Below are 57,671 nucleotides of genomic sequence, written 5' to 3'. Positions count from 1 at the left end.
TGCCACGTAGACGCCGGCCCCGACCGGAAGGAAATCATGACCCGCGAAACGATGCAGTATTGCCTCGACGCGCTGGCCCAAACCGACATTCCCACGGTGGACCTGACCGGCGGGGCCCCGGAAATGAACCCCGATTTCCGCTGGTTTGTGGAGGAAATCAGCAAGCTAGGCCGCAAGGTGCTCGTGCGCTGCAACCTGACCATCATCGTGGCCAACAAGAAGTACCACGACCTGCCCGAGTTTTTCAAAAAGCACGGCGTGGAAGTAGTCAGCTCCCTGCCCTTTTACAGCGCGGCCAAAACCGACAGTCAGCGCGGCGACGGAGTGTTTGAGGATTCGATTCGGGCCCTGAAAATGCTCAACGCCGTGGGCTACGGGCAGGAAGGCTCGGGTTGGTGCTGAACCTGGTATACAACCCGGCCGGGGCGTTTTTGCCCGGCGGGCAGAAAGGCCTGCAGGACCAGTTCAAGCGGGTGCTTCTCAAGGACCACGGCATTGTCTTCAACGAGCTGTACGCCATTACCAACATCCCCGTGAGCCGCTACCTCGACTACCTGATTGAGTCGGGCAACTACGCGGGCTACATGGAAAAGCTGGTCAATGCCTTCAACCCCGTGGCCGCCGCCGGCGTGATGTGCCGCAACACGATTTCGGTGGGCTGGGACGGCGGCCTCTACGACTGCGACTTCAACCAGATGCTGGACCTGCACGTGGCCAGCACCGTGCAGCATATCCGCGACTTCGACGCCGCCACGCTGGCCCAACGCCCTATCGTGGTCAATCAGCACTGCTACGGCTGCACGGCCGGGGCAGGCTCCAGCTGCGGCGGCACCGTGGCTTAGCTTTCTGTTCCGAACTTTCTTCGCCCCGGCTATATGGCTGACCATCTACTCATTTTTGCCCGACACCCGGCGCTGGGCCTCGTCAAAACCCGCCTGGCGCACACGGTAGGCGAGGAAGAAGCCCTGCGCGTGTACGAAGAACTGCTGCACCACACCCGCACGGCCGCCGACGGTGTGGCCGCTACCAAAACCCTGTGGCTGGCCGGGGAGCCGCCGATGGGCCCAACTTTCTTCGCCGATTGGCGGGGCTACGGGCAGCGGCCTCAACCCACTGGGGAGCTGGGGGAAAGAATGCACCATGCCTTTGAAGCCGCCTTTGCCGAAGGCGCCAGCCGGGTTGTAATCATCGGGACCGACTGCCCCGAGCTGTCCAGTGCTGATTTAGAGCAGGCGTTTGCCCACCTCGCCAGCCACGATGTAGTCGTGGGGCCGGCCCTGGATGGGGGCTATTACCTGCTAGGCATGACCACCTTGGTAGCCGATTTTTTCCGCGGCAAAGCCTGGAGTACCGACTCAGTACTGACTGACACCCTGGCCGACGCCAACCGTTTGGGCCTGCGCCTGGGCCAGCTCCCACCCCTGAGCGACGTTGACACCGCCAGTGACTTGCTGGCCTGGCAAAGCCGCCGCGCATAGTCGTAAGCGGAGTGCATACCTACAAAAAACGCCTGCTATCTGCAGGCGTTTTTTCGTTTAGAGCAAAGCTAATAGCTAGCTACACGGCCTGGGCCTGGAAGCCGGCATCCTCGACCAGCGCAATAACCTGAGCTTCTTCCAGCTCCCCGGTAATCGTTAGAATCTTGTCGGGGTTGGCCGTATCGACTTGCCAGGAGCTAATGGCCTGCTCGCCGTTCAGCGTGGGCGTCACGGCTTTGATGCAGCCGCCGCAGTTGATGTTGGTTTTGAATTGCAGGGTTTTCATGAAAGCAGAGTTGGGTGGCCCGGATTCGGGCGGGTTCGGAATAATAAACAGCCAAAAGTAGGGCCGCGTGCACCGATGCGGGTACAGAATTGCGCCGGCAACTTGCAGGATTTCTCCCGGCTAGCGTAGCCCAGCCGCAGCTAGGCTTTCTTCTCCAGGTCCATGCCGCACTTAGGGCACTTGCCGGGAGCGTTGCTACGGCCCCCGTCGCCCATGGGGCACTCGTAGGTGGCGGCGCTCGGCTTGGTTTGGCCACCGTTTTTGGCCTGCCAGTCTTTGAATTGCTGAATTTCCTTTTCCTGGGCCGCAATCATTTGCTGGGCCATCTGCTTGAGCTTGGCGTCGCGGCCGTGGGCTACTTCGGCCCGGGCCATGTCCACGGCGCTCTGGTGGTGGGGCACCATCAGGTTGGCGTAGTCCTGATCCACGTTGCCGCTGGCCTGGCCCATGTTGGTCATCATACCGTCCATCGAGGTCTTCATCTTGCTCGTGAACGGGTCGGCCGGGTCGGTGGGCTTGTAGTTGGCCGGAACCCCATCGAGGCGGGTGGCAGCGGCATCCAGGTCCAGAATTTCCTGCTGCTGGTCGGCCAGAATTTTCTCGGCCATAGCCCGCAGCGTGGCGTCCTTACCGTCTTTGAGTTCCAGGGCCGACATTTCCACGGCGCCCTTATGGTGGGCCATCATCATCTGGGCAAAGTCGTAGTCGGTGTTGCCGGCGGGCTGGAAGCTGTCCATATTCTTCATCATGCCGTGCATCAGGCCCATCATGTCGGGGGCGGCTGCATGGTTCATCTGCGAGTGGTCCATACCGGCCGCTGAATCAGCGGCAGCCGAAGTGTCCGAGGTAGCCGTTTCGGAGGTTTTGGCGTCGCCGCAGCTGCTGAGCAGGAGCGTGCCAGCAGAAAGCGCGGCCAGGAAGAAAGCGGAGGTTTTCATAGGAATAAGGGAAAGAATGTCGGGAGAGGAAACGCCTTAAGCTACGCCATTGATGATAAAACAGACGGAGTGAACCGGTCCGCAGCGGCTGAACTGTAGAAATACGTGGTAGCGCCTGGGCGCCACGCCAGCCTCGAAATAAACCGTTATCCCTGAAAAGTTCAGCTTACTCCCCCGCCGAGCCTACACGCCGCGCCCAGGCCCGCCCCCCGGACACCGCACCGTAATGCCAGCGTGGGCCTGGGTGCGGCGCAAGAATCAGACCGCCAGGAACTGAATGCAGGTGCGGATACCCGGGATTTTAGGCGGCCATTAGCGCCGGGGCACGAGTGACCTTTATTATCTGGCACTTCTCCTTTGCAGCCCAAATAGCGGCCTGACGGCTGGGTTAGAACCCCAGGATTAGCCACTTTTGCAGCCGCGGCCGGCGGCATATTCGCCTCTGGCTGCGCTGCGTGAAAGAAGTAACCCGCTTTACCCTGCCTCCCCTGCCCGCCGTACTGCTCGCCATTGTGAGCGTACAGGCCGGAGCCGCCATTGCCAAAGGGCTGTTTCCGGTGCTCGGGCCAGCAGCTACGGTTAGCCTGCGTATCGGCTTGTCGGCCCTTGTGCTGCTGGTAGCGGTGCGGCCCCGGCTGGGGCAGCTGCGGGCCGAGCAGTGGCGCGAGGTAATTCCCTACGGCCTGGCCCTGGGCACCATGAACTTTCTGTTTTACGAGGCCCTGGCCCGGATTCCGCTGGGTTTGGGCGTTACGCTGGAGTTTATCGGGCCGCTGGGCCTGGCACTGGCCGGTTCGCGCCGCTGGTTCGACTTCGTGTGGGTGGTGCTGGCTGCGGCGGGCATTGCCCTGATTACGCCCTGGAGCGGGCAGGGCATCGATTTGCTGGGCATGGCCCTGGCCCTGGCCGCCGGCGGGTGCTGGGCCGTGTATATTGTGCTGGGTCGGCGGGCGGCGGGTGCATTGCCGGGTCCGGTGGCCGTGACAGTAGGAATGCTGTTTGCGGCCCTGCCCGTGGTGCCGTTTGGCGTGGGCAGCGGCGGGCTGCTGGCCCTGACGCCCTACTTGCTGCTGCTGGCGGGCTTGCTGGCGCTGTTTTCGAGCGTGCTGCCCTTTTCGCTGGAAATGCAGGCCCTCAAATCTATGCCCACGCGCACATTCAGCATCCTGATGAGTTTGGAGCCGGCCGCCGCGGCTTTGTCGGGTTGGCTGCTGCTGGGTGAGAAACTAACTGTGGCGCAGTGGCTGGCCGTGTTTTTCATCATGGCGGCCAGCGCCGGCGCTACGCTTACGACCAGCAAGCCGCTGCCTGCCGTGGGCGGCGAGTAAACTTGCGTTTCCCCACGTTCCACAGCCTGTTTTCAACTACCGGCGTGCTGACTAAGCCGCTTCGACCGTAGTTGTACCGCAGGCGTCTACCTTTACTACCTACAGCCTGTTTTTCTAGCCTTATCCGAGCCAGATGCTGCTTACCATCACGACTACCCACCAGCCCGCCACCGATTTGGGCTACCTGCTGCACAAGAACCCGGCCCGCCTGCAAACCTTGGAGGTAGCCGGTGGCCAAGTCCATATTTTTTACCCCGAGGCTACGGCCGAGCGTTGCACGGCGGCTGTGCTGCTCGACATTGACCCCGTGGCCCTGGTGCGCAACCACCGCGGACCGGCCGGCGAAGGGTTTGCCCTGGAGCAGTACGTGAATGACCGGCCCTACGTGGCCTCCTCGTTTCTGAGCGCGGCTTTGATTAAGGCCTTCAACACGGCCATGAACGGCACCTGCAAGGACCGGCCCGAGCTACCCGAGGTGCTCCTGCCCCTGGAAGCCACCGTGGCCGTGATGCCCGCGGCCAGCGCCGAGCAATTGGAGCGGCTGTTTGCACCCCTGGGCTACGAAGTCGAAACCGAGGCTCACATCCTGGACCCGACCGTGCCTGACTGGGGCAACAGCCGCTACTTTACCCTGCGCCTGCGCCACCCGGCCCTGCGCCTGCACGACCTGCTCAGCCACCTCTACGTGCTGATTCCGGTGCTCGACAACGACAAGCACTACTGGGTAAACGCCCAGGAAGCCGAGAAGCTGCTGCACCGGGGCGCGGCCTGGCTGCCCCAGCACCCCGACCGGGAGTTTATTACCCGCCGCTACCTGCGCAACCTGGCCGAATACGTGAATCCGACTCTGGAACGCCTGCTCGCCGGCGACGGAGTGGCGACGGACGAGTGGCCGGAAGCCGCCCTACCGCTGGCGCCCGCCGATGCTGCCACCGAAGCTGCTCTGAGCGCTGCCGACCTGGGCGCCTCCGAGCCGGTGGCCGAAAAGCAGAAGCTCCACGACCTGCGCCTGGACCGGGTGGCCGAAGAAATAAGCCGTCTGGGCGCCAAGCGGGTGCTGGATCTGGGCTGCGGTGAAGGCAAGCTGGTGCGCCGCCTGCTCAAGCTGCCGCAGGTGGAGCACATTCTGGCGATGGACGTGTCGATGCGGGAACTGCAGCGGGCCCACGAGCGGCTGCACGTGGCCGAAATGCCCCCGCGGCAGCGCGAGCGGCTCACCCTGGCCCAGGGCTCGGTGCTGTACCACGACCCGCGCCTGGCCAGCTACGACGCGGCCGCCGTGGTGGAAGTCATTGAGCACCTCGACGAAAATCGGCTGGCCGCCTTCGAGCAGGTCGTTTTTGCCCGCGCCCGGCCCGGCTCCGTACTCGTGACCACGCCCAACGCCGACTATAACCAGCGCTACGAGCAGCTCTCGGCCGGCCATTTCCGCCACTCCGACCACCGCTTCGAGTGGAGCCGGGCGCAGTTTGCGGAATGGGCCGCGGGTGTAGCAGAGCGCCACGGCTACCGGGTGCGCATCGAGCCCTTGGGCCCGGAAGCAGCGGAAGTTGGGGCACCCTCGCAGCTGGCGGTATTTGAGCGGTAAGGCCGCTAAATTTCTAATTGCCTTACTCTCTGAACTTGCATTGCTATTTAAGCCCTCCAAACTGCAACAAAGTCTGTAGCTGAAGCTGCAGAGCGACCAGCGCATCGGGCTCTTTCAGGTCGACGACAATTAAGCGGTGAGCTGCTCTGTTGGCCTGCAAAAACGCCTTTTCTGCTTGAAATGGCTGGTCATCGAGCCAATAGAAATTGGACTGCACATCTATTGCCTCGGTCTTCAATGTGTCCCAATCAGTGGGCTTTACCTTGTGTTCGAGCTGTTCCAGGGTTGAGGGTGGCAGAAAGCGCGACAAGTAGCGCAGAGCCGAAGCACTGCTTCCTTTGCAGTGGGTTGTTAGCCAGTAACACTCAAACGACGAGGTAACAAACTCGACAAACTCCTCAACTCCCGACGCCGCCTGCGTATGCTTGGTCGTCAAGAGCACGCCGTCAATATCCAGGTAAAGCTTTATCATCCGACGAAATTACCCGATTCTCAATGCCCTACACTACTCTTAAGCTGCCCGAACTTTCCCTGGTATTGCTCATCGGCACGTCCGGGGCCGGCAAATCCACGTTTGCCCGCCGCCTGTTCCGGGGCTCCGAAATCGTGTCGTCGGACCAGTGCCGCCTGCTCGTGGCCGACGATGAAAACGACCAAGCCGCCACCCCCGACGCCTTTGCCTTGCTGCACTACCTGGTGGGCTTGCGCCTCAAGCGCGGCCTGCTCACGGTAGTGGACGCCACCAACGTGCAGCCCGAAGCCCGCAAAACCCTGGTGCAGCTGGCCCGCGACTACCACGTGCTGCCCACGGCCATCATCCTGGACGTGCCCGACCGGGTGGCCGAGGACCGGAACCGCGCCCGCACTGAGCGGCAGCACCTGGGCCGCCACGTGATACCGCAGCAGCGGCAGCAGCTGCGCCGGAGCCTCAAAACGCTTAAAGCTGAGGGTTTTCGCCACATCTTTCACCTGCGCGGCACTGAGGAAGTGGACGCCGTGCAGACCATCGTGCGCGACCCGCTCTACAGCAACCGCAAGCAGGACACCGGCCCCTTCGACATCATCGGCGACGTGCACGGCTGCTACGACGAGCTCCTGCAACTACTCACTACCTTGGGCTACGCCGTAGAAACCGAACCTATAGAGGACGTGCGCGACCTGGGCGTGCACGTGACGGCTCCGGCCGGCCGCCGGGCCCTGTTTCTGGGTGACTTGGTGGACCGGGGGCCGGCTTCCCCGCAGGTCTTGCGGTTGGTGATGAGCATGGTGCAGGGCGGGCAGGCCCTGTGCGTGCCCGGCAACCACGACATCAAGCTGCTGCGCCACCTCAACGGCAAGCAGGTCAACGACCAGCATGGCTTTGCCGAAACTCTGGCCCAGCTGGCTTTGGAATCCGACACGTTCAAGAATCAGGTGCGGCAGTTTCTGGACAATCTGGTGAGCCATTACGTGCTGGATGGCGGCAAGCTGGTGGTGGCCCATGCTGGCATGCGCGAAGAAATGCAGGGCCGGGGCTCGGGCGCCGTGCGGGCCTTTGCCCTGTTTGGCGAAACCACCGGCGAAATCGACGAGTTTGGTTTGCCGGTGCGCTACAACTGGGCCTCCGAGTACCGCGGCCGGGCCATGGTGGTGTATGGCCACACGCCCGTGCCCGAGGCTGAATGGCTCAATAACACCATCGACATTGACACCGGCTGCGTGTTTGGCGGCCGGCTCACTGCCCTGCGCTACCCCGAGCGGGAGCTGGTAGCCGTACCCGCCGCCCAGGTCTACTGCGAGCCGGTCCGGCCCCTGGACTACCTGCGCCGCCTCAGCGAAGCTACTAACGCGCAAACCTCGCCCAAGAACCTTACCGCCCAGCAGCAGCACGACGATTTGCTCGACATCCAGGACGTACTGGGCAAGCAGATCATCAAAACCCGCCTGCTGCCGTCGGTAACCATTCGGGAGGAAAACGCCACGGCGGCCCTGGAAGTCATGTCGCGCTTTGCCCTGAACCCGAAGTGGCTGCTTTACCTGCCGCCCACTATGAGCCCCTCGGAAACCAGTGCCCTGCCCGATATGCTGGAGCACCCGGCCGAAGCCTTCGACTACTTCCGCCGCCAGGGCCTGAGCCGGGTGGTGTGCGAGGAAAAGCACATGGGCAGCCGCGTGGTAGTGGTATTGGCCAAAGACGAGGATGCCGCCCGGCGCCGCTTCGGCGTGGTGGGCGAAGGTCCCGGCAAGGTGTATACCCGCACCGGCCGCAACTTCTTCAACGACCCGGCCCTGGAAGCTGCTTTCCTCGAAAAGCTGCAAGCGGCCCTGACGGCGGCCGGCTTCTGGGAGCGGTTCCAGACCGACTGGCTGTGCCTCGATGCCGAACTGCTGCCGTGGTCGGCCAAGGCCCAGGAGCTGATCAAGAACCAGTACGCTGCCGTAGCCGCCGCGGCCACCGCCGCCCTGCCCGAAGCTGCCGCCGTACTCACCCAGGCCGCCACCCGTGGCCTCGACGGCGTGGAGGCCCTGCTGGCCCGCACCACGGCCCGGCAAACTGCTGCCCAGCACTACGCCGAGGCCTACCGCCGCTACTGCTGGCCGGTGGAAAGCCTGACGGATTTGCGCTTGGCCCCGTTTCACCTACTGGCCACAGAGGGCAAAACCTACTTCGACAAGGACCACGCCTGGCACATGGAAACCCTGCGCGCCCTCAGCCAGGCCGACGAAAGTCTGCTGCGGGCCACACCCTACCGCGTCGTGCACCTGCAAGACATTGCCGACGTGGAAGCTGCCACCCAGTGGTGGACCGACCTGACGGCGGCCGGCGGCGAAGGCATGGTAGTGAAGCCCTACGACTTCATTCCCGAGGGCAAAACCCTGGTGCAGCCGGCGCTAAAGTGCCGGGGCCGGGAGTACCTGCGCATCATCTACGGCCCGGATTATTTGCTGCCCGGCAACCTGGAGCGCCTGCGCGAGCGGGGAGTGAAAGCCAAGCGCAACCTGGCCTTGCGGGAGTTTACCCTGGGCGTAGAAGGCTTGGAGCGGTTCGTGGCCGGGCAGCCGCTGCGGGCCGTGCACCAGTGCGTGTTCGGGGTGCTGGCCCTGGAAAGTGAGGCCGTCGACCCGCGGCTGTAACCGGCGGGCTTCTACACCTCGTCGCACTCCGACTTCACACTGCTGAACAGCTGCCTGAATTGCTTATGCAACTCGGCGGTCTGCTCTACCCGGTGAATGGATTCGTTGATGCAGTTCCACCAGCCGTAGGTCAGCAAATCGACTTTAGCGAAAAGCAGCCGGTCGGGGCTGGCCTGCTGCTCGGCGTAGCGCTGGGTGTAGTGCTCGGGCCCGCCGCTGAGCTTCTTTTCCCGCCTGATTCGCTCCTGAATAAAGCTGTGCCAGTCGCGCAGCGTCAGGCTGTCGTCGTGAGCGGCCAGGCCCTGCACGTAGCGGGTACAGGAGCTTGGGTAGGCGGTGGTGAGCAGCACGGCCGGGTCGGCGTAGGCCTGAATGCTTAGCTTTTTGGCCTGGTAGTCTTCCTCCATTTCCCGGATGGCCTGGCTTTTCAAGGTGCGCCAAACCGGCTGATTCACCACCTGCATGGCCCGGTAGACCGGCATACGGCGCGTGTATTCCCGGGTCAGCGTGTCCAAACTCAGCCTGCCGATATTGCGGGGATGATGCACTAAGCCGCTGGTTTCCAGGCTGGCGCTGCCATAGAGCAGCAGCCGAACGTTTTCCAGCTGCTCCCGGGTGTACTTCCGAGGGTTGTAGCGCCCAGAGTAGCGGCACACGTCATCTTCCCAAACAAAGGTAGCCAGCGTATCGGCGGGCTGGGGAGCGGCCTTGGAAACGGTTGGTGCGACACTCGGAGCCGGTGGTGTGGTGGCTGCCGTAGCACGCTTAGCCGGCGTATCCGAGGAGCAGGCTCCCAGCCAGGCCAGCAGAAACAGGCCGCAGGCAATTTTGGTCATGAACAACAGAAGATCAATGAATTATATAATACAAAGTTGCGACTGAGAGTAAGCAGTAGCGGCTTTTCCCCGCGGCCGAAGCTGCTCAGGCCGGCTTCCGGGTCGGAAATGTATCAAAAATAACTACGCCGCCGGAAGCCCTATCTTCGTTCGGCCCCACCGTTTGCCACCTCCATGCACTCCCGTATTGCCGCTGCCCTCACTCAGCTCGAAGCCACCCACGACATCCGCATTCTGTACGCCTGCGAGGCGGGCAGCCGGGCCTGGGGCTTTCCCTCCCCCACCTCCGACTACGACGTGCGCTTCATTTACGCCCAGCGCCCGGCCTGGCACCTTACCCTCGACGACAACCCCGACACGCTCAACTTTCCCGTAGAAGACGAGCTGGACCTGGCCGGCTGGGAATTGCGCAAGATGCTGCGGCTTTTGCGCGGCTCCAACGCGGCTTTGTTTGAGTGGCTCCAGTCGCCGACGGTATACTGGGCGGCGCCGGAGTTCCTGCCGGCCCTGCAGCCACTTCTGCCGGCTACCTATAACCTGAGGGCGGGCCTGCACCACTACCTGGGGCTGGTGCGCCGGGGCCTGGAAGCCGACCTGACCGGGGGAGAAGTGCGGCTCAAGCGGCTGTTTTACGCCCTACGCTCGGCCCTGGCCGCCCGCTGGATCCGGACCCGCCACTCGCTGCCGCCCATGGAGTTCAAGCCCTTGTGCGCGGTGCTGCCCGCGGAACTAAGCCAGCAAGTGCAGGAGCTGTTGGCCCGCAAAGCCGAGGCTACCGAGAAAACGACCATTCCCCAGCCGACGGAACTGGTCGAGTTTCTTAGGCACGAATATGCCGCCTGCCAGGCAGTTCGCGACGCGCTGCCTGTACTTACCGGCACCGACCCCACGCCCGAGCTTAACCAGCTGTTTCAGCGGCTGCTGACGTCCTGTTTTCCCGCCTAGCAACCGTTTCTTGCCACTTTCTGCCTTCTTTCAATGACCTCGAGCGAAACCGGCCTGACCATCGACTACCTGCGGCAGCACGGACTTATTATCTTCGAAGCTGTCAGCGGCAGCCGGGCTTACGGCACCGATTTGCCCCACTCCGACACCGATTTGAAGGGCGTGTTTGTGCTGCCCGAAGAGTTGTACTACGGCCTCGACTACGTACCGCAGGTGGCCAATTCAACCAACGACGAGGTGTTTTACGAGCTGCGCCGCTTCGTGGAGTTGCTGCTCAAAAACAACCCTACGGCCCTGGAAATCCTGGGCACGCCCGCCGACTGTATCCGGTTTGAGCACCCGCTGTTCCGGGCGTTTCGGCCCGCGCAGTTCTTGTCCAAGCTCTGCCGCCAAACCTTTGCCGAGTACGCCGTAGCTCAGATTCGCAAAGCTAAGGGGCTCAACAAGAAAATCAACAACCCCGAACCGCCAGCCCGCAAGTCGGTGCTGGACTTCTGCTACGTGACCGTGGGCGCCGGGGCCATGCCGGCCGACAAGTGGCTGGACCGCCAGGACTACGCAGCCGGGCAGTGCGGCCTGGCCAACGTGCCCCACCTGACGGATTTGTACGCCCTGTTCGTGGATACAGCCGAGGTTCCTAGGCTGGGTTACCGGGGCCTGGTCAAGGACGCGGAAACGTCTAACGACGTACTGCTCTCAACTGTGCCCAAGGGCGAGGTGCCGGTGGCGTATCTGTCGTTTAACCGCAACGGCTACTCCACTTACTGCCGGGTGTACAAGGAATACTGGGACTGGGTAAGCCGCCGCAACGTGGAGCGCTACGAAAACACGGTGCAGCACGGCAAAAACTACGACGCCAAAAATATGCTGCACGTGTTCCGGCTGCTGCGCACGGCCCTGGAAATTGCCACCACCGGCCAGCTCCACGTGCGCCGCCCCGACCGGGACTTTCTGCTCCAAATCCGCCGCGGCGAGTTCGAGTACGAAGCCCTGGTAGCCGAAGCCGAAACCCTGGTCCAGCAGGTGGACGCCGCTTTTGCCGAATCAACCTTACCCGACGCGCCCGACAAGCAGCGCGCCGTGGAGCTGCTGATTCAAATGCGCCGACAGTTTTATGCTGCCCGGTAGCGGCGTTTTGGTTGAGGGGTAACATCCTAAAAAAAACAGCCCCGTTCTACAAGAGCGGGGCTGTTTGGCGGGGGTAGAAGTTTAGAGCTAGGCGTTATTTCCAGCCGCCGCCCAGAGCCCGGTACACGTTGACCGTGGCGTTGAGCTGCTGCATCTTGGTTTCCACCAGGTCAAACTTCGATTCCAGGGCGTCGCGCTGGGTGAAGAGCACCTCGGTGTAGTCGGCGCGGGCCGAACGGAACAGGCTGTTGGAAATCGTGCTCGACTCGTCCAGGGCCTGCACTTCCTTGGCCTTTTCGCCGTAGGTTTTCTCCAGGTTGTTGATGTTAGCCAGCTGGTTAGCCACCTCGATGTAGGCGTTGAGCACCGTCCGCTCGTAGTTGTACACGGCCTGGGTCTGGCGGGCGTTGGCACTGTAGTACAAGGCCTTAATGCCGTTCTTGTTGATCAGCGGGGCAGCAATGTCGCCGGCCACCGACAGCAGCACCGACTCGGGCAGCGTAGCCAGCAAGCCGGGCTGGAAGGCCGCCGAGCCCACAGCACCGGTGATGCGCAGCGAGGGGTAGAAATTGGCTCGGGCTACTTGCACGTCCAGCTTGGCGGCCACCAGGTTTTGCTCGGCTTGGCGCACGTCGGGGCGGTTTTGCAGCAGCTGAGCGGGCACTCCGGCCTGAATGGTTTTGGGCACCAGGTCGTTGAATGTGGCGTCGTTGCGCACAATCGGCTGGGGTAGCGGCCGGTCAGGAAGTTGAGGCGGTTTTCCGTTTCCGTGATGCGCTGCTGAATCAGGAACTGCTTGGCCTGGGTGTTGTGCACCTGGGCCTCGAAGCGGCGCACGGCCAGCTCGGTTACCCGGGCCGCGTCCTTTTGCAAACGCACGCCCTTCAGCGCGTTGCCCTGAATCTGCAGGTTCTGCTGAATGATGGCCAGCTGGTTGTCGAGGGCCAGCAACTCGTAGTACGAGGTGGCAATTTCGGCAATCAGGTTGGTCACGGTGAAGTTTTTGCCTTCTACCGAAGCCAGGTAGCGCGAAGCGGCGGCCTTTTTGGCGTTGCGCAGCTTGTGCCAGATATCCACTTCCCAGCTGGCGTAGGCGCCCACCTGGAAGTCGGTCAGCGGGTCGGGGGTGCGGCGCTCGGGCTTGATGTCCACGCTTTCCTCCGTGGCGCCGGGCAGGGTGTAGCGGGCCGCTTTTTCGACGCCGGCCGCTGCGCCCAGACCCACCGTGGGCAGGTACTCGCCCTTGCGGGCCCGGACTTCCTGGCGGGCAATTTCAATTTCCTGGAGCGTGATGTTCAGCTCCTGGTTGCGCTGCAGGGCCGTGTCGATGAGGGCTACCAGATTGGGGTCGGTGAAGAACTCCTGCCAGGGCACCCGGGTCACGTTGGTCGAGTCCGACGAGCTGCCGGTGAAGCTGGCCGGCACGGTGCGATTTTCATTTTTCTGCACCAGGGTCGGCGTTTTGCACGCGCCCATGGCCAGGGCCAGACAGGCCGCGCTCAGGCTTTGATAAATGCGTTTTTTAAGCATGAGACTCAACTTCTTCAACTAAAACGTGGGGCTCGAATTCGGACAAGGGGTGCTCGTTCTCATCCCCGATAAGCTTGCGGCCGGCGGCCAGCGAGCCAAAAATGTAGTACAGGCCCGGCACGATGATGACCCCGAAAATGGTACCGAAGAGCATCCCGCCCAAAGCCGAAGTACCAATGGTCCGGTTGCCGATGGCGCCCGCGCCGTGGGCCAGTACCAGCGGGATCAGGCCGGCAATGAAGGCGAAGGAAGTCATCAGAATCGGGCGGAAGCGGACCTTGGCGCCTTCAATGGCCGCATCACGCACCGTCATGCCCTCCTCGTGCTTCTGCACCGCGAATTCGACGATAAGCACCGCGTTTTTGCCCAGCAGCCCCACCAGCATGACCAAGCCTACCTGGGCGTAGATGTTGTTGGCCAAACCCAGCATCTTGATCAGCAAAAAGGAGCCGAAGATGCCCGCCGGCAGGGAGAAGATAACGGCCAGCGGCAGCAGGAAGCTTTCGTACTGGGCAGCCAGCACCAGATACACGAAACCCAGCACAATGAGGAAGATGTAGATGGCCTCGTTGCCGCGGCTCACCTCGTCTTTCGACAAGCCGCCCCAGTCGATGTCGTAGCCGCGGGGTAGGGTTTTCTTGGCTACTTCCTGCACCGCTTTGATGGCCTCGCCCGAACTGAAGCCCGGGGCCGCGTCGCCGCGGATGGAGGCCGTGGGGTACATGTTGTAGCGGTTGATTTCGTTGGCGCCCTGGCTTTTCACAATTTTCATGAAGGCCGACAGCGGTACCATTTCGCCCTTGTCGTTTTTCACCCACATATCCAGCACGTCCTTGGGCAGGCGGCGGTACTCGGGCGAGGCCTGCACGAACACCTTGAAAAAGCGCTGATACTTGATAAAGCCCAGCTCGTAGGTCGAGCCAATCATGATGCTCAGCGTATTCATGGCGTTGCCGATGCTCACGCCCTTCTGCATGGCCAGCTGGTTGTCAATCTGCAGCTCGTACTGCGGATAGTTGGCCGAGAAGAAGGTAAACAGGCCGGCCAACTCCTTGCGTTTTTTGAGCTCCCGCATAAAGTCCTCGTTCACCTTTTCCAGGGCCTGGTAGTCGCCGGTGGAGGTTTTGTCGAGCAGCTGTAGCTGGAAACCACCCGCCGCGCCATAGCCCGGCACTGCCGGCGGCTCGAAGAACTCAATGGTCGCGCCGGGAATTTCCTTGGCTTTTTCCTCCAGGCTCATCACGATATCGTGGACGGACTGCTTGCGCTCCTCCCAGGGCTTGAGGCTGATCAGCAGGGTACCGGCGTTGGAGCCGCGGCCTTCAGTGAGTACCTCGTAGCCGGCCAACGACGAAACACTTTCGATGCCCGGCACCTTTTCGGCCAGCTTGGAGAGCTGCTGCGACAGGGCATTGGTGCGCTCCAGCGTCGAGCCGGGCGGCGTTTGGATAATGGCGTAGAGCATGCCCTGGTCTTCGGCCGGAATAAAGCCCGAGGGCAGCGTGGACGAGATGCCGAAAATGCCCAGGCCAAAGGCAATCAAAATGGCGAAGGTGAGTATGCGGCGGTCTACTACCTTTTCCAGGAAGTTGGTGTAGCGGCCGGTCAGGCGCTCAAAGCCGCGGTTAAACCAGTCGATGAAGCGGTTGATGGGCGTCTTCTTGCGGGGCTGGCCGTGGGTGTTCTTCAAGATCATGGCGCAGAGCACCGGCGTCAGGGTCAAAGCCACGATGCCGGAAATCACGATGGACGAAGCCATGGTGATGGAGAATTGCCGGTAGAAAATACCCACCGGACCGCTCATGAAGGCCACCGGCACGAATACGGCCGTCATCAGGATGGTAATGGCAATGATGGCCCCACTGATTTCGCCCACCACTTCGCGCACCGCCCCGTAGGGCGAGAGGTGCTTTTCCTCCATCTTGGCGTGCACCGCTTCCACCACCACAATGGCGTCGTCGACCACGATACCGATGGCCAGCACCAGGGCAAACAGGGTAATCATGTTGATGGTCATCCCAAAGGCCTGCATGGCAATGAAGGCGCCGACCAATGACACCGGCACGGCAATAATGGGAATCAGCGTGGAGCGCCAGTCGCCCAGGAAGAGGAACACCACAATGGCCACCAGGATAAAGGCGTCGCGCAGGGTGTGAATTACGTTTTCAGTGGAGGCGTCGAGGAAGCTCGACACGTCATAGCTGATCTTATAATCCATGCCGGGGGGCATGGTTTTCTTCAGCTCTTCCAGCTTAGCCTTTACGCTTTTGATGACGTCAGAGGCGTTGGAGCCGTAGGTTTGCTTCAGCATGATGGCCGCCGAAGGGTAGCCGTCGAGGTTGGAGTAGATGTCATAGAATTCCGAGCCCAGCTCCACGTTGGCCACGTCCTTGAGGCGCAGGGTTTCACCGTTGGAGTTGGCCTTGATAATGACGTTCTTATACTCCTCTACGTCGTTGAAGCGGCCCTTGTAGGTCAGCACGTATTCCAGGGCCGAGGCTTCCTTGCCGTCACTTCGGCCGATCCGGCCCGGGGAGCCAATTACGCTCTGGTCGTTGAGCGCCTCCATCACGTCGTCCACCGACAGATTATAAGCCCGCATCCGGTCGGGCTTGAGCCACACGCGCATGGCGTACTGCCGGGAACCCAGGATGCTGGCCCGGCCGATACCGTCGATACGCTGAATTTCGGGCAGCATGTTCACCCCGGCAAAGTTGAAGAGGTACCGCATGTCGGTATTCTTGTCCTTGCTGTAGAGGTTCACGTACATCAGCATGTTGGGCACCACGCGGTTTACGACCACGCCCTCGCGCTGCACCAGCACCGGCAAGCGGTTCAGGATCTGGGCAATGCGGGTATTGACGTTTACTACCGCCTGCTCGGGGTCGGTGCCCAGGTTGAAGACAATCTGGATGTTGGCTTCCCCGGCCGACACGGCGTCGGAGGTCATGTACTTCATACCCGGCACGCCATTAATGGCCTGCTCTAATGGGATGAGTACCGATTCGGTCAGCACCTTAGCGCTGGCACCGGGGTAGGCCGTGCTTACCATCACCATGGGCGGCGAAATCTCCGGGAACTGGGACGTGGGCAGCGTTTTGATGGCCAGCATGCCCAGGAACATGATTACCACCGATATAACGATGGCAAACACGGGTCGACGAAGGAATCTACTAAACATATAATGGGCTAATAGAGCCAAAGAAGTGCCGGGCCGGGCGCAAAGCCCGGCATGACGTTCGGTTTAGGCAGAGTTGGCTGACTCTACTCGGAGTACACTTTCAGGTGAGCAATGACCGACTTCGGCTCCTGGTATTCGAAGCGGATTTTGTCGCCGTCTTTCACTTTGCGGATGCCTTCGAGCATGATTTTGTCGCCCGCCTTCAGGCCGCTGGTGATGATGTAGAGGTCGGGCATTTCGGCGCCCACGGTTACTTCCCGCTGGTGCACCACGTTCTTGCTGTCGACGACGTACATGAATTTCTTTTCCAGCACCTCGAAAGTGGCTTTCTGGGGCACAATCAGGGCGTTTTTTAGCGGCACCGTCATCAGCACCGAGCCGGTTTCGCCGTTGCGCAGCAGGCCCTTGGGGTTGGGGAAAGTGGCCCGGAAGGCAATGTTGCCGGTTTCGTTGTTGAAGTCAGCCTCGATGGTTTGCACAATGCCGGGATACTCGAACTCCTCGTTGTTGGCCATCTTCAGCTTCACCTGGGGCTTAGCGTCGGCCTGCACGTGGCTTTTATAGGCCAGGTATTCGGCTTCCGGCACGTTGTAGTACACCCACATCTTGCTGTTGTCCGACAGCGTGGTGAGCAGGTCGCCTTCGTCGACGAGGGAGCCTAGTCGGGCCTGGAAGTGGTCCATGATGCCGCTGAACGGGGCCCGGATGGTGGTAAATCCCAGGTGCGTCTGCGCCAGTGACACCTCCGCTTTGGCTTTTTCGAGCTTGGCCTGCGACAGGGCCAACTCGTTGGGCGACACAATGTTGCCATCGGCCAGCTTCTTAGTGTTCTGGTACTCGATGTTTACAAACTTGGCCTCGGCCTCGGCTTTTTTCAGCTCGGCCTGGTAGAGCAACGGCATGATCTGAAACATCAGTTGCCCCTTCTCAATCTGCTGGCCTTCATCCACGAAAATCTTCTGCAGATAGCCTTTTTCCAGGGCCCGCACCTCGATGTGCTGGATGGAGTGAATCTGCGAGACGTACTCCTTGGTGATGGTCGTATCCTTTTGCAGCGGACTGGTGACCAGGAACTTGACCGATTCTTCTTTTTCTTCTTCGTGTTTTGAGCAGCTTGTAGAAAGACACAAGACACTCCAGCTCATCAGCATGAGCATGTACATTCGTTTCATCAGTACCGGAACAGACGGTTGGTAATCCTGGAATATGGTAGTAGGCAGGGGTTGCTGGGCAGGACCAGCCGGGGCGGAGCGTGGGACTGAGCCAAGCCACTGGTTAGCGTAGTTTTAGCTCGCCCAAACCAACGGCGGCCGGGCCGATGGACCCAGGCTGGGCAAAGAAAATCGAGAAGAGAAGCCAAGGCTGCAGAGCGGGTGTCGGGTATTGAATGACACAAAGCACTTGCATCGACATGAAGTCGATATGAAGTAAATCTTCATGAAGATTACTCCACGGCTAGCAAGCAATTTATTAACCCAGCCCGCCGCCAATTTGCCCCGTCTCGGATGGTCTTGGCCAAACCCATTTTGGTACATTCCACCGGCCTGCGCTAAATGCCCGTTTCCAAGCGGAACAGACTGCACCACCTAGCCAATCAGATACTTGTTGTTGACTAACAATTATTTACATATAAACTCAACCCTTCTAACTCAAACAGCAGGCAATAATCTTTATCGAATAATGATGCACTAATAGAAGAGCCGAAACTACTGGCGGCCCTTGCAAGCAGCCAGCCGGTTTCTGCCGCCGGGGCTGATAAATAAACTTTCGTTAACCTCTAATCGGTACCAAGTGCACCCAAAGCAGCGGCCTTACTTACGCTCCGGGAAGTTCTCGGAGCGTAAGTAAGGCCGTGTTATTCCCTGCGGAGCAAGGTCCTTGAGTTGTACTACCTGGTAGCAAGCTTGTCCTTCTCCCCTTTTGAAGCACTGCAAGACATGCGGGGCAACTGCTGTTTAAGCCGACAAAAAGCTGGTAAGCTCCCCAGAATACGTCAGCGTGAGCTGGTGCATAGCCCGGGTGCAGGCCACGTACAACATGCTCTTGTCGACTTCGGTTTTGTAGAAGCGGGCCGAGGCAAAAGGTACCAGCACTTCATCAAATTCAAGCCCTTTGGCCAAGTGAGCCGAGGTGATGATGACGCCTTCCTGGAAGGACGACGACTCGGCCGTGAGCAGGTGCACACCGGGCCCCTGCAGCGCCTCGTACGCCCGTTCGGCCTGCCGGAGGGTTTTGCAGATAATGCCCAGCGAATGATTGCCGGAGCGGTGAAAGGCCGTCATCAGCTGCCGGATGGTTTCCAGCTCCTCGGCGGGGCTACCGCAGCGTACCACCGCGGGTTCGGGCCCATGCCGTTCCAGCGGGATGATGTCGGGGTTGGGCGTGATGCGCTGGGCAAAGCTGGTAATCTCGATGGTGGAACGGTAGCTGCGGAAAAGCTTAACCACATCAGCCTGCGGAAAAACGCGCTCAATGGTTTCGGCCGAAGAGGCGCTGTACGGATTCACCGTCTGGCTGACGTCGCCCAGAATGGTTTTTCGGCACTGAAACAGGCGCGACAAGACGGCATACTGCACGGGGGTATAATCCTGCATTTCGTCCACGAGCAGGTGCTTTACCTGGTCGTAGCCGGGCAGGCCCTCCAGACGCAGGCGCAGATACAGCAGGGCAAAGACGTCTGCGTACTCCAGGCGCTGCCCGTGGTCGATGCGGCAGAGCTCGGGCCGACCCATCCAGCGGTAGAAGTCCCGGTAGAGGTCCAGCACGTTGTGAAACTTGAACATGCGGGGAATGGCTTCGCCGATGGTGCCCTTCTCCTGCCCCGTCAGCTTACGGTTAACCGCGTCGCGCACGAAGTTTCGCACGTCCTGGGCCACCAGCGCAAACCGCTTCAGCATTGGCACCCGGTGGTAGGCCTTGAATTTTTGCTGGATAAAGGCACCCGGTACCAACGTTCGGCCAACCCGCAGCTCGGTGACGGCGAAATAGTTGTTCTCGATATAAAGCAGGTACTGATTCAGCTTGCTCAGAAACTCGAACGAGGATTTAAACCGAATCCGCTCAATAAAGGCCGCATCATGGTGCTCTAGCAAGGCCGTAACCTGCTCGAAAAACGTCTGGAACGGGTAGCGGTTTTCGAGCAGGTCGGCGGCCAGCTCTTCCATGCCCATCTCCGGAATGTGCTCCTCTCCCAGCTCGGGCAAGACGTTGGAGATATAGTCAGCAAAGACCTTGTTGGGCGAGATAATGAGAATGTCCTTGGCCGCAATGGTGTCGCGGAAGCGGTAGAGCAGGAAGGCAATGCGGTGCAGGGCAATTGAGGTTTTGCCCGAGCCGGCCACGCCCTGAATGACCATCACCGACGCCGTTTCGTTGCGGATTACCGCATTCTGGTCCCGCTGAATGGTGGCGACAATGTTTTTCATCTTGTCGTCAGAGGACTTGGCCAGTTCCCGCTGCAGCACGTCGTCGTGAATGTTCACGTCGTTTTCGATCATAAACTCCAGGCGGCCGTCCCGGATTTTGTACTGCCGCTTGCGCTCGATCTGGCCCTGAATCCGGCCCGACGGAGTGGTGTAGAAAGCTTCTCCCAGCTCGAAGTCGTAGAACATGGAGGCAATGGGCGCCCGCCAGTCGTAGATCAGATTCTTGCGCTGCGTCTCGTCCAGAAAGGCGTGCACGCCGATGTAGACCGGGGCGGCGGCAGTCTTGGCAGTAGCGAAATCGATGCGACCAAAATACGGGGACTGACTTAGCTTGAGCAGCTTGCGCTTCCGAGCCACGGCGGCTTCGCCCGTAAAGGCCATGCGGTTGATGGACTGGTCGGCGGCCACCATATCGGCCTCGTCCATCCCCGACTGGTTTTCGTGGATATACTGCTTTTTCTGCCGGAGCTCCGTGGAAAACTGCTTAACGGCGTCATCAATTCGCCGCACGGCCAGCGTCAGCTTCTCCTTGATTTCTTCCAGGTATTCTTTCTCTTCTTGCTGCGTTGCGTTCATCCCGTACGGCTCTTGGAACATGAGCTGCAAAGGTCACATCAAATTCCGGCTGGTCGAAACCTTTGTTTCGGTTTATTCAGGGCAGCTGGCTTGCAGCGCCCCGGTGCTAATACGCAACCGGGTGCTCCGCCCGAGTCCGGGGGGCGGGCTGCCGGCGCGTGGGTGGCGGCACGCCCGGGCCCGACCGGTACACCGGCCGCGACCCAACGTGGAAATCAAGCCAGGACAGGATAGAAAGAACTTCCACCACCCGGCGCACTTTCGGGTCGCGGGAAAGCGAGTCGAGGTAGGCGGTCGAGCGGGTGGCCGGATACGGCTGCGGGGCGGGGCTTACCGGGCGGGGCCGGGGCTCAGCCGGGGTGCCCGGGCAGTTTTTTGCGCCGAGCAGGAAGCGTAGCTGCAACTGCAGTACGCCGTTGTACACGCTGCCGGCTTTGGAGCTTGGGCTGAATACGCGGGTGAAGTCGCCCGTGTAGCGCACTTCCGCACCCAGGCCATTGGTGAGCTGGTAGCCCAGGCCGGCCACGTAGCCCGCCGCTACGGGAGCAAGGCGGCGGTCAGCACTAATCATTTCCTCGTGCGGCCCACCCACTGCCTCGCCCCGGGGCCGCACAAACTCACGCTTGCTCAACGCCAGGCTCAGCTGCGGGCCGGCCGCGACGAAAAAGCCGCTCCCGCTGCTGCCCGGTCCGTAGGTATAGAGCACCGGCATATCGAGGTAAGCCAGGGAGACCCGGTAGATATTATCGGCGGAATAAAACGCGGGGTCACGGTACAGATGGTTGTAGCGGGACTGCCGCATGCCTTTCTGGGAGTAAAGCGCCTCCATTTGCAGCCCGCTTTTATTCGACAGGGGGTAGGTCAGCAAGGCGCCGGCTGCTATACCCGGCTGCCAGCCGGCCTGGCGGGCCAGGGTGCTTCCACCGGTGTAAGTAGCCAGGTTCAAACCGGCTTTCAGCCCCAGGCGCGGCCCGTTCTGCGCCTGCGCCTGGTTGGTCAGGCTCAGCAGAAATGCCAGGCTCAGCAGCCGGGCACCGCGCCGGCAAAAATGAGAAACGGAGAAGGAGTGCAGGTTTTTCATAGGACAAATCGGGAAAGGAGAAGGAAGGAGGACTGACACAAAGGTCTGGGGCCCAGCCCACTCCTGAAATCGCCGGAAAGCAGGATTTTGCTCTACTGGAAAACCAGTAATTTCATCCCAAGCCCAGGTTTTTCGCCTAATAGCTCCCAAGTTTGCCGCCGCATGGCTTTGCTGCTTTCCCTTCTTTGCGCGCCCCGACAAACCTGCCGCAGCCTGGCTCAGGTACTGCTGCTGGGGCTGCTGAGCCTGCCTGCCAGTGCCGCTCCCCTACCCTCCGACAGCCTGCGGCAGGCCCTGCGCACCGCCTCCTCCGACACGGACCGGGTCAAGACGACGCTGCGCCTGTCGGCCGCTCTGGTTGCCACCGATACGGCTCAGGCCAGCCAGTATGCCCACCAGGCGCTGGCACTCAGCCGCCGAGTTGGATATCAGTACGGCGCGGCTTTCAGCTGGCTGCAGCTCTGCACCCTGGCCATCATTCGCCACGACAACGCGGCTGCGGCCTATTACGGAGCGCAGGCCCAGGCAGTAGCCGATGCGCTGCAGCGGCGCGCCCCGGCCGCCCCACGCCTGCGCCGCCTGCGGGCTTCCATTGCCAATAACCGTGGCAACGTGGCCGACCACCTGGGCCAGTACGAAGCTTCCACCCGCTACTACCTGCAGGCCGCCGATTTGCTCCTCCAGCTCGGCGACTCCCGCACCTTGCTTACGGTGTACTGCAACTTGGGCAACAGCTTCCAGGTGCTGGGGCAGCCCGCCCAGGCCGTGCGCTATTGGCGGCAAGCTGTAGCACTGGGAGCAGGCCCTCCCGCTGCCGCCGAGCTGCTGCCTGTGTATCTGCAGCTGGCCAGCTGGCACTTAGCCAAAGGCCGAACCGACAGCGCCGGCCTGGCGCTGCAGGCGGCCCGGCCGTTAGCCCGGCCCGGCAGTTTGTATACCGGGGAGTATTACGGTACGCTGGCCCAATACTATCTGGCCGGCAAGCAGCTGCCTGCGGCCCGGCAGGCCTTCGACCAAGCCATGCCCTACCTGGCCAGCAAAGGCGCTTTGAGCTACCAGGCTAAGGTATTGTTGGGGCTGGGCCAGCTGGATGCGCAGGCCGGTGACCTAGCCCAGGCCCGCTCCCGGCTACAGCGCAGCCTGGTGCTGAGCGAGCAGCTGGCCGACCCCCAACAGATGCTCGAAAACCTGGATGTGCTGACGCGCGTTGAAGAAGCGGCGGGCCAGTGGCAGGCGGCGCTAGGCTACCTGCAGCGCAGCCAGCGCCTGCGCGACACGCTTGCCGGCACAGCGGTGCGGGAGCAGATCAACCAGCTGGAAACCCGCTACCGGACCCGCCAGCAGGCCCAGCAGCTACAGGCCGGCCGCCAGCTGCAACACGCGCAGCAAGTAGCCCTAACCCAGCAGCGCCAGCTCAATACCATCTACCTAGTGCTGCTGGGCGTGCTAACCGTGGGCGGCATTCTGGGGCTGCTGCTGCTGCGCTACCGCCAGCGCCTGGCCCGCCGGGTCCGGGCGCAGGAACAAACTCTGCTAACCACCCGGGCCATGCTGCAGGGCCAGGACGAAGAGCGCCGCCGCGTGGCCCGCGACTTGCACGACGGGCTGGGCGGCATGCTCTCGGCCGTAAAGCTTTACCTGAGCTCTATCCGCACCCGGGGCGGGCTGCCGGCCGAATCGGCCCCGCTGTTCGACCAGTCCATTGACCACCTGGACAGTTCCATTGCCGAGTTGCGCCGGGTAGCGCGCAACCTCATGCCCGAGGCGCTGCTTACCTTTGGCCTGGCCCCGGCCCTGCACGACCTGTGCCAGGCCGTGCAGCAGGCGGGCGCAGTACCGGTACAGCTCACCACTCACGGCCTGACGCCCCGCCTGGCACCAGCCACCGAAATAGAGCTTTACCGCATCGTGCAGGAACTGCTGACCAACTCGTTGCGCTACGCCCGTGCCGGACAGATTCTGGTGCAGCTCATGCGCCACGACGACGAGCTGCATCTGGTTGTGGAAGACGACGGCCAGGGTTTTGACGCCAGTACCAGCAAGCCGGGCGTAGGTTTGCGCAGCGTGCAGGCCCGGGCCCAATACCTGGGCGGCAACCTGCAGATACAGTCGCAGCCGGGCCAGGGCACCTCCGTCAGCCTGGAACTGCGGCTGCCGGCTGCCGTTCCAGCGCCAGTTGCTTCTCATCCTCTTACTCCCTCCAACTCATGACGCCAATCCGGGTAGTACTCGTTGATGACCACCGTATGCTGCTGGCCGGCCTGCAAATGCTGCTGCAGCCGCTCGACTTTATTTCGGTGGTGGGTACGGCTACCTGTGCGGCCGAGGCCTATGCCATTGTGGCCCAGCACCACCCCGACGTGGTGCTTCTCGACATTAACCTGCCCGACCAAAGCGGGGTGGACGTTTGCCGGCAGCTCACCCAGGCTCAGCCGGGCCTGAAAGTACTGGCGCTTACCACGCTGCAAGAGAAAAGCTACGTGACGCGCATGATGCAGGAAGGGGCCGCGGGCTACGTGCTAAAAAATGCCTCGCCCGAAGTGCTGGCCGAAGCTATTACCCGGGTGCACGCCGGCAAAAAGTACTTCAGCGACGAAATTCAGGAGCTGCTGCTGCAGCCGGAGCCCACCCCGGTGGCACGGCCCCTGCTCACCCGCCGCGAGCGGGAAGTGCTGGCCCTGATTGCGGGCGGGCTGACCAGCCAGGAAATGGCCGAGAAGCTCTTTGTTAGTGCTCTGACCATTGAAACGCACCGCCGGAACCTGCTCACCAAGTTCGGGGTGCACAACACGGCCATGCTCATCCGCCTGGCGGCCGAGTACCAGCTGCTTTAGCGCCGGGCGCGGTGGTTGTAGCGCTGAATAAGGTCTTCGAGCTCGGCAAAGCGGTGGCCCGGTGCCCCGGCAGCTACCTTGGCCGCCAGCTCTTTATCATCGGCCAGGAAAGCGGCAACCTGAACGGCAAAATTCTCGGGCGTTATGAGCAATGGCACCCCGGTGCCGCGCCGCAGGTACCACGACACCACGCTCGTGCCGGGTGCGCTGGTTGCCGGGGAGCTCAGCACCGGAGCCGAGCCCAGGTACGTGGTAACCAGCGCGGGCATGTTTGCTTGCACCAGAAACAGGTCCACGGCTCCCACCTGGCGCCGGGCCGCCAGCCGGGGCAGTTCACCCTTGTTTGCCGGGGCAATAGCTCGGAATACTGGCCTTGCACCCGCATGCACTTCACTTTGGTAATTGCCAGCAGCTTTGGCTTAGTCTTGGGCTGGGCATCGGGCGGCTGCATGTAGTACGGCACCATGGTATCTACCCCGGAAGCCGTGGCCGGCAAATAGGCTTGCAGCCGGCGGCCATCCCGCAGCACCAGTGTGCCCCAGGCAAAGGACTGGTTCATAAAGCCCCGTACCAGACGCGTCGTGTCGCTGGCGGGCAGAGAGGCCGGGCTACACACCAAGTGGCTGCCCGCAAGCAAAAGAGTAGAAAGCAGCATAGAGTCCCGTATTGCCCGGAGAGAGGCTGCAACTTACTCCATAAACCCAGCAAGCAGCTACAAATACCCAGCAAAACCCGCTCTGGACACGAAAATTACTGGTTTTCCAGTAGAAGCTGCTGCCTACCCCCGCACACCTCAAACGCCTATCTTTTTCAGGACGTGATAGTCCTGCGGCTTTGGCAGGAATAGCCTTGCCCGGGCAAAACCCACCTAGCACCAGCGCCCAGCATTGATTTGAAAGATTAGAGCCTACTGTTCTAAAAATCGGCCCTGCTGACTGATTCAGCCCGGAAAATGCCTTGAAATATTAGTAAAACGACTACCTACGATTTAATTACTTTTTAATGCAATAGTAATACTACCATCCAGAAGGTTTGTCTAATTTTGCAGCGTTAAGGTTTTCACGCTGACCGGTCATGACTTCTGTTCACTCCTATATGTATGCCCCGCTTCCCTGGTCCGCCGCGGGCGGAACTTGACTGAGGAGCATAGTGCCCAAGAGTCGTCCTTGCTGGACCAAGCCCTCGTGGGCGTAGATGTACTAGTGCGCCGGGATGAACGGCCAGCCCGGCAGCTCACGCAGCAGTTGGCGGCCCTGGCCGGCCCCCACCTGCACTTCAGGCTTATTACTAGCCCAGTGGCAAGTGCGCACGCCGGCGGGGAGTTAACCGGCCTTTCCCCTTACTGGCGCTGTCGTTTTGTGTCTGTTGCGGTTCGGGCCCCGGTGCTGGCGTCGCCGGAGCCCGGCCTTCACTTTGCCGATGTATTGGCGCTGCTGCAGCGCCTGGCCGAGGAGCAGGTCTACGTCATTAAAACTGAGCACCTGTACCGGACGAGCGGAAAGCAGGCTTTTTTCCCAGACCCGGGAAGGGAGTATAAGCACTCCAACCAGCCTCTGTCCGATGGAAAGTAGTTCGTTTATTTGTGATAGTATTCCTTTTAGCGAAACAAGAACTGCTATGCACGCCGTCCTCCGTATTGACCTCAACGAAAAGCTTTACCTCCGTAACCCGCAGGACACGGACCTGGGCCGCCGCTTGATAGCCGAGAGCATCCGTCTGATTGATGAAATTGGCTTTGAGCACTTTACCTTCAAGAAACTGGCCCAGCGTATTGAATCGACGGAGGCCTCCCTGTACCGGTATTTCGAGAACAAGCACCGCCTGCTGGTGTACCTGGTATCGTGGCACTGGGCCTGGCTTAGCTACCAGATTCGGTTTCATACCCACAACGTAGCCAGTGCCCGGGAGCGGTTGCGCCTGATTCTGAGCATTCTGACCCGAGCCCACCACGACGACCCGTCCACGGCCCAGCTCGATGAGGCTGCCCTCTACCGGATTGTGGTCAGCGAGGCCTCCAAAGCCTACTTGACCAAGGATGTGGACGACGACAACCGGGCCGGGCTATTCCGGGAGTACAAGCGCCTGGCCGCGGGTATCGTGGAGGTGGTGCAGGAAATCAACCCCGCCTACCCCTTCCCCCACGCCTTGGTCAGCACGCTGCTGGAATCGGCCCGCAAGCAGCAGTTTTTCGCCCAGCACCTGCCCTCACTTGCCGACGCCGGCGCCGCTGGGGCGCCCGAAAATTCCATTCACGCCTTTCTCGAGCATTTGGCCTTTGCCGCACTGGCGTAAGGCCGCCGGGTCGGCTGCGGACCATAGTCCCGCCGGCTCCTTTTCTTTCATACCCGTTTATCATGGCTGATTCTTCTGCTTCTTCGCTCACCCCTGGCCAGCGTTTGTGGCGGCTGCTCACTTCCGAGCGGCGCGACATTACCTACCTCTATGTGTATGCTGCCCTGGCCGGGCTGATCAACCTCTCGCTGCCGCTGGGAGTGCAGTCCGTTATTGGCTTTGTCAGCAGCGGAGCCATCAGCACCTCGCTGGTCGTGCTCATCGCCTTTATCGTGCTCGGTACGCTGCTGGTAGGTGGCCTGCAGGTAATGCAGGTGTACCTGGTCGAGTTTATGCAGCAGCGGCTGTTTGCCCGCATCAGTCTCGACTTTGCCCTGCGCCTGCCCCGGGTACAGGCCGAAGCCCTGAACGGACAGTACCTGCCTGAACTCATGAACCGCCTGCTCGACACGCCCACGCTGCAGAAAGGGCTGGCCACCATTCTGATTGAGTTTTCGGCCGCCGCCCTGCAGATTATCTTCGGCTTGCTGCTGCTGTCCTTGTACCACCCCATCTTCATTGCCTTCGGCCTGCTGCTGGTGGTTCTGCTGGCCCTGATGATTCGGGTAACGGGCCCCAAAGGGTTGAGCACCAGCTTGCTCGAATCCAAGTATAAGTATAAGGTCGTGGCCTGGCTCGAAGACGTAGCCCGAACCGTGCAGACCTTCCGCCACCCGCCCCGGCAGCAGCTGGCTCTGGACCGGACCGATGGGCTGGTAGAAGGCTACCTGACAGCCCGCCAGAGTCACTTCCGGGTCCTGGTTACCCAGTACTGGGGCTTCGTAATCTTCAAGACCCTGATTACGGCCATGCTGCTCATTATTGGCTGCTGGCTGCTGATTAGCCGCCAGATCAACATCGGGCAGTTTGTGGCCGCCGAGATTATTATCATTCTGACCATCAACGCAGTGGAAAAGGTACTGCTGAAGCTGGACGTGGTGTACGATGCGCTGACCTCGCTCGACAAGATTGGGCACGTGCTCGACCTGCCTACCGTGGGCGACGGCGGCACCACCAACCTGCCCCTGCCAGCCCGGCAGACCGGGCTGCGGGCCGAACTGCGCCAGCTCAGCTACTCCTACCCCGTTACCGGCCGCCACCCCCTGCACGAGCTCAGCCTGACCATTGCCGCCGGTGAGCACCTGGGCCTGGCCGGCTACGGCGGGTCGGGCAAAACCACCCTGCTGCGCATCCTGGCCGGCCTGCTCACGGGCTATACCGGTGTGGTGGCTTACGACGGATTGGCCCTGCAGGACCTGGCGCCATCTTCGCTGGGGGAACACGTGGGCGACAATATTTCCCACCAGCACCTCTTCGACGGCACCGTGCTCGACAACCTGACCCTGGGCCAGGCCAGCATCGGGGCCGACGACGTGACCTGGGCCCTGGAGCTGGTAGGTCTGCGCGACGACCTCTATGCCCGCCCGCTTGGTTTGCACACGCCCCTGGGCATTGGTACTCCCCTGGCCGACAGCACCCGGCAGAAGTTGCTGCTGGCCCGCGCCCTGGTACGGCGGCCGCGTCTGCTGCTGCTGGATGGTTTTCTGCCCAATGTAGAGCCAGCCGAGCGCCTGCGGATTCTGCAGCGCCTGCTGGCTCCGGAACTTCCCTGGACGCTGGTGTTGGCTTCTAACGACCTGCGCGTGCTGAGTTTGTGCCCGCGCCTGGCCGTGCTGCGGGAAGGGCGCCTAGTGGCCGACGGAGCCTTTAGCGTCGTCACGGCCCAGCCTGAGATGCAGGAGCTGCTGGCTTAGCCTGCTGCCCCTGCCCCTTTCTCCCTTTTTCCTTGTAACTGCCTATTCCTTTCCGATGTCTTTCGCTGAACATCCCTTAGCCGAATCCAACCCGCTGACGGGGCATTTTCGCTCGTTTGCGCGGGTGCAGACTCCCAAGGCGGGCCGCACGCTGGCGCGCTGGACGGCGGGACTGGCGCTCCTGGTGCTCGTGGCCGGCTTTCTGCCCTGGACCCAGAACATCCGCTCGACCGGTACGCTGACCACTCTTCGCCCCCAGGACCGGCCCCAAACGGTGCCTAGTACCATTGCCGGCCGCATTGCGCGCTGGCGCGTGAGCGAGGGTCAGCGCGTACGCCAGGGCGATACGCTCGTGGACATTGCCGAAGTAAAAGAGAAGTACTTCGACCCCCAGCTGGTGCAGCGCACCAGCGAGCAGCTTGAAGCGAAGAGAGGCGCGCTCGACGAAAACCGCGCAAAGGCTGAGGCCCTGGGCAGCCAGCAGCAAGCCTTGCGCGCCGGCCTGCAGGTGAGCCTGAGCAAGGCCCGCAACTACGTAGAGCAGAGCCGCCTCAAGGTAAGCTCCGACCAGGCCGACCTCGTGGCCGTGCGCAATGACTACACCATTGCCCAGCGCCAGCTTGAGCGCCAGGAGGAGCTGTACAAGCAGGGGCTCAAGTCACTGACCGAGCTGGAGCAGCGGCGCCTGAAGTTTCAGGAAGCCACGGCCAAGCTACAATCGGCCAGTAATAAGCTGGACGCCAGTCGCCAGGCCCTGACCAATGCCCAGCTGGAGTTGTCTTCGCTGCAGGCCGAGTACCAGGATAAGCTAGCCAAGTCCGAGTCGGACCGGCGCTCCGTGCTGGCCTACCAGTTCGACACGGAAGGCCAGATTGCCAAGATGCGCAATGAGCTGGCCAACCTCAGCATCCGGGCCGGCTACTACCAGATTACGGCCCCCCAGGACGGCTACGTGGTGCGGGCCCTGAAGCAAGGCCTGGGTGAAATAGTGAAGGAAGGCGAGCCGGTGGTAACCGTGATGCCCAATGCCCCCCAGCTGGCCGCCGAGCTCTACGTCAAGCCCATGGACATGCCCCTGCTTTCCGTGGGCCGCAAAGTACGCCTGCAGTTCGACGGGTGGCCGGCGCTGGTCTTTAGCGGCTGGCCGGGCACGAGCTTCGGCACGTTTGGCGGCGTAGTGGCCGTCATCGACAACATCGACTCGCAGGGACAATACCGCATTCTGGTGACGCCCGACCCAGCCTTGGAGCCCTGGCCCGAGCCCTTGCGGGTGGGCAGCGGGGTATACGGCTGGGCCCTGCTCGACGATGTGCCCATCTGGTATGAATTATGGCGCCAGATCAATGGCTTCCCCCCTAACTACGTGGGCAAGCAAGACGTGAGCAAAGCCGGCAAGCAGGACAAGAAGGCCAGCGCCGCCGGCAGTGACGAAGAAGAGGCCAAATGAAGTACCTAGTTCTTTTCCGGCTGGCCTGGGTCTGCCTGCTCGGGCTGGCCTTGGCCTTGCGCCCATGCACCGGTAGCGCCCGACCTTTAGGGGAGCCCCAACCGGCACAGTGGGCCGATACCAGCCGGGTCTTCGGGCTGGCCGATCTGCTGACTTACGTAACGCTACGCCACCCTGTGGCCCGACAGGCCTCCCTGCTGCCCGAGCGGGCCCAGCAGGAGATTCGCCTGGCCCGGGGCCAGTTTGACCCCACGGCCACCAGCAAGTACTACGGCAAGCAGCTTGGGGGGAAGGAGTATTTCCACGACTGGGACACCCAGTTGCGCGTTCCGCTTTGGTTTGGGGCCGATATTAAGGCCGGCTTCGAGCGGGGCGTGGGACAGTACGTCAACCCCGAGAATTCGACCAGCCCGGCCGGCCTTAGCTACCTGGGCGTGTCGGTGCCCCTGGCCCAGGGCTTGCTCATCGACGAGCGGCGGGCGGCCGTGCGCCAGGCCCAGGCCCTGCAGGGGCTGGCCGAAGCCGAGCGGCGCTCGGCCCTGAACAAGCTGCAGCTGCAGGCCTCCAAAGACTACTGGGAATGGACCCTGAGCTACCAGCGCCTGGAACTGCTCCGCCAAAACACGGAACTGGCCCAGGTGCGCTTTCAGGCCGTGCGGGAGCGGGTGCGCCTGGGCGACCTGGCCGCCATCGACTCGGTAGAGGCCCTTACGGAGCTTCAGAACCGGCAGGCGGCCCTGGCTCAGGCTCAGGTGCAGTGGCAGAACGCCACGCTACAGCTGAGTGCCTACCTCTGGGACGAACAGCAGCAGCCCCGGGAATTACCTTTGAACGTGCGCCCGCAGTTACTGCCGGGCCCCACCGCTTGGCGCGCCCTGCCCGCAGATTCACTGGCCGCAGTGGCGGAGCTGGCCCAGCAGATTCACCCTGATCTGCAGAAAAGCCGGGCCAAGCTGGCTCAACTAGGCGTGGAGCGCCGCCTGCTCAACAACAAGCTACTGCCCAAGCTCAGTGTAGACTACAACCTGCTGCAGGCTGGCAAACCGTTTCGGCCCGAAGCCGGGGGCACGCTGAGCAGTTCTTACCTGCAAAACAACTACAAGCTGGGCGTCAGCTTTGCCTACCCGCTGCTGCTGCGCCAGGAACGAGCCAAGCTGCAGCTCAACCGCCTGAAACTGACCGACACGGAACTACAGCTCCAGCAGGATACCCGCCAGGTGCAGGTGGGTGTGCGGGCCGTAGTCAATGAGTGGGAAGGCCTGCGCGCGCAGCTGGCTTTGCAGCAGCAGGTGGTACAGAATGCCGAACGCTTGCGGCAGGGCGAGCAAATTCGCTTTGAAAACGGTGAAAGCTCGGTGTTTCTGCTCAACACCCGGGAAGCCTCCCTGGTATCGGCCCGGGTGAAGCTGGCAGAACTGCAGGCCAAGTACGCCCAGACCCAGGCTACCCTGCGCTGGGCGGCCGGTGGGCTAAACTAACCCTCCCGCCGCCTGCGGCCCTTCAACTTCAGGCTCCCAGGTCGGGGCCCAGCTCGCGCATGTAGCGCTGCACTACCGGCAAAAACAGTAGCACGGCTTCGGCCAGATACTCGTGCTCGGCCGGTGTCCAATGGCGGGGGTGGTCAAAAACGCAGGGCTGCAGAATACCCCACAGCTGGCCCTGCTCAGTGATGTGGGCGTGCACCAGGGCCCGGTGACCAAAGGTGCGGCGCTCAAAGTCCTGGTTGAGCACCTCAGGCCCGGCCTCATGCACGTCGTCAACGAATACGGAAGGCCGGGCCGCCAGAGCCGCCCGAAACAGCGGATCCTCTTTGGGTAGCTCCCCGGTATCATTCTGCCAGTCGTGTCGGGGGTCGGGCACCGCCTCGTGCCGCCGCCACACGAAGGCAATGCGGCCCCGCCCCCGGGCCGGGTTGCGCACGTACAAAAAGCATCGGTCGACGCGCAGATGAGAGCCCACCAGGTCCAAGGCGCTTTGCAAGGCCTGGGCCGGCTCAGCACTGGCCGTAAGAATGGTTTTTAGATCAGTTAGGGGAGTATTGGACATAGATCGGGCAAGAAGAATGGCTTTCCGGTTGGAAAGGTGAATACGCCGACATACGAGCCAACCCCTTGCTTCGGCCATAAGGCCGGCCGGCGGCGTACGCCAAGCTCTTTACAAGTTAAGGAGCAAGACATAAGCAGCCGATACCCCTGTGGGCAGAGTAAAAGGCGAGCAACCTAGCGACCCAAACCGCTAAAACACAACGAGCGGGCCCTGGAGCCCGCTCGGTTTACGTGTGTATTCACCTCTTAAAATGACGCTGGTTTTTACAGCAACGTGATGCGTTTTACGACCCGGCCGGCCGGCGTCTCGATGACTGCTATGTACAGACCGGACCGGCAGTGGGCCAACGATACGGTCAGCTCATCGGCAGTAGCCGCCGGTACCATCTCAGTAGCAATCAAACCGCCAATAGAGTTGTAAATGCGCACCTGCTGAACAACAAAGTCGGCCTGCCGCCAGCTGACGGTAACTTTATCGTAGGTGGGCGTTGGGAAAACCGTAACGGCCTCGTTGAGCGGCAAGGCATTGACGCTGAAGGCTTCCCCAGACTTACCCTGGCCTCCGGCACCGGCCGCCGTCAATGTTCCCGTGCTGGCCCCGCGGGGCACTACTACTTCCACGCTCGTGGCCGTAGCCCGTAGCACGCGGGCAGCCAGGCCGCCAAAAAGAATGGTGTCATTCAAGCCTTCCTCGCGGAAATTGCGCCCAGTAAGGATAACGGACGTGCCCACCGGCCCTTGCGCAGGACTGAAACTGGTGATAACCGGGGCCGGAATAACGACCAAGCTCGCCACCGTCGTGGTTTGCCCACCGGGCGTCTGTACCTGAATAAGGCCGGTTTGGGCGGCGGCCGGCACCTTCACGATGACGCTCGTAGCGGAGGCCTGCAGCACTTGCCCAGCTTGCCCACCCCCAAACGTAACCACGTTACGGGCAGGAGCATCGGCAAAGTTGGTACCCGTCAGGGCCACTGAGGCGCCGGTACGGGCCCGGCCGGGCTGGGTGTTGCTTATGGTTGGCGGATACCAGACCATGAAAGGCTGCGCGCTTTCCACGGGCCCACCCAAGGTCCGAACCTTGATTTTGCCCAGCGTGGCGCCGGCTGGCACTTCTACCTGCAAACTACCAGTAGTGGCCTGCAGCACCCGGGCCGGAACTCCATTAAAGGTAACCGTATCTTGCCCGGCTACCGCCGAAAAGTGCGTTCCGGTTAAGACTACCACGGTGCCGGGCTTGCCTTCGCCCGGGGTCACAGCGCTGAGCGTAGGGGGCTGAAACACCGTGAAGCTGGTGCTGCGCGTGCCGCCGTCGGCCGTGGTCAGGGTCACTGCACCGGTGGTAGCGCCGGCCGGCACCCGCACGGTGAGGGTAGTAGCGGTTGCACTCTGCACCTGGGCCGCTACACCGTTGAAGGCGACGCGGTTAGTGGCGGCGACTGGGGAAAATTTACGTCCCGTGAGCGTTACCAGGGTGCCCAAGCGGCCCTGAACCGGCGCCATAGCCGTGATGCTGGGCGAGGCCAGCACGTCGGGGTACTGCAGGGCCAGGGCCGGCACCACGCTCCGGGGCATATCATAGATGCGGTTAGTCGTCGTATCGGTTCGGACAGCCTCGTTGTAATCAAAGAAAATGTCGGCGAAGTTGTCGATGCGGGTGCGGGCAGCCAAGGAAGCTTTGGGCTTGATGCTGAACTGCACGAAGCCGTTGCTGCCCGCCGGATTGCTGGCACTATCCGGCAGCAGGATGTTGTCGAAGGTGAAGGTTAGCACCGGCCGCTGCTGGCCGGATACGGTCAGGCGGTACGGGTGCGACACGGCCCCTACCCGCAGCGTGCTGATGTCCAGATCGGCAGACAGCGTATCGACTACCGCCACCCGGTAGGCCACGTCGTTGCCCGTATTCTGGAACCGGACCTGATACCGCAGCACTTCCTTGGTGGGCGTGTAGCGCTGGGCCGTGACGCCCTGGGGCACCACCTGCTTGTCGTTTGGATCGTAGGAATCGAGAATCGGCTGGCAGTCCTGGGATTCATCGGGGTGGGGCCCACCGGGCGACATGGCCAGCATGGCCGCGCTGGGCAGGGTGGTCGTACGCAGCGTGGGCAGCTCTACGGTGGCACCCGCCGTTGGCCCATAGGGATGGGTAGCAGGCTGGTCGACTTCTACCCGCACTACCGGTCCGGCCGGATTCCAGCGTAAGACCAGACTGTCGCCGGCGGCCAGGGAAAAGTTGCGGTTCAGCGCCAGCTGCGCATCCTGAAAAATGCGGAGCCCCAGACTATCCGTGGTAGCGGCCTGGCCCCGGTTACGCACGGCAAAGCGCGCCTGATTGCCCACTACCGTGCCACTGACGACCATCGACGCCCCATTCCAGCCCGCAGGCCCGGTGTAGACAGCGGTTGTGCGAATCCAGGCGCGGGTGCACACGGTAAGGCCGCGCAGGGCGGGATTGCCGCATACCACCGAATCCTGAATGGTGATAGTGCCTCGCTGATTTGGCTGCAGCGCCCCCACCTGAAACAGGTAGTGCCCAGCCTCGTTCCTGGTGAAGGGCGCATCGGCTTTCACCAGCACGACTTCCGGGGGCAGGGCCACCGTTACGGTAGCACTTGGTGAGGCCGCGAAGCCGATGTTAGCGTAGCTCACGGCCGTGATGTTGCGGAAGCAACGGCGCCGGCGGTTCGACGTCACGCTCACCGTCAGATGAGGCGCGTCGCTGACCTGGTTTCCAAAATCGGGCCCGCTGGCCACGTTACCGTAGGAGCGAAATGAAACCGCCGTTGGGCCGGCGCATAGCTCCTGCACCACCCGGCCGGGCTGGGGCTCAGGAAGAATTTGCTGCACGGTATAGGCTCCGGTATCTACGGCTACGGTATAGCTGCCGTTTTCATCGGTAAGGCCGTAATAGCCACCCGGCTCGGCCACCACGAGCATGTTTGGCAGGGCCGGCTCGTTGGCCTGCTGCTTGCAGTCGCTGTTCAGATCATGGAATACTTTGCCACTGATCAGGTTCTCGGGCGGGCGGTTGGTGGGCACGTAAAAGCGCAGCACATCATTGCCCCACATGGCACTGGTCAGCCGGGTACCATTCTGATTGATGGTAATAACCGCCGGATTGGCCCCCACAACCAGCTTTGCCTGCCGGTTGCCATAGCCCTCAAACATGGTGATGTAGTCGTTCTTACCGATGCTGGCGTAGACGTTGCCGGCTCCGTCCACGGCCAGGCCCGCGTCGCCGGCCGATAAGGAAGGAGAGCCTTGAAAAGTAGGCGGAAACACGGAAACAAACTCGCGCAACACCTGCCCGTTGGGGCTGAACTTCTGTACGCGGTGGCCAGCCCCGTCCGATACGTAGATGTTGCCCCGGTAATCCAATACTACCCCACGCGGCGCGTAGAACTTTCCGGCGCCGGGGCCGCCGGGCGCGCTGCCACTGCCGCCCGCCCCAATCATCTGCACCATCTGCCCCTGCGAATTATACTTGCGAACCCCGCTCCAGTAGTCGAGCACGAAGACGTTGCCGGCAGCATCCGCAGCAAGGTCGGAGGGAGAATAGCCGTTCGGATTGGTTTGGGGGTTGGGCAGGGAGATTTTACTGATAAACCGGCCCTGTGGGTCAAACTTCTGCACGCGGGGAGGAAAGCTCTGGCCTTCCAAGGCATAAATAAATCCGCGCGAGTCGACGGTAAAGCTGGTTAGCACGCCGAATTGACCGTCGGCCTGACCCGAACTACCGATTGTGAGCAGCTGCTGTCCGGCGGGGTTTATCTTGACGATGCGGGGCTGCTGTTGATCCATATAATAGATATTGCCCGCCTCATCCTGCCGCATGCGGCCGCCAAAGAGTCTTTCGTTGCCCCACTTCTTGAGCAACGCGCCAGTAGGACTCAGCTTGCGGATCGAACTGATGCTCTGCTCCCGGTCGGAGGCATCAAGGGCGTACACGTTGCCTTTGCCATCGAGGGCCAGGGCCGCGTGGGTGCCGTTGAAGGAGCCACTGCTGGCCCCAAAAGCGCCCAAGTGCGCACCCTGTGCGTTGTAGCGCTGCACGGCATTCAGCCGCGAGCTAACGACGTAGAGGTTTCCGGCCGCGTCAATTTCCAGCCCAATCGTTTGGTCGTTGAGCGAGCCGGTGAAGCGCAACGACAACGTGCCCAGCAGCTGTCCGGCGGCGCTTAGCCGGACGGCCGTATAGTTTTTATTCAACACGTACACGCTGCCGTCGGGCGCAAGCTTGACGTCTGAGGGCTGCACTAGGGCCTGAGCTCCGGTGGGGGCGTACACCCACTGTACCTGCCCGCTGGCATTTAGCTTTTGGAGGCGGTTATTGCCGGTATCGGCCACGTAGATGTTGCCGTCCGCATCTGCCGTCACTCCTTCGGGCTGCTGAAACTGCCCCGAGGCTGTGCCGGCCCGGCCAATTTGCAGGAGCGAGTCGCCCTGCGGGCTGTACTTGCGCACAAAGGAGGCCGCCCGGTTGACTACATATACATTGCTTTGCCCATCCAGGGCCAGGGAACGGTAGTCGGGGGTGCGCGTGGCCGAACGCAGGGGAATGGTTTGCAAATAGCGGCCCGTCGAATCAAGCTTTACCAGCCCCGCCCGGTCCAGCATGTGGATGACGCCGGTGGAGCTGACCTGGAGGTCCTGGGGAAAGTCGACCGGGGTGCCAAGCATGCGGTCGAGCCGGAAGCTGCGGAGCTGGGCGGAAGCCGAGGTAAAGGTTGCCAGCAAACAGGATAGCAGTAGAAGTTTTCTCATTCGAAGCTGTTAATGAATGTCATAGGAGTCACGCAGATAAGCCAGGCCACCACGGGGCAGCTACCGGAAGCAGGCTCTGCCAGCCTCAGTAATACCTGCCGGCAAAGGTAGATGAACAGCGTTATGGAACACTACCCGCGCGGAGCCAGAAGGCGGCTCCTGATGAATAATTGTCTTCGCGGAAACCGGAAACCCGCGCCCGTACAAAGATTTTATAGCTGCCGACGGTAAACCCACTTCTGGCCCCCAACTTTGGCGTGCCCGCAGGCTCCTTCCCTTCTACTACCTAGCCGTTCTTCGTATGCCCGCTTGGCTTAGCTTACAACCCAGCCTGGAAACCAGCACCATCCGGCTTGTGCCCCTGCAGGAGGCCGATTTTGACGAACTATACGCCGTGGCCGCCGACCCCAAAATCTGGGAGCAGCACCCCAACAAGGACCGGTGGCGCAGGGAAGTATTTGCCACCTTTTTCGAGGGAGCCGTGCAAAGCGGAGGCGCCTTTAAAATCGTGGACAAGGAAACCGGCGCTACCATGGGCAGCACCCGCCTGTACGACTACAGCCCGGAGGACAGCAGCATTCTGATCGGCTACACGTTTTACGGCACCAAGTACTGGGGCCGGGGCATCAACCTGGCGGTGAAAGCCTTGCTGCTCGACTATCTGTTTGAGTTCGTGGACACGGTGCGCTTTCACATCGGGGCCGGCAACGTACGGTCGCAAATTGCCATTCAGCGGCTGGGGGCCACCAAAGTAGCCGAGCAGGAGCTGGCTTATTACGGCGAGCAGCCCAAGCTCAACTTCGTATTTGAGATAACCAAGCCCACCTGGGCCGCCCGGAACGCCTGAGCTCTACGGCTAAGTGGCCGCAAAACCCGGCAGGTGCGGAAGCGTGGTGAAGCCTTACAAAGCAGGCCGTGTTTTGAACCTGCCAAACGGTGGATTTGCCCCGGTGCTGGGGTAGCGGGTAAAAACCAGCCCTCGTCCTGAACGTATCCCAACACGAGCTGTTTGCCGTGGTGGGCCCCGACGCGCTGGCGGCCTTCCTGGTCGTTAAGTACTTATCCGGCTTCGCTATCTTTTTCCGCGTGTTGCCCTGGCCCCAGCCAACCGGGCAGCCCTGGTGTATACGATTACCTTATTTGGCTTCACGGCTGTCTTCTGCTTGCTCTCCCCTACTTCGCTGTTTTCCCTTATCCAGGCGCTGCCCGACCCGACCCTGCTGCTATCCGCGGAGCTGCACATCGAGGCGGCCAGCGACACCTACCTGACGGCCACGCTGACCCGCCGGGAGCTCCTGCTGGGCCGAACGATGTTTGAGGTCTTTCCCGACAACCCCGCCACGCCCGAAGCCAATTCCGTTCACAACCTGCGCGCTTCCCTGCTCCGCGTGCTCGAAACCGGGCAGGCTCACCAGATGGCCCAGCAGCGCTACGACGTGCCCGACCCCAACCGGCCGGGCCAGTTTGTGGTGCGCTACTGGCAACCGCGCAATGCCCCCGTGTTTGACGAGCACGGACGGATAAGCCATATTCTGCACGTCGCCACGGATGTTACCGAAACTGTGGTGAGCCAGCAGCTGCTCCTGGCTAGCCAGCAGGCCCAGGAACAGCTGCTGGCCGAAGCAGAGGCCCAGCGCCAGCGCCTGCACCAGATTTTGATGGAGCTGCCAACCAGCGTAGCCACCTTTCACGGCCCCGACATGGTGTATTCCCTCGTCAGCCCCGGTTACCAGCAGCTTTTTCCCGCCCGCATCCTGCAGGGCCGGTCCATCCGGGAGGCCTTGCCCGAGCTGATAGATCAGCCGCATCTGACCTACATGAACCAGGTGTACCAGACCGGCGTGCCGTATTATGGCACCGAGGTAGAAGCCTGGGTGGACTTTGCCGGCACGGGCCAACTCAAGCGCCGCTACTTCAACATGTTTTTTCAGGCCTTGCGGGATGTCACCGGTACTGTGGATGGCCTCTTGAACTTTTCCTACGACGTGACCGAGCAGGTGGAGGCCCGCCAGCTGGTGCAGCATCTCAATCAGGAGCTTGAGGCCCGCGTGCAGGAGCGCACTCGGGAAGCGGAAATGGCCCGGGCCGAAGCCGAGGAGCAGCGCAACCGCCTGCTGCGCTTATTCGGTCAGGCCCCAGCGCTGATCAACCTCTTTACCGGCCCCGACCACGTCTGGACCTTGGTGCACCCAGGCACCCGCGAGTTGCTGCAACACCGCTCCCTGCTGGGCCTGCCCCGCCGCCAGGCCTTGCCCGAGTTGCCCGAAGAGCAGCATGAGCCCCTGGACCGGGTGTACCGCACCGGGGAGCCCGTGCACATGCTCGAAACGCTTCGCCGCCTGGACCGCTACCGCGACGGGCAGATGCACGACGAGTATTTCGACATTACCTTCCAGCCTATGTTCGACGCCACTGGCCAGATCGAGGGTGTGATGAGCTTTGCCGTCAACGTTACGGAGCGGGTGCGGGCCCGCCAGCAGAACGAAGCGCTGCAGGCTCAGGTGCTGGCCGCCGCCCAGCGCCGGGCCCAGGAGCGCGAGGCCTTGTTTCATATCCTGGCCGATACCCCCGCCGCCGTGGCCTTGCTGCGGGGCCCCCAGCACCGCTTCGAGTACGTCAATGCCGCTTATCAGCAACTTTTTCCCGAGCGCCAACTCACGGGACGTCCGGTAGCCGAGGTCCTGCCCGAAACTGAGTCGGCTGGCTTTCTGCAAGCCCTGGACACCGTGTTTCGTACCGGCGAAACGTTCTTCGGCACGGAACTGCCCATGCGTTTGGAGCCAACCCAGGAAGGCCCGGGCCAGGAGGTGTACTATACCTTTACCTACCAGGCCTACCGCGAAAACGACCAGATTGCGGGCATCTCCATCTTTGCCTTCGACGTCACGGAGCAGGTGCGCACCCGCCGGCAGCGCGAAGCCGAGCGCCAGCAGCTGCACACGCTGTTTATGGAAGCCCCGGCCCCCATCGTTATCCTCGACGGTCCTGAGCTGGTGTACCAGCTCGTCAACCCGGCCTACCAGCGCATTTTTCCCGGCCGCACGCTGCTGGGCAAACCATTGCTGGCAGCCATGCCCGAAATTGCCAGGGCGCCTATCTATCAGCAGCTGCGACGGGTATACGAAACGGGCGAAACGCTCGTGGCTCAGGAGCTGCCCTTGCAGCTGGCCCGCACCGAAGGAGGTCCGCTGGAGGAAATCTACTGGACCTTCACCTATCAGGCCCGCCGCAATGCCCAGGGCGAGGTTGATGGGGTGCTGGTGTTTGCCCACGAAGTAACCGACCAGGTGCAGGCCCGGCGCGTGGTGGAGGAAGGCGGGCAGCAGGCCCGGGCCCTGGCCGAAGAACTCCGGGCCGCCAACGAGCAGCTGGTGCGCACCAACGTGGACCTAGACAACTTCATCTACACCGCCTCCCACGACCTGAAAGCGCCTATCAGCAACATTGAGGGCCTGCTCTACCTGTTGCAGGAAGAGCTGCCCGCCGACGGTGAGCAAGGCCAGCACGTGGCCCCTACCCTGACGCGGATGCTGGGCTCGGTGGAGCGCTTCAAGCGCACCATTGACCATCTGACGGAGGTTTCCAAGCTCCAGAAAGAGCACGACACCCCGGCCACGTCCATCGATCTGGCCGCCATTATCGAAAATGTACGGCAGGACTTGCTGCCCTTGATCCAGGCCACCAGCGCCAAGCTGTTCATCGATGTAGCAGCCCGGCCGCCGATTCAGTTCTCGGAAAAAAACCTGCGCTCGGTGGTATATAACCTGCTCAGCAACGCCCTGAAGTACCATTCCCCGACCGGCCGCCCCGGGTAGATGTGCGAGCCCACGTTAAGCCGGGCTATACCGTGCTGGAGGTCCACGACAACGGCCTGGGCATTGAGCCGACGTACCGGCCGCGCCTGTTTCACATGTTTCAGCGCTTTCATACCCACGTCGAGGGCTCCGGCATTGGGCTCTACATGGTCAAGCGCATGGTAGAGAATGCCGGGGGCCACATCGAGGTGCACAGCCAACCCGGCGCCGGCACCACGTTTTTCGTACACCTGCTCCAGGTGTCGGGTACTACTGCCTGACCCACTCCTTTCTGTCCTGCTTTATGGCTGCCATTTCCTGCACCCTGCTCGTCGACGATGATGAGACGACTAACTACCTCAACCAGAGGCTGCTGCGGCGCATGGCCATTACGGACACCGTGCTGGTAGCCACCAACGGTCAGGAGGCGCTGGACTTACTGCACACGCACTGCGAGCCGGTGGCTTCTGCTACTTGCCCAGCCCTGATTCTGCTGGACATGAAAATGCCGCGCATGAACGGGGTAGAATTCCTGCAGGCCTACACCCAGCGCCTTTCGACCGACAACCCGGCCGTGGTCATTATCATGCTCACCACTTCCCTGAACCCGCTGGACGTGGCCAACATGCAGAACCTGCCCATTGCCGGCTACCTGACCAAGCCCCTGACCCGGGATAAGGTCGACCAGATTCTGCAAGAGCACTTTTCCTCGCCACCCGCGGCGCAGTAGTCCAAGGCCGGAGTAATACGCTGAGTTGCCCGCCGCAGCTTATACCTGCTTGGAGGAAAAAACAGGCAGCATCCGGGCGGGGCCCTTGGCGCAGCACGGGCCGCTCCTGTATCGGGGATGTTGTTATCTTTACCCGCAGCAGGAGGTCAGACCAGGAGGAAAAGCAGGGAAGGCACTGCCTTATTGCACCGGTTTCTTCTGGTAGCAGGCCCCGCTACCGCGTAATTTATGCCTACACCCACCTCGCTTATTCCCGCGAACGACCCCCAGCGCCTGCAGGCCCTGCTGCCCTATCTGTCGCTGGGTACGGAGCCCGATGCCGTCTTCGACGAAATCGTGCGCCTGACGGCCAAGCTGTTTCAGGTGCCTATTGCGTTGGTTTCGCTGGTAGAAGAAGGCAGTGTCTGGTTTAAGGCCAACTTTGGCTTGCCCGGGGCCGTGCGGGTAAACCGTGAGCAAAGCATCTGCTCGGTGGCCGTGCTGCACGAAGACACGACGGTGTACGAAGATCTGCAGCGGGAGCCCTGCCACCTGACCGACCCCAAGGTGGCCGAGGCGCTTGAGCTGCGGTTTTACGCCGGCCACCCGCTGCGCACCGAAGAAGGCCACCAGATTGGCGCCCTGTGCGTTATCGACCGGCAGCCCCGCACCCTTTCGGCTGTGGAACAGCGGCGGCTGCAGGCCCTGGCCGGGCTGGTCATGAAAATCCTGGATTTGCGCCAGCTGCTGCAGCAGCGCCCGGAGCAGGCCCAAGCCATCTGGACCCTGCTCTACGGCGAGTTGGATGACTTGCTGACCCGTATCGGCACGCTGACGAAGCTGGCACGCGGGGAAGCAGGAGCCAACAGCCCGGCCGGACCAGCCTCCCAGCACTCCATCGACGAGGAAGCGGAAGTGGTTATCTGGCTGCTGGAACAACACACAGCCGACGCGCTGGCCGCCTTGCGCCCTCCGGCTGAGCCGGAAGTTACCCACTAGTCGACCCCAAGGCCGGCGCTAAACCCGGCTACTCGCCCTCGGTCAGACGGCTCAGGGTCGGTATGGCGGGCAGCTGCAAGGGCAGCTGCTGGGCAATCTGCTCTATCACGGCCAGGGCCTGCTCCGTTTCCTGATACTGCTGCTCCCAGCTGGGCGCGGGAAAAGGCACCCGGGCAATGAGCTTGCGGAAGCTCTGCGAAAAGGCATGCTGCAAGTCTTTGGGCAGCTTTTGCACCTGCTTGTCGGGAATGCTCTGCATCAGGCGAGTCAGCTCCCGGCGAATAGCCAGCAGTACGCTCAGGCCAAAGGTGTCGGAAGAGTCACTGGCCTCAAGTTCCCGGCGCAGTTGGGTTAGTCGGGTATAGAACGGTGTGTTCATCATAGCTAATTATTGGCCTCCCCTACGCTTTAGCCGGCCAGCAGGTTCTACCGGCAGCGTTTTAGTGGCTTTTACCGGCCAGAAAATCAGCCCATCTACTTCCCGCGCGGCTACTCAATGGCTGGTGAGCAGCCGGTGGAGGTAATCAGGCAAAGTCTAGTAGCTTTGCCGCCCTTCGTTTACGCCGCGTGCATGGCGGGACCAGGTAAACCGGCGGGTTTCTACTTAGTAACCCTGTTCGGCCGCCTGCGTTGTAGCATTCCAATCCGTGTCGTTTATGCCTGTTCTTGCCTCCCACCCGGCCCTGGTGCTACACCTGCACCAGGGCACCCACAATGCTCTTGAAACCGAATGGCTTGGCTACGTGAGTAGCGCCGACTTCCGCCGCTATATTACCGAGGCTATTGCCCTGGCCCGGGAGCACCACGCCACTGCCTGGATAGCCAACGACCGGCTGCTGGGCGCCGTGCGGCCTAAAGACCTGACCTGGATTGGCCAAACCGTATTGCCCGCGCTGGTGGAGCTTGGAGTTGTCCGCTTTGCCCGCCTGGAGGCCGAGCAAACGCTCAACCGAATGCTCATCGGCAACCTGTACCAGGACACCACTCCCGGGCTGCCCTTCCAGACCCGCATGTTTACCGATGTGGACGAGGCCCGCACGTGGGCCCTCAGCTAAGGCTGCTCGGAGGGCAAGAGGTTTAATTGAGCACCAGGAGGCTACTGCAGCCCCTACTACGTATACCACACTCATGCAAGAATTGAAATCGTCATTAGGCAAGGTTTTTCTGACAATCGAAACCGACCTTGACAACCGCTGGATCTGGGTTACCTGGCAAGGCTACCTGACGGCGGCCAACATTCAGGAAGGTGCCCAGGCCTACACCGCCGCTCTGGCCAAGGCCGGATTTTCGTGCGTGCTGAATGATACGCGGCTGGTGCGCGGCCCCTGGGACCATTCCATGGACTGGGTCATCAACGAGTGGGCGCCCAACGCGGCGGCGGCCGGGCTGCGGCACTTTGCCATGATTACCACCCCGGCAACCCTGGCCGAGGGCTCGGCCGATGCTTTCTATTCCCAGCTAACGGCTTTTCAGGCCCGGGTTTTCGACAATCTGGAAGATGCCCAACACTGGCTTCTCTCCATCTGCTAGCCCAGCGGCCGCCGACACTTTTCCGCTTTTCCTCTCCCCCTCCTATGGCCCTGCGCATCCTCTCCGATACCCCGACCCTGACGATTTCACATGACTATGTGGAGAACTGGCTGCAGCTCGACTGGCATGGCAGCCCCAATGACGAGGAAGTTATGGCCGGTGCCCTGACGCTGCTGGACCTGCTGCGCCAGGAGCGCTGCACGAAGGTGCTGAACGACAACACCCACATCCACGGCCTCTGGGCCGACGCGGCCCGCTGGGGCGGGGAAGTATTTTTTCCCCAGCTCTACGACGCCGGCTGCCGCTACTTTGCCTGGATTCACTCCCCGAGCGCTACAGCCAGCTTTCCGCCGAGCTGGCCCTTCAGCACACCTCGGCCGGCATCGTGTTCCTGACCTTCCGCGACCCGGCCACGGCCCGTGAGTGGCTGCAGCGCATGTAGGCACCCGCTGGGACAGTAGCGGTATTCGTCTTTTCTTATTCGCACGGCATGATTACAACTCTTACCAACTCCTTTGATAAGCCCTACCTGTCCCTGGAGTGGGACCAAGCCAATGGCTGGATATATAACCGCTGGCAGGGCCTGCTCTCAACCGAGAATGTGATAAAAGGCTGTGAGCAGGTGCTGGCCCTGATGCAGCAAACCAAGTGCGTGTACCTGCTCAACGACAACCGGGAGGTGACCGGCTCCTGGAACCAGGCCAACGACTGGATAGCGCAGGAATGGATGCCCCGCGCCCTGGCCCTGGACCTGCGCCGCTTTGCCCACGTACTGGCCCCGGGCGTGTTCGGGCAAACGTCGGCCGAACAGATGCTGCAGCAAGTCAAAAACCGGTTTCAGATGGTGCTGTTTCACGATTTCACCGAGGCCCAGCGCTGGCTGCGCGAGGCCCAGCGCACCATTCTCCCCACCGACCCATCTTAGTGCGCATGCTGGTACCTGGAATTCGCCTGTATTTTGAGAATGCCGTGGGGCGGGTGCTGGAGCACCCCGATGGCTATGCCCTGATTCAGTACCACAGTGGGCCGCGGGAAATGCCGCTGCTGCAGGCCTTCCTGACCCACACCGGCCAGCTTATGCAGCTACGGGGCTGGCACCGCCTGCTCTCCGACCACCGGGTGATGCGGCCCTTTACTCCGGATGAAAGCGCCTGGATTCTAAGCTACTGGCTTAGCCGGCAGACGGAGGGTGGTGGGGTCATTACCGGGGCCGGCGTTTTTCCCGCCGAGCAGGTGGCCCGCATGCCCGCCGAGCACGTAGAGCAGGACGCTCACCGGCCCGGCCTTGTATTCCGCATGTTTGCCGACGAAAACCAAGCCGCTACTTGGCTGTTGCAACGCTAAATCGGGTTGCACTGCCAAGCTCAACTAAAACAACTATGCGCGCTTAACCCTACCTTTGGCCTTCTCCCCACTGTTCTTTGCATGCCTACTCCCGACTATCTGCACCTGTTTCGTCTGCTGCCCCACAACTACCTGTTGCTCCAGCCGGATGGGACCATCGTCGACAACTCCGATAAGCATGTAGGCGTGTCGATGCTGGGGCGTGAGCAGGCGGTGGGCCGCAATATTTTCGATGCCTACCCCTCGGCGCCGGAAAGCCAGCGGGACCTGAACGAGTCGCACGAATACGTGCGCCAGCACAAGCAGCCCCACACCATGCCCCTGACGCGCTACGACCTGCTGCGGCCGGAAGCGGAAGGCGGCGGGTTTGAGCAGCGCTACTGGCGCATTACGCACTACCCGGTGCTGGATGGCAACGGCGAGCTGCTCTATATTCTGCAGCACCCCGAGGATGTAACGGCCCAGCACGTGGCCGATGAGCAGCGGCGGGTGGCGGAGCAGGCTTTGCTGCTGGCCCAGCAACGGGCCCTGTTCACGCTCGAGGCCCTGCCGATGATGGTCTGGACGGCTCAGCCCGATGGTATTATCGACTATTTCAACCAGCGCTGGCTGAGCTTCACCGGCATAAAACCGGCCGAGGACACCACCCAGAGCTGGCAGTCGGTTATTCACCCCGACGACCTGCCACGCCTGTCCCGCGACTGGGGCCAGGCCATTGCCGAGCGGCGCCCCTACGAAGTGGAGTTCCGCATGCGCCGCCACGATGGGCTCTACCGCTGGGTATTGGCCCGCACCGTGCCCCAGCAGCAGCCCGATGGCAGCGTTGGGCTCTGGGTGGGCAGCGGCGTGGATATTCACGAGCAAAAGCAGCTGGTGCAGGAGCTGACCGAGGCCAACGAGCAGCAGTTGCTCCTGTCGGACCAGGCCTACCAGGCGGCCAAGCTAGCGCAAAGTCAGCGCGAAACGTTCTACAACCTGTTTATGCAGGCCCCGGCCCTTATTGCCATTGTGCGCGGCCCGCAGTACGTGTTTGAGTTTGCCAACCCGCCGTATCAGGAGCTGTTTGCCTCCGCCGAGCTGCTGGGCCGCACGGTGCTCGACGTGGTGCCCGAGGCTGCCGAGCAAGGTTTTATTGCCCTGCTGGACAACGTGTACCAAACCGGGGAGCCTTTCTACGGCACGGCCATGCCCTTGCAGCTGCACCGGCGCGCTACCGGCGTCATTGAGGAGCGCTACTTCGACTTCGCCTACCAGCCCTTCCGGGAGAACGGCCAGATTGTGGGCATCTTCAGCTTTGCCTTCGACGTGACCGAGCGGGAACGTATGCGCCAGCAGCTTGACCGGTTGTCGGGCACTAACGACCCAGCTCATGCGTAAGCGCCCGGCCTTGTTTCATTCCTCTTTACAGCACGACGCGCATGGATATCGATAGCCTGGAGTTTCAGCAGGCCCGCATCAAGCAGGTTGTGTTTAAGTCCCGGCTGCGTTCGGTGCTGTACGGCGTGCGCGAGCCCGACCCGGCCCTGTTCTCGCTGCGGGACAATCCGTTTGGGGAATGGCTTCGCTCTACGCTGATGCCGCGCTTTGGCATGGCCACGGAAGTGCGCAGCATCGAGCGGACCCTGCAGCAGATGCTGGTGCACGGCCAGGAGCTCGTGACACTCTACCAGCGCGGCCAGATTGAGAAAGCCCGGGCCGGCCTCGAGCAGATCGAGGGCTATGCGGCCGAAATCGACCAACAGCTGCAACAGCTGGAACGGCGCAACGCAGCGTAAGCGGCTATGGCCTTTGCCGTATTCATCATCCGCCGGCTTTTGAGCCGGTAGGCACATGTTTCGTTCCGGGGCATTCTGGCCTATACTTGCTTTTGCCGTTGCCCTCCATGAAGCCTGCCTCTCTTTTAACTGCTTTTTCGCCCCTCGAAGAGCTGTTCGATAATTTGCTTGCCGTGTCCCTGACCGGCGTCATTTTTTATATGCCGCTCTACAATGCGGCCGGGGAGCTGGTTGATTTTACCTTCGAATACCTCAACCCGGCGGCCCAGCGGATGATGCGCATGCCGGAGCGCCCCACGCTCACCCACAACGAGCAGTGGCCCCACAGCAAGCAGCACGGCACCTTCGACTTTCACGTGGAGGCCTTCGTGACCGGCGAGCCCCGCGAATACAACATCAACTACCAGGCCGACGGCTACGACAACTTCTACCGACTGGCGGCCCGCCGCTCCGGGGCCGGCCTGCTGGTGAGCTTCACCGATACGGCCGACCAGCCCCGCACGGCGGTGGAAGTAGCCTTGCGCGAAAGTCAGGTCGCCGAGCAAACGGCCCGGGCCCAGGTAGAGCGGCAGCGGCAGCAGCTTCAGCAGGTCTTTTACCAGGCCCCGGTAGCCATTGCCGTACTCGACGGCCCCGAGTACCGTATTTCGCTGGCCAACCCTTCCGTCTGCCAGATTTGGGGCCGCCCAGAAGAGCAGTTGCTCGGCGTTCCGCTGCTGGAGGCCCTGCCCGAATTGCAGGGTCAGGGCGTCAGTGAGCTGCTCAACGGCGTGCTGTATTCCGGTGAGCCGTTTATTGGCACTGAGCTGCCATTCCGGATGTTCCGGTACGGCCGCCTGGATACCATCTACTTTAACTTTGTTTATCAGCCCCAGCAAAATGAGCAGGGCGTAACCACCGGCGTGCTGGTAGTGGCCACTGATGTAACAGACCAGGTAGTGGCCCGCCAGCAAGTGCAGCAGCTCAACCAGGAGCTTGAAGCCCGGGTGCAGGAGCGTACGCAGGCGGCACTGGCCCTGCAGGCCGATCTGCTGGCCGCTACCCAGCGGCAGGCACAGGAGCGCGAAACCTTTTATCAGGTGTTTGAGCAAACTCCGGCCCTGATTGCGTTGCTGCGGGCCCCGAGCCACCGCTACGAGTACGTAAACCCCACTTATCAGGCCTTCTTTCCCGACCGGCCGCTGCTGGGGCTCAATTTGGCAGTGGCAGCCCCCGAACTGGTGGAACAAGGCTTTGGCAAGCTCATCGACCACGTGTACCAAACCGGGGAAACGTACTTTGGCCAGGAACTTCCCTTTGCGCCACCTCCTAAAGAGGGCGAGTTGCCTCGTGCCCGCTACTTCAACTTCACTTACCAGGCCTACCGCGAGAAAGGCGAAATTGCCGGCGTCTCCATCTTTGCTTTCGATGTCACCGAGCAAGTCCTGGCCCGCCAGGCGCGTGAGGAAGAGCGCCAGCAACTACAGGCCGTCTTTACGCAGGCTCCCGTTGCCGTGTGCGTCTTTCAGGGCCAAGACTACACGCTTGACCTTGTCAATCCGCCTATGTGCGAAATGCTGGGCCAGCCCTATCCGGCCCTGATAGGGCAGCCTTTTTTTGACGCGCTACCTGAATTACGCAGCCAGGGACTCGCCGAGCTGCTGGCTACCGTGCGCCGCACCGCCATTCCCTATGTGGCCCAGGAGCAGGAAATTCAGCTGGCCCGCCACCAGCCCGGAGCCCCGGGCTACTTCAACTTCGTGTACCAGCCCCTGCTCACGGCCGACGACCACGTGATGGGCATTGTGTGCGTGGCCACGGACGTAACGGAGCAGGTGCTGGCCCGCCGGCAGGTGCAGGACCTCAACCAGGAGCTGGCCGCCATCAACGAGGAGCTGCAGGCCACCAATGAGGAACTGGGCGAGAGCAACCAGCAGCTCACCCGCATCAATGTGGACCTGGACAACTTCATTTACACGGCCTCGCACGATTTGCGGGAGCCCATCACCAACCTCGAAGGCCTGATTGAGGCCCTGCAGGAAGAGCTGCCGGCGTCATCCTTCCAGGTCCCGCTCGTGTCCTCACTGCTGACGATGATTCACGAGGCCGTAGCCCGCTTCCAGCTGACCATCGCGCAGCTCACCGACCTGGCCCAGTTGCAGCAGGCCCAGCTGCAGCCCCCTGAGGCAGTTGATGTGGCGGCCCTGGTTGAGTCCATCCGCTTGGATCTGGCGCCTCGCCTGGCAGCTGCCGATGCCTTGCTATCCGTGGCTATAACAACAGGGCTGGCCATCTCGTTTGCACCCAAACATCTGCGCAGCATCCTCTACAATCTGCTCAGCAACGCCGTAAAGTACCGGGACCCTGCCCGGCGCCCGGTTATAGCGCTGCGCTGTTTCCGGGTGGCCGATAAAGTATTGCTGGAAGTGCAAGACAACGGCTTGGGACTGGATGCAACTCAACAAACTAAGTTATTTGGCCTGTTTCAGCGCCTGCACCACGACGTGGAAGGTTCCGGCATCGGCCTGTACATGGTTAAGCGCATTGTCGACAACGTTGGGGGCAGTATTACCGTCCGCAGCCAGCCTGGGGTAGGCACTGTGTTTTCTGTTTACCTCAGTAATTAAGTGAAGGAATATCCGGCCGGGACTTAACGGTTTTAAATCCCCATTTACGAAGGTGCAAATCTGCCGAGTGCCAGGCTTTTAGCGGAGAAGGCAGTAACCAGGCGAATACACTAGGGCAGAAATACATACAAAGGCGACGAGGCTGCATAAGCATCCGCTTTTCGCTGGACAGATTTATCGGGGCGTGGCTCATTTCTGAGGTAGCCATAGGCGCCGCCTTTGCAAAAACAGCCGCTGCAATGATGCAGCGGCTGTTACAGGATACCCCTACGACCAGTTCTACTACTTGTTTATTCAGGGCTGCACCTGCACCTTGCTGGTGAGCGTCGTGCCCTCTGCCGTGCGCAGGCTTACCTGATAGAGGCCGGCCGGTACCGTCCTGAGCGCGACGAGCAGCATCGATTGATCCGCCGCCAGCACCACCTGCTGGCGGCGTACCTGCTGGCCCAGCACATTTCGCACCAGCAGCTCGGCCCGGCGGCTGCCGCTGACAAAGCCCGTGGGCAGGGCCAGCGTAAAGCTGCCGCTGGTAGGATTCGGGTAAGCGGCAGCTACCTGCCCGCGGCGGCCGGCAACGGCGCTGGCCGTGATGGGCTGAATGACGAGGTTGTCGATGGCCCATCCCCAGCCGTGAATGCTGGCATTGGAGGAAAGCGTGAAGCGCAGCCGCACCACGTCGCCGGTGGCGTAAGTCTGCCGGAGGTTAATGGTAGCCCGGCGGTACAGACTTTCGGTAGGCACCCCGGTGGAGTTGTTGCTCGCGTCGCGCGGATTGTAAAGCGTCGCCCAGGCATTAACCGCACTAGACTGGTAAAAACCCAAAGACCTCCAGGTGGTTCCGTCGTCCTTGCTGCCTTCCACGCGCACCATGTCGTCGCTGAAGCTAATCGAGTTCGGAATGTCGGGCCCGACGAAGGCAATGTGGTCGAAGCTGAGCGTGGCGGCCGTGGCGCGCACGACGATGGGCTGCAGCAGCAGGTAGGTGAAACTGGCGTTGTTTCCGTACGGATGAGTGCTGTGCAGGGCGGAATTGGCGAAGCCCGCCGGCTGGGTTACCGTGAAACCATTACCGGTGAAGTCGAGTGGCGTGGGCGTGTCAAAATCGTTGGCGTAGCTGACCTGCGGGGTTTTGTAGCCGACGATGTTCACGGTGTACACGCCGCTGGCCGGGGCCGTGGCTTGGTTGGGCGTGCTGGCCCCGTCGCGTGCTACGAGACGGTAGGTTAGCACGTCGCCTGGCTCGAGGGGACCGGCAGCAGTGCCTAGCGTAGCCGTATACACCGAACTGCTGCCTTGCTGTGCCAGCGTCAGGGCCGGCCGGGCTATGCCATTGATGCTGTACTCCAGCGCGACGGTGCCCATGCCCACGCTGTCCACCACCTGCGCTGTAAGGGTCAGGGGCAGCTGCTCGGTGAAAAGTTGGGTGAGCGGCTGGTGCTGAATAAGGGGCGGCACCACATCGGGGCCCACGAAGAACTCGTACCAGGGCTGCACTGCCCCCGGCAAGGAAGCGGCTGGGGCGGTGTACAGGCGGCTGGTTTGGTTGTCGGCGGCGGCTAGGTAGTAGCGCACCGTTTTGCCGCCCCCCGGGTTGGGAATCGTGGCCGTGTATTCGTTGGCCGAGCCTGTAGCCGTCAGCGGCAATGATACCGGAGCGGCGTTGTCAACCTGGTAGTTCAGCTGCAACGACCCGGGCGTGAGCGTGCCGTCGCTCACGATGGTAGCCGTGACGGGGAAGTTCTGCGCCGTTTCGGTGCTGCGGAGCGGCCGGTGACGAATGGCGGTGCCCGCCCAGCCCATTTCGTACAGCATATTCAGCATCAGCGGGCCTGGATTATGTACGGCCTCGCCGGCGCCGCGAAATGGGGTCATCAGCGAGTTGGCGTTGCCGGCGGGGTAGGCGTTTTCATCGAAGTGACTGAGGCTGGAGCCGTCGGCAAAGGTACTGGGAGCATAAATGCGCGGCAGCTGCCCGCCGTTGGCGGCCGCTGCCAGCGGGCTATTGAAGTACAGCTGCCCACTAATCAGCTGGGCCGTCAGCGCAGCCGAAGGGTTGGCAAATAGGGCCGGGTTGGCCAACTGCTGCCCGGCCTGGTTTTCAAGATGAGTGGTGAAGAGGGTAAGTGGGATGCCCTGGGGCGTGGCGGGAAATTCGGGGAAAGCCTTGAATTGCGCGTCGAAGCCTAGGCCGTGACCAAGTTCGTGCAGCACCACCGAGACGAAGTCCAGCTGCGTGTCTCCGGGATTGGCATCGGTACCAAAATACCACGTTTGGTTGCTATTAAAAGCCAGCAGGATGTCTGGGTCAGTGGTCGGATTTAGCTCGCGGCCAGCCAGCTTTTCGGCCAGGGGCGCCGGGTACAGCACGTTGCGCCGGTGCCCGCCGTTGACGGCCATGAACTTGGTGGTGGGATACGAGCCGCCCAGCGGTCCGGGACCCAGGCTTTGCCAGGAGGCCTGCACCCGAATGGGCACCGGCGAGTTGATTTGTGCCGCCCAGATGCCCGTGGCGTAGTCGAAGGCCGCGCGGGCGGCGGCGGGGAAGTTGGACGAATATGTCACTACGAAGTTGGCAGCCATCGGGCGCTGGGCAGAGCCAGGCCGAAAGTTGGCAGGGGCAACCACCCGCGTATGTGCCGGCAGGCCAACAGGACAAAGAATGGGGTGGCTTCCTTGGGCCGGCACTGGTACGAAGGCTTGCCCGGCAGCCGAGCGCAACAGGGCCATCAGCCCCAACAGGAGTAGGAATTGCTTCATAGGTAAGGATGAAAATAGAAAAGCCGGCTACCACCAGCAACGCTTGCGCCCTACAAAGCTACGGCCGCTAAACTTTCCAGTGAAGTGCATTTCGTACTAGTAGAATGCCAGGCAAAAAGCAGTACGGCACTTTCTTGAGGGAAACATCGCCCGATGACTTGTTCTCGGCCACCTTCTTATTGATGGCTTTCCCACCACACCCTTTTGACCTGCTGCAGGGGCCATCCGTACGAAACGGTCATCTGCTCAGCTCTGCTTGGCTCGCGTGGTTATGGCCAAAGTTCATTTCCCGCGCGCACTCGTTCGACCAGGCCTCATCCGTTAGCTCAGCATTAAGCTTGCTCGTGCCCTCAGAGCCCAGTGCCTCTTGCGCTGCATGGCGGACACGGTTTCCAGGGCATGAAAGAGTCAGCTCTTTTCCTCCGTTTCACTTATGGTTTATTAAATAAACCAAAAAAGCCTCCCTATGTACTACAGGGAGGCTTTTGCATAATGTTCGTGGGCCCAACTGGAATCGAACCAGTGACCTGCTGATTATGAGTCAGCTGCTCTAACCGATTGAGCTATAGGCCCGGCTAAAACCTCCCGGAGTTGGTTTCGGCACTGCAAACTTCGAAGTTTGCAGCCGTATTTCCAATTCTTAAATCTGGTAAGGTCGCGGGCGGCAGCTTTTGCCGGCGCTGGTCTTGCTCACGCAGCATCTGTATGTCAGGAAAAAAACCAAATCTGCTTTTTGATTTCGGCGGAGTTATCATCAATATCAACTACCAGCTTACGGTGGACGCCATGCGCAGGCTAAGCCGGGCCAGCAGCACCATTGAGTTTAATCAGCAAAGCCAGTCGGAATTGTTTGACCGGATGGAAACCGGGCGCCTGACGCCGCAGGAGTTTCGGGCCGGGCTGCGCCACCACTACGACCTAGAGGGCACCGACGAGCAGCTTGACGAGGCCTGGAACGCCATGCTGCTCGACGTGCCAGCCGAGCGTCTGGCTTTTATTGCCGAGCTGCGCGCCCAGGGCCACCAGATGGCGTTGCTCAGCAATACCAACCAGATTCACATCGAGGAAATCAATCGGCGGCTTCAAACGCAGTACGGCTTTGCCCACGGCATTGCCGATTGCCTCGACCGGGTATTTTACTCCCAGCAGGTGGGCTTGCGCAAGCCCGGCCCCGAGATATTTGAGCATGCGCTGCGGGAAATGAACTGGAAGGCGGCCGAAACTCTTTTCATCGAGGACAGTTTTCAGCATATCGAAACGGCCCAGCGCCTGGGGCTGCCCACGCTGTTTTTAGCTCCTCCCCTCACCCTCACCGACGCCCTTCCCGCTGCCATCCGTGCCTTCCCTGCCTCTGCCTGACGCACCCGCTCCCGAGTCGCTGCCGGCGTCCGAACCGGAGTTTGACCGCTACGAGCGGCCTGAGCCTCCGCGCTGGCGCGTTTACTCATGGCACCTGTTGCTGTTTCTGCTCACGCTGCTTACTACCACGCTGGCTGGGGCCGAGTGGATGACCAATACTTACTTCTTCACCCAGTTCTCCATTGATGACCCGCGGGCTGCTTTCCGGCTGAGCGGGTGGCTCAGCCAGCAGCAAGTGCTGCGCGGACTCTGGTTTTCAGTGCCGTTTCTGGGCGTGCTGACCGTGCACGAGTTTGGCCACTACTTCACGGCCCGCTACTACCGGGTGCGGGCCTCCCTGCCCTACTATATTCCGTTTTTTACCGGTGCCTTCAGCACCATTGGCACGTTTGGCGCCGTCATCCGCATTAAGGACCGGATATTCTCCCGCAAGGAATTTTTCGATATCGGGCTGGCCGGGCCGCTGGCGGGCTTTCTGGTGGCAGTGCCCGTGCTAATTTACGGCTTTACTCACCTGCCGGCGCTCCCTCCGCCGGTGTCCGAGCAACTCCTCGAACACAGCGGTTTGGAGTACGGTATTACCCTGAGCCGGCCCTTGCTCTACCGGCTGCTGGAGTCTTGGTTTGCCGACCCGACCCGCCTGCCGGCCCTCGTCGACCTGCCCCAGTACCCGGTACTGCTGGCCGGTTCTCTGGCCTTGTTTTTCACTGCTCTCAACCTGCTGCCCATCGGTCAGCTCGACGGCGGGCATATTCTGTACGGACTGCTGGGCTTCCGGCGGTTCAACCGGCTGTCGGTGGTTTTCTTCGTGGGCTTTATCTTCTACGCCGGGCTGGGCATTTTCAGCTTCAACCGCAGCGTCGACTTCTGGCTTTACGGCGGGGTGCCCTACCTGCTGTACCTCTACCTGGTATTTCGCAGCACCGTGCCTACGGTGCGGCGCACGGTGCTGCTGCTGCTAAGTGTGCTGGCCGGGCAGCTGGCCCTCACGCTGGCGGTGCCGGGCATTGAGGGCAACCCGGGCTGGCTGGTATTTGGTCTGTTGCTGGGCCGCTTCACGGGCATTTTTCACCCTCCGGCACCCGATGAGCGGGCTTTAAGTTTGGGCCGCAAGGTGTTAGGCTGGGTTATGCTCGCTATTTTCGTTCTCTGTTTCTCGCCTTCGCCCTTTGCGTTTCTTTAATCCGGCTACGGCTGGTAGTTCAACCTATGTTTTTCGAACAACGTCAGCTTACGCGCACCATGCAGCTGGCTCTGCGACCCCACGGCTTGTACGTGTGTGAGCGCAACGGCCAAGGCCGCACCATTCTGGAATTTGAGATGCCCTACGAGGAAGTGCTGCCCGTGCGGGTGGAGCGCACCAGCACGACGCCCCAGCTGAAATGGCTGCCCTTTGCCCTGTTCTGGGTGACCTCGTCGGTGTTGCAGCACGCGGCCAAGCGCCCGGGCGGCCTCACCAATGTAGAATGGGCCGCCGCTTTCGGAGCCGGTTTGCTGCTGATTGGAGGGTACCTTTACGGGCGGAATAACTGGTGGAAGCACTTCACCCTGGGCACAGCCCGGGCCACCATCAACTTGCTCGACCGGCCCGGTCAGCGCCACGCCCTCGACCACTTTGCCCACGCCCTCGACCAGCGCACCAAGGCCTACCTCAAGGAGCACTACGCGGCCGTCAATCCTCTGGGCATTATCGAGCCCCAGCTGCAGCGCCTGCACTGGCTCAAGCATCTCAACGTCGTCAGTGAAGCCGAGGCCCGTGCCCTGGCCACCCGCCTCACCGGTCAGGTCCCGACGGCTCCCCTGGTCAGCATGGGCCAGGTGCTGGATGCGCCCTACGTGAATTAGTTCTCTTTTCTTATCATCCGATGCCCGCTTTGCCCTCGCCGCCACCCACTATTCGCCAGGTGTATCCTCCCCTGGGCTACACCCAACTCACGCTGCAGGAAACGGGGCTGCAAGTGGAAGAGAAGCGCTTTTTCAACCGCACCGAGATACTGATATCCTACGAAGACCTGATGCCCATCGGGGTGGCCCGGCAGCACAGCTTTCCGTTTCGCCTGACGCTGGCGGCGCTGTTTCTCACCTTTGGGTGCGCCAAAGCCGCCTACATGGTCGTGACGCTGGCCGGGCAGCGCGAGTCGGCCCTGTGGCTGCTGCTGATTCTGGGAGGCCTGCTACTGGCCATTGTTGCCTTCGCGCTGCGCCAGTGGCGCCACGACTTTGTGCTGACCACTGCCCGCGGCAATATTGCCCTGTTTGATAGTCGGCGCAACCGGTCGGCGCTGTACGATTTTGCCAACCTGGTGCGCGACCATACCATTCTTTACTTGCGCGAGCAGTACGCCGAGGTAGACCCCACGCAGCCCGCCGAGTCCCAGCTGGCCCGCCTGGACTGGCTGCAGCAAGTGGGCGTGCTAAACAAAACGCAGGTAGAGCAACGAAAAACCCGGCTCCTAGGCAAATTCTACGGTTCCCAGAGCGTACCCGGCAACGAATTTGGCTTGGCTCCCTCCGTCAACTAGCGCCTACTCCAGCCCTATAAATACAAAAAGCCACCGGCGCAATGCCGGTGGCTTTTTGCTTGCTAAGACATGCTGGTTAGCGGTTCTAGCGGCCTTCCAGGGCTGCTACGCCGGGCAGCTCCTTGCCTTCCATGTACTCGAGCAGCGCACCGCCACCGGTCGAAATGTAGGATACCTGGTCGGCAAAGCCGAGCTGGTTGACGGCCGCGGCCGAGTCGCCGCCGCCAATGAGGCTGAAGGCACCATTGGCAGTAGCTTCGGCAATGGCGCGGGCCACAAACTCGGTGCCCACGGCGAAGTTTGACATTTCGAATACGCCCATCGGGCCGTTCCAGAGGATGGTTTTCGACTGACGGATGATGGCGGCAAACGACTCGCGCGACTCAGGACCGATGTCGAGGCCCATCCAGCCGGCGGGAATATCGAGGTTGCCGGCCACGTCCACGTCGGAGTCGTTAGCAAACCGGTCGGAAATCATGCTGTCCACGGGCAATACCAGCTGCACGCCCTTGGCTTTGGCTTTCTCAATCAGGCTGGCAGCCAGCTCTACCTTGTCGGCTTCGAGCAGGGAGTTGCCGATAGAGCCTCCCTGGGCCACGGCAAAGGTGTAGGCCATGCCGCCGCCGATGAGCAAGTAGTCGACTTTATCCAGCAGCTGCTCGATAATGAGGATTTTGTCGGAAATTTTAGCCCCGCCCATGATGGCCGTGAAGGGGTGCTCGGGGTTGGTCAGCACCTTGCGGGCGTTGTCCAGCTCGCTCTGCATGAGGTAGCCGGCAATGCGGTTTTCGGGCGTGAAGTACTGGGCCATAACGGCCGTGGAGGCGTGCTTGCGGTGGGCCGCGCCGAAGGCGTCGTTTACGTACACGTCGCCGAGTTTGCTGAGCTTCTCGGCAAAAGCCGCGTCGCCTTTCTCCTCTTCGGCGTAGAAGCGCACGTTATCCAGCAGCAGGATTTCGCCGGGCTGCAAACCAGCGGCCAGTTGGGCCGCTTCCTGACCGATGACGTCGCCGCCGAAGCGTACGCTCGTGCCGTACTCCTGCTCCAAGCGGGCCACGAGGTTGCGCAGGGAGTTCTTGGTGTCGGGTCCGCCCTTGGGCCGGCCCATGTGCGAGAGCAGCACCACGGAGCCGCCGTCAGCCAAAATTTTCTTGATGGTCGGGGTGGCCATCCGGATGCGGGTGTCGTCGGTGATGCGCAGGTCGGCGTCGAGGGGCACGTTGAAATCGACGCGCACCACGGCCCGCTTGCCGGCAAAGTTGTACTGATCCAGAGTTTTCATGGAAAAGAATAGGTTGGAAGAGGTCTTACTACGGAGCGAATGTAAGCAGGTACGGCAATTGGTAGCATGCGGGCAGGTCGTCCAACACCGCTTTCCCAGGAAAAAACGGCTTTGATAGGTTCTACAAAGCAAATTTGGCCTGCCAAAACTGGTTTTTGGGGTTCGTCATCTTGCTTTCGCCTGTCAAAAATGCTCCGGGGACGATAGTAGCGCGAACTTTGTAGTTCGCGCATCTGCGCCGTTCCAACGGTGGCCGTTCCGGGGCACGAACTACAAAGTTCGCGCTACTGGCCGGGGCGGGGCGCTGCTGGCGCGTCGTCAATCCCCCAATCACTCGTACCTTTGCCCTACGTATGAAAATAGGCATCTTCTTCGGCGGCCCGTCGCG

At 61.5% G+C, this 57,671-nt stretch carries 45 protein-coding genes, 1 tRNA gene and 2 pseudogenes (2 of these 48 running past the window's edge); 32 read left to right on the top strand and 16 right to left on the bottom strand.

The window, feature by feature from the left end; all coding sequences use genetic code 11:
* A pseudogene (gene arsS, locus MUN79_RS14300) lies at positions 1 to 842 on the top strand (arsenosugar biosynthesis radical SAM (seleno)protein ArsS); it begins 203 nt to the left of the window's first position.
* 33 nt (positions 843 to 875) lie between these two features.
* The gene (locus tag MUN79_RS14295; RefSeq protein WP_244673390.1) at positions 876 to 1,478 is read left to right on the top strand and encodes a TIGR04282 family arsenosugar biosynthesis glycosyltransferase; all 603 of its coding nucleotides are present in this window, start codon (positions 876 to 878) and stop codon (positions 1,476 to 1,478) included.
* A 79-nt stretch (positions 1,479 to 1,557) separates the two neighbouring features.
* Here the strand turns inward: MUN79_RS14295 and MUN79_RS14290 are convergent, their stop codons facing one another.
* Both MUN79_RS14290 and MUN79_RS14285 read right to left on the bottom strand, forming a co-directional pair.
* The gene (locus MUN79_RS14290; protein ID WP_244673389.1) at positions 1,558 to 1,764 is read right to left on the bottom strand and encodes a heavy-metal-associated domain-containing protein; all 207 of its coding nucleotides are present in this window, start codon (positions 1,762 to 1,764) and stop codon (positions 1,558 to 1,560) included.
* 140 nt (positions 1,765 to 1,904) lie between these two features.
* Positions 1,905 to 2,702, bottom strand: coding sequence for a DUF305 domain-containing protein (locus tag MUN79_RS14285; protein ID WP_244673388.1), 798 nt, complete (start codon positions 2,700 to 2,702; stop codon positions 1,905 to 1,907).
* Between the two features lie 455 nt (positions 2,703 to 3,157).
* On the opposite strand from MUN79_RS14285, the gene MUN79_RS14280 reads away from it, so the two are divergent.
* Together MUN79_RS14280 and MUN79_RS14275 are read left to right on the top strand one after the other, a co-directional pair.
* A complete protein-coding gene (locus MUN79_RS14280) occupies positions 3,158 to 4,030 on the top strand; it encodes an EamA family transporter (protein ID WP_244678262.1) in 873 nt (290 codons plus the stop codon).
* 133 nt (positions 4,031 to 4,163) lie between these two features.
* A complete protein-coding gene (locus tag MUN79_RS14275; RefSeq protein WP_244678261.1) occupies positions 4,164 to 5,618 on the top strand; it encodes a 3' terminal RNA ribose 2'-O-methyltransferase Hen1 in 1,455 nt (484 codons plus the stop codon).
* A gap of 43 nt (positions 5,619 to 5,661) precedes the next feature.
* Here the strand turns inward: MUN79_RS14275 and MUN79_RS14270 are convergent, their stop codons facing one another.
* Complete coding sequence (locus MUN79_RS14270) at positions 5,662 to 6,090, bottom strand: hypothetical protein (protein WP_244678260.1); 429 nt, start codon at positions 6,088 to 6,090, stop codon at positions 5,662 to 5,664.
* A gap of 23 nt (positions 6,091 to 6,113) precedes the next feature.
* On the opposite strand from MUN79_RS14270, the gene MUN79_RS14265 reads away from it, so the two are divergent.
* A complete protein-coding gene (locus tag MUN79_RS14265; RefSeq protein ID WP_244678259.1) occupies positions 6,114 to 8,732 on the top strand; it encodes a polynucleotide kinase-phosphatase in 2,619 nt (872 codons plus the stop codon).
* Between the two features lie 11 nt (positions 8,733 to 8,743).
* Here MUN79_RS14265 and MUN79_RS14260 read toward each other — a convergent pair whose 3' ends face one another.
* Positions 8,744 to 9,568 carry a hypothetical protein gene (locus MUN79_RS14260; protein WP_244678258.1) on the bottom strand — a complete coding sequence of 275 codons (825 nt, stop codon included), beginning with the start codon at positions 9,566 to 9,568 and terminating at the stop codon, positions 8,744 to 8,746.
* 174 nt (positions 9,569 to 9,742) lie between these two features.
* Between MUN79_RS14260 and MUN79_RS14255 the strand changes: the two genes are divergently transcribed.
* The gene (locus MUN79_RS14255) at positions 9,743 to 10,513 is read left to right on the top strand and encodes a nucleotidyltransferase domain-containing protein (protein WP_244678257.1); all 771 of its coding nucleotides are present in this window, start codon (positions 9,743 to 9,745) and stop codon (positions 10,511 to 10,513) included.
* A gap of 33 nt (positions 10,514 to 10,546) precedes the next feature.
* A complete protein-coding gene (locus MUN79_RS14250; RefSeq protein ID WP_244678256.1) occupies positions 10,547 to 11,641 on the top strand; it encodes a DNA polymerase beta superfamily protein in 1,095 nt (364 codons plus the stop codon).
* Between the two features lie 94 nt (positions 11,642 to 11,735).
* On the opposite strand, the pseudogene MUN79_RS14245 reads toward MUN79_RS14250, so the two are convergent.
* From MUN79_RS14245 to MUN79_RS14225, 5 genes and pseudogenes are all read right to left on the bottom strand, one after another.
* A pseudogene (locus MUN79_RS14245) lies at positions 11,736 to 13,171 on the bottom strand (TolC family protein).
* On the bottom strand, positions 13,164 to 16,352 hold the full coding sequence (locus MUN79_RS14240) for an efflux RND transporter permease subunit (RefSeq protein WP_244678255.1): 3,189 nt from the start codon (positions 16,350 to 16,352) through the stop codon (positions 13,164 to 13,166). Before MUN79_RS14240 ends, MUN79_RS14245 begins: the two are co-directional and overlap by 8 nt.
* 83 nt (positions 16,353 to 16,435) lie before the next feature.
* Positions 16,436 to 17,524 carry an efflux RND transporter periplasmic adaptor subunit gene (locus tag MUN79_RS14235; RefSeq protein WP_244678254.1) on the bottom strand — a complete coding sequence of 363 codons (1,089 nt, stop codon included), beginning with the start codon at positions 17,522 to 17,524 and terminating at the stop codon, positions 16,436 to 16,438.
* A gap of 783 nt (positions 17,525 to 18,307) precedes the next feature.
* On the bottom strand, positions 18,308 to 20,374 hold the full coding sequence (locus MUN79_RS14230; protein ID WP_244678253.1) for a HelD family protein: 2,067 nt from the start codon (positions 20,372 to 20,374) through the stop codon (positions 18,308 to 18,310).
* An 85-nt stretch (positions 20,375 to 20,459) separates the two neighbouring features.
* The gene (locus MUN79_RS14225; RefSeq protein WP_244678252.1) at positions 20,460 to 21,434 is read right to left on the bottom strand and encodes a porin family protein; all 975 of its coding nucleotides are present in this window, start codon (positions 21,432 to 21,434) and stop codon (positions 20,460 to 20,462) included.
* Positions 21,435 to 21,596: 162 nt separating this feature from the next.
* Between MUN79_RS14225 and MUN79_RS14220 the strand changes: the two genes are divergently transcribed.
* Together MUN79_RS14220 and MUN79_RS14215 are read left to right on the top strand one after the other, a co-directional pair.
* Positions 21,597 to 23,645 (top strand): tetratricopeptide repeat-containing sensor histidine kinase, encoded by a 2,049-nt coding sequence (locus MUN79_RS14220; RefSeq protein WP_244678251.1) that lies wholly within the window; start codon positions 21,597 to 21,599, stop codon positions 23,643 to 23,645.
* Positions 23,642 to 24,268, top strand: a complete 627-nt coding sequence (locus tag MUN79_RS14215) for a response regulator (RefSeq protein WP_244678250.1) — start codon at positions 23,642 to 23,644, stop codon at positions 24,266 to 24,268. Before MUN79_RS14220 ends, MUN79_RS14215 begins: the two co-directional genes overlap by 4 nt.
* On the opposite strand, the gene MUN79_RS14210 is transcribed toward MUN79_RS14215, so the two are convergent.
* The gene (locus MUN79_RS14210) at positions 24,265 to 24,657 is read right to left on the bottom strand and encodes a hypothetical protein (RefSeq protein WP_244678249.1); all 393 of its coding nucleotides are present in this window, start codon (positions 24,655 to 24,657) and stop codon (positions 24,265 to 24,267) included. The two genes, MUN79_RS14215 and MUN79_RS14210, sit on opposite strands and share 4 nt — an antisense overlap.
* 744 nt (positions 24,658 to 25,401) lie before the next feature.
* Between MUN79_RS14210 and MUN79_RS14205 the strand changes: the two genes are divergently transcribed.
* The 5 genes from MUN79_RS14205 (at position 25,402) to MUN79_RS14185 (ending at position 31,278) form a co-directional block, all read left to right on the top strand.
* Positions 25,402 to 25,839 (top strand): hypothetical protein, encoded by a 438-nt coding sequence (locus tag MUN79_RS14205; protein WP_244678248.1) that lies wholly within the window; start codon positions 25,402 to 25,404, stop codon positions 25,837 to 25,839.
* A 46-nt stretch (positions 25,840 to 25,885) separates the two neighbouring features.
* The gene (locus tag MUN79_RS14200) at positions 25,886 to 26,560 is read left to right on the top strand and encodes a TetR/AcrR family transcriptional regulator (RefSeq protein ID WP_244678247.1); all 675 of its coding nucleotides are present in this window, start codon (positions 25,886 to 25,888) and stop codon (positions 26,558 to 26,560) included.
* A gap of 62 nt (positions 26,561 to 26,622) precedes the next feature.
* Positions 26,623 to 28,353 carry a peptidase domain-containing ABC transporter gene (locus MUN79_RS14195; RefSeq protein ID WP_244678246.1) on the top strand — a complete coding sequence of 577 codons (1,731 nt, stop codon included), beginning with the start codon at positions 26,623 to 26,625 and terminating at the stop codon, positions 28,351 to 28,353.
* Positions 28,354 to 28,408: 55 nt separating this feature from the next.
* Entirely contained in the window at positions 28,409 to 29,800 is a 1,392-nt protein-coding gene (locus MUN79_RS14190) for an HlyD family secretion protein (RefSeq protein WP_244678245.1), read from the top strand.
* Positions 29,797 to 31,278 carry a TolC family protein gene (locus MUN79_RS14185; RefSeq protein WP_244678244.1) on the top strand — a complete coding sequence of 494 codons (1,482 nt, stop codon included), beginning with the start codon at positions 29,797 to 29,799 and terminating at the stop codon, positions 31,276 to 31,278. Before MUN79_RS14190 ends, MUN79_RS14185 begins: the two co-directional genes overlap by 4 nt.
* Positions 31,279 to 31,306: 28 nt before the next feature.
* Here the strand turns inward: MUN79_RS14185 and MUN79_RS14180 are convergent, their stop codons facing one another.
* The gene (locus MUN79_RS14180) at positions 31,307 to 31,846 is read right to left on the bottom strand and encodes a GAF domain-containing protein (protein WP_244678243.1); all 540 of its coding nucleotides are present in this window, start codon (positions 31,844 to 31,846) and stop codon (positions 31,307 to 31,309) included.
* Between the two features lie 263 nt (positions 31,847 to 32,109).
* A complete protein-coding gene (locus MUN79_RS14175; protein ID WP_244678242.1) occupies positions 32,110 to 36,606 on the bottom strand; it encodes a DUF7619 domain-containing protein in 4,497 nt (1,498 codons plus the stop codon).
* A 301-nt stretch (positions 36,607 to 36,907) separates the two neighbouring features.
* On the opposite strand from MUN79_RS14175, the gene MUN79_RS14170 reads away from it, so the two are divergent.
* The 5 genes from MUN79_RS14170 to MUN79_RS14150 all read left to right on the top strand — a co-directional run bounded on the left by MUN79_RS14170 (position 36,908) and on the right by MUN79_RS14150 (position 42,108).
* On the top strand, positions 36,908 to 37,453 hold the full coding sequence (locus tag MUN79_RS14170) for a GNAT family N-acetyltransferase (protein ID WP_244678241.1): 546 nt from the start codon (positions 36,908 to 36,910) through the stop codon (positions 37,451 to 37,453).
* 274 nt (positions 37,454 to 37,727) lie between these two features.
* Positions 37,728 to 40,421 carry a PAS domain-containing protein gene (locus MUN79_RS14165; protein ID WP_244678240.1) on the top strand — a complete coding sequence of 898 codons (2,694 nt, stop codon included), beginning with the start codon at positions 37,728 to 37,730 and terminating at the stop codon, positions 40,419 to 40,421.
* Between the two features lie 2 nt (positions 40,422 to 40,423).
* Positions 40,424 to 40,681 (top strand): ATP-binding protein, encoded by a 258-nt coding sequence (locus tag MUN79_RS14160; protein WP_244678239.1) that lies wholly within the window; start codon positions 40,424 to 40,426, stop codon positions 40,679 to 40,681.
* Positions 40,682 to 40,704: 23 nt separating this feature from the next.
* A complete protein-coding gene (locus MUN79_RS14155; protein WP_244678238.1) occupies positions 40,705 to 41,130 on the top strand; it encodes a response regulator in 426 nt (141 codons plus the stop codon).
* A gap of 228 nt (positions 41,131 to 41,358) precedes the next feature.
* Complete coding sequence (locus tag MUN79_RS14150) at positions 41,359 to 42,108, top strand: GAF domain-containing protein (RefSeq protein ID WP_244678237.1); 750 nt, start codon at positions 41,359 to 41,361, stop codon at positions 42,106 to 42,108.
* Positions 42,109 to 42,136: 28 nt separating this feature from the next.
* Here MUN79_RS14150 and MUN79_RS14145 read toward each other — a convergent pair whose 3' ends face one another.
* Positions 42,137 to 42,490 (bottom strand): hypothetical protein, encoded by a 354-nt coding sequence (locus MUN79_RS14145; RefSeq protein WP_244678236.1) that lies wholly within the window; start codon positions 42,488 to 42,490, stop codon positions 42,137 to 42,139.
* Positions 42,491 to 42,764: 274 nt separating this feature from the next.
* Here MUN79_RS14145 and MUN79_RS14140 point away from each other — a divergent pair, with 274 nt between their 5' ends.
* The 8 genes from MUN79_RS14140 to MUN79_RS14105 all read left to right on the top strand — a co-directional run bounded on the left by MUN79_RS14140 (position 42,765) and on the right by MUN79_RS14105 (position 49,363).
* The gene (locus MUN79_RS14140) at positions 42,765 to 43,163 is read left to right on the top strand and encodes a hypothetical protein (RefSeq protein WP_244678235.1); all 399 of its coding nucleotides are present in this window, start codon (positions 42,765 to 42,767) and stop codon (positions 43,161 to 43,163) included.
* A gap of 73 nt (positions 43,164 to 43,236) precedes the next feature.
* The gene (locus MUN79_RS14135; protein WP_244678234.1) at positions 43,237 to 43,638 is read left to right on the top strand and encodes an STAS/SEC14 domain-containing protein; all 402 of its coding nucleotides are present in this window, start codon (positions 43,237 to 43,239) and stop codon (positions 43,636 to 43,638) included.
* Positions 43,639 to 43,682: 44 nt separating this feature from the next.
* A complete protein-coding gene (locus tag MUN79_RS14130) occupies positions 43,683 to 44,033 on the top strand; it encodes a hypothetical protein (protein WP_244678233.1) in 351 nt (116 codons plus the stop codon).
* Positions 44,034 to 44,128: 95 nt separating this feature from the next.
* Positions 44,129 to 44,563, top strand: coding sequence for a hypothetical protein (locus MUN79_RS14125; RefSeq protein ID WP_244678232.1), 435 nt, complete (start codon positions 44,129 to 44,131; stop codon positions 44,561 to 44,563).
* 5 nt (positions 44,564 to 44,568) lie between these two features.
* Positions 44,569 to 44,982, top strand: a complete 414-nt coding sequence (locus tag MUN79_RS14120; protein WP_244678231.1) for a hypothetical protein — start codon at positions 44,569 to 44,571, stop codon at positions 44,980 to 44,982.
* An 81-nt stretch (positions 44,983 to 45,063) separates the two neighbouring features.
* Entirely contained in the window at positions 45,064 to 46,359 is a 1,296-nt protein-coding gene (locus MUN79_RS14115; protein ID WP_244678230.1) for a PAS domain-containing protein, read from the top strand.
* A gap of 41 nt (positions 46,360 to 46,400) precedes the next feature.
* On the top strand, positions 46,401 to 46,757 hold the full coding sequence (locus MUN79_RS14110; protein ID WP_244678229.1) for a hypothetical protein: 357 nt from the start codon (positions 46,401 to 46,403) through the stop codon (positions 46,755 to 46,757).
* A 107-nt stretch (positions 46,758 to 46,864) separates the two neighbouring features.
* Positions 46,865 to 49,363, top strand: a complete 2,499-nt coding sequence (locus MUN79_RS14105; protein ID WP_244678228.1) for a PAS domain-containing protein — start codon at positions 46,865 to 46,867, stop codon at positions 49,361 to 49,363.
* Positions 49,364 to 49,657: 294 nt separating this feature from the next.
* On the opposite strand, the gene MUN79_RS14100 is transcribed toward MUN79_RS14105, so the two are convergent.
* Both MUN79_RS14100 and MUN79_RS14095 read right to left on the bottom strand, forming a co-directional pair.
* Complete coding sequence (locus tag MUN79_RS14100) at positions 49,658 to 51,943, bottom strand: T9SS type A sorting domain-containing protein (protein WP_244678227.1); 2,286 nt, start codon at positions 51,941 to 51,943, stop codon at positions 49,658 to 49,660.
* Between the two features lie 676 nt (positions 51,944 to 52,619).
* Positions 52,620 to 52,693, bottom strand: a tRNA-Ile gene (locus MUN79_RS14095).
* 132 nt (positions 52,694 to 52,825) lie between these two features.
* Between MUN79_RS14095 and MUN79_RS14090 the strand changes: the two genes are divergently transcribed.
* Genes MUN79_RS14090 through MUN79_RS14075 form a run of 4 tightly spaced genes read left to right on the top strand, consistent with a single transcriptional unit; the run spans position 52,826 to position 56,001 of the window.
* Positions 52,826 to 53,479 (top strand): HAD family hydrolase, encoded by a 654-nt coding sequence (locus MUN79_RS14090; protein WP_244678226.1) that lies wholly within the window; start codon positions 52,826 to 52,828, stop codon positions 53,477 to 53,479.
* Entirely contained in the window at positions 53,457 to 54,662 is a 1,206-nt protein-coding gene (locus MUN79_RS14085; protein WP_244678225.1) for a site-2 protease family protein, read from the top strand. The genes MUN79_RS14090 and MUN79_RS14085 overlap by 23 nt, the downstream gene beginning before the upstream one ends.
* Before the next feature lie 26 nt (positions 54,663 to 54,688).
* Positions 54,689 to 55,324: a hypothetical protein gene (locus MUN79_RS14080; protein WP_244678224.1), complete on the top strand. Its 636-nt coding sequence runs from the start codon at positions 54,689 to 54,691 to the stop codon at positions 55,322 to 55,324.
* Between the two features lie 20 nt (positions 55,325 to 55,344).
* On the top strand, positions 55,345 to 56,001 hold the full coding sequence (locus tag MUN79_RS14075) for a hypothetical protein (protein WP_244678223.1): 657 nt from the start codon (positions 55,345 to 55,347) through the stop codon (positions 55,999 to 56,001).
* Positions 56,002 to 56,086: 85 nt separating this feature from the next.
* Here MUN79_RS14075 and MUN79_RS14070 read toward each other — a convergent pair whose 3' ends face one another.
* Positions 56,087 to 57,283 carry a phosphoglycerate kinase gene (locus MUN79_RS14070; RefSeq protein ID WP_244678222.1) on the bottom strand — a complete coding sequence of 399 codons (1,197 nt, stop codon included), beginning with the start codon at positions 57,281 to 57,283 and terminating at the stop codon, positions 56,087 to 56,089.
* Between the two features lie 353 nt (positions 57,284 to 57,636).
* Here MUN79_RS14070 and MUN79_RS14065 point away from each other — a divergent pair, with 353 nt between their 5' ends.
* Positions 57,637 to 57,671, top strand: partial view of a D-alanine--D-alanine ligase family protein gene (locus MUN79_RS14065; RefSeq protein WP_244678221.1) — the 5' portion only. The gene runs 2,668 nt beyond the window's last position; only the first 35 of its 2,703 coding nucleotides appear in the window; the start codon lies at positions 57,637 to 57,639; its stop codon lies beyond the right edge, outside the window.

The organism is Hymenobacter cellulosilyticus (assembly GCF_022919215.1).
GTDB classification, from domain to species: Bacteria; Bacteroidota; Bacteroidia; order Cytophagales; family Hymenobacteraceae; genus Hymenobacter; species Hymenobacter cellulosilyticus.
The sequence above is the reverse complement of the archived record's forward strand: the minus strand, read 5'-3'. Positions and strand labels throughout refer to the sequence as shown.

Coding starts and splice junctions, on each gene's coding strand:
- MUN79_RS14220 (WP_244678251.1), top strand. CDS start 21,597: ATGGCTTTGCTGCTTTCCCTTCTTTGCGCGCCCCGACAAACCTGCCGC.
- MUN79_RS14150 (WP_244678237.1), top strand. CDS start 41,359: ATGCCTACACCCACCTCGCTTATTCCCGCGAACGACCCCCAGCGCCTG.
- MUN79_RS14130 (WP_244678233.1), top strand. CDS start 43,683: ATGGCCCTGCGCATCCTCTCCGATACCCCGACCCTGACGATTTCACAT.
- MUN79_RS14090 (WP_244678226.1), top strand. CDS start 52,826: ATGTCAGGAAAAAAACCAAATCTGCTTTTTGATTTCGGCGGAGTTATC.
- MUN79_RS14260 (WP_244678258.1), bottom strand. CDS start 9,568: ATGACCAAAATTGCCTGCGGCCTGTTTCTGCTGGCCTGGCTGGGAGCC.
- MUN79_RS14190 (WP_244678245.1), top strand. CDS start 28,409: ATGTCTTTCGCTGAACATCCCTTAGCCGAATCCAACCCGCTGACGGGG.
- MUN79_RS14180 (WP_244678243.1), bottom strand. CDS start 31,846: ATGTCCAATACTCCCCTAACTGATCTAAAAACCATTCTTACGGCCAGT.
- MUN79_RS14075 (WP_244678223.1), top strand. CDS start 55,345: ATGCCCGCTTTGCCCTCGCCGCCACCCACTATTCGCCAGGTGTATCCT.
- MUN79_RS14255 (WP_244678257.1), top strand. CDS start 9,743: ATGCACTCCCGTATTGCCGCTGCCCTCACTCAGCTCGAAGCCACCCAC.
- MUN79_RS14195 (WP_244678246.1), top strand. CDS start 26,623: ATGGCTGATTCTTCTGCTTCTTCGCTCACCCCTGGCCAGCGTTTGTGG.
- MUN79_RS14120 (WP_244678231.1), top strand. CDS start 44,569: ATGCTGGTACCTGGAATTCGCCTGTATTTTGAGAATGCCGTGGGGCGG.
- MUN79_RS14270 (WP_244678260.1), bottom strand. CDS start 6,090: ATGATAAAGCTTTACCTGGATATTGACGGCGTGCTCTTGACGACCAAG.
- MUN79_RS14200 (WP_244678247.1), top strand. CDS start 25,886: ATGCACGCCGTCCTCCGTATTGACCTCAACGAAAAGCTTTACCTCCGT.
- MUN79_RS14125 (WP_244678232.1), top strand. CDS start 44,129: ATGATTACAACTCTTACCAACTCCTTTGATAAGCCCTACCTGTCCCTG.
- MUN79_RS14070 (WP_244678222.1), bottom strand. CDS start 57,283: ATGAAAACTCTGGATCAGTACAACTTTGCCGGCAAGCGGGCCGTGGTG.
- MUN79_RS14175 (WP_244678242.1), bottom strand. CDS start 36,606: ATGAGAAAACTTCTACTGCTATCCTGTTTGCTGGCAACCTTTACCTCG.
- MUN79_RS14225 (WP_244678252.1), bottom strand. CDS start 21,434: ATGAAAAACCTGCACTCCTTCTCCGTTTCTCATTTTTGCCGGCGCGGT.
- MUN79_RS14135 (WP_244678234.1), top strand. CDS start 43,237: ATGCAAGAATTGAAATCGTCATTAGGCAAGGTTTTTCTGACAATCGAA.
- MUN79_RS14275 (WP_244678261.1), top strand. CDS start 4,164: ATGCTGCTTACCATCACGACTACCCACCAGCCCGCCACCGATTTGGGC.
- MUN79_RS14240 (WP_244678255.1), bottom strand. CDS start 16,352: ATGTTTAGTAGATTCCTTCGTCGACCCGTGTTTGCCATCGTTATATCG.
- MUN79_RS14215 (WP_244678250.1), top strand. CDS start 23,642: ATGACGCCAATCCGGGTAGTACTCGTTGATGACCACCGTATGCTGCTG.
- MUN79_RS14290 (WP_244673389.1), bottom strand. CDS start 1,764: ATGAAAACCCTGCAATTCAAAACCAACATCAACTGCGGCGGCTGCATC.
- MUN79_RS14145 (WP_244678236.1), bottom strand. CDS start 42,490: ATGATGAACACACCGTTCTATACCCGACTAACCCAACTGCGCCGGGAA.
- MUN79_RS14110 (WP_244678229.1), top strand. CDS start 46,401: ATGGATATCGATAGCCTGGAGTTTCAGCAGGCCCGCATCAAGCAGGTT.
- MUN79_RS14295 (WP_244673390.1), top strand. CDS start 876: ATGGCTGACCATCTACTCATTTTTGCCCGACACCCGGCGCTGGGCCTC.
- MUN79_RS14185 (WP_244678244.1), top strand. CDS start 29,797: ATGAAGTACCTAGTTCTTTTCCGGCTGGCCTGGGTCTGCCTGCTCGGG.
- MUN79_RS14235 (WP_244678254.1), bottom strand. CDS start 17,524: ATGAAACGAATGTACATGCTCATGCTGATGAGCTGGAGTGTCTTGTGT.
- MUN79_RS14140 (WP_244678235.1), top strand. CDS start 42,765: ATGCCTGTTCTTGCCTCCCACCCGGCCCTGGTGCTACACCTGCACCAG.
- MUN79_RS14230 (WP_244678253.1), bottom strand. CDS start 20,374: ATGTTCCAAGAGCCGTACGGGATGAACGCAACGCAGCAAGAAGAGAAA.
- MUN79_RS14265 (WP_244678259.1), top strand. CDS start 6,114: ATGCCCTACACTACTCTTAAGCTGCCCGAACTTTCCCTGGTATTGCTC.
- MUN79_RS14250 (WP_244678256.1), top strand. CDS start 10,547: ATGACCTCGAGCGAAACCGGCCTGACCATCGACTACCTGCGGCAGCAC.
- MUN79_RS14285 (WP_244673388.1), bottom strand. CDS start 2,702: ATGAAAACCTCCGCTTTCTTCCTGGCCGCGCTTTCTGCTGGCACGCTC.
- MUN79_RS14080 (WP_244678224.1), top strand. CDS start 54,689: ATGTTTTTCGAACAACGTCAGCTTACGCGCACCATGCAGCTGGCTCTG.
- MUN79_RS14100 (WP_244678227.1), bottom strand. CDS start 51,943: ATGGCTGCCAACTTCGTAGTGACATATTCGTCCAACTTCCCCGCCGCC.
- MUN79_RS14170 (WP_244678241.1), top strand. CDS start 36,908: ATGCCCGCTTGGCTTAGCTTACAACCCAGCCTGGAAACCAGCACCATC.
- MUN79_RS14155 (WP_244678238.1), top strand. CDS start 40,705: ATGGCTGCCATTTCCTGCACCCTGCTCGTCGACGATGATGAGACGACT.
- MUN79_RS14115 (WP_244678230.1), top strand. CDS start 45,064: ATGCCTACTCCCGACTATCTGCACCTGTTTCGTCTGCTGCCCCACAAC.
- MUN79_RS14105 (WP_244678228.1), top strand. CDS start 46,865: ATGAAGCCTGCCTCTCTTTTAACTGCTTTTTCGCCCCTCGAAGAGCTG.